At 56.8% G+C, this 57,671-nt stretch carries 56 protein-coding genes and 3 pseudogenes (1 of these 59 running past the window's edge); 32 read left to right on the top strand and 27 right to left on the bottom strand.

From position 1 onward, the window contains the following. Positions 1–1,249: the 3' portion of an AMP-binding protein gene (locus CAI21_RS10565; RefSeq protein ID WP_116302255.1), read on the top strand. Its footprint begins 512 nt before the window's first position; 1,249 of the gene's 1,761 nt are visible here — the last part of the coding sequence; its start codon lies beyond the left edge, outside the window; it ends in the stop codon at positions 1,247–1,249. A 97-nt stretch (positions 1,250–1,346) separates the two neighbouring features. Here CAI21_RS10565 and CAI21_RS10560 read toward each other — a convergent pair whose 3' ends face one another. The 6 genes and pseudogenes from CAI21_RS10560 to CAI21_RS10530 all read right to left on the bottom strand — a co-directional run bounded on the left by CAI21_RS10560 (position 1,347) and on the right by CAI21_RS10530 (position 6,785). Continuing rightward, positions 1,347–1,973, bottom strand: a complete 627-nt coding sequence (locus CAI21_RS10560) for a TetR/AcrR family transcriptional regulator (RefSeq protein ID WP_116302254.1) — start codon at positions 1,971–1,973, stop codon at positions 1,347–1,349. Between the two features lie 238 nt (positions 1,974–2,211). After that, positions 2,212–2,463: pseudogene (locus CAI21_RS10555) on the bottom strand (outer membrane protein transport protein); the annotation flags it as partial. Between the two features lie 130 nt (positions 2,464–2,593). Next, a complete protein-coding gene (locus tag CAI21_RS10545; protein WP_181919372.1) occupies positions 2,594–3,682 on the bottom strand; it encodes an OmpP1/FadL family transporter in 1,089 nt (362 codons plus the stop codon). A 230-nt stretch (positions 3,683–3,912) separates the two neighbouring features. Further along, a complete protein-coding gene (locus tag CAI21_RS10540) occupies positions 3,913–4,689 on the bottom strand; it encodes a helix-turn-helix domain-containing protein (protein WP_116302250.1) in 777 nt (258 codons plus the stop codon). 357 nt (positions 4,690–5,046) lie between these two features. After that, positions 5,047–5,478, bottom strand: coding sequence for a hypothetical protein (locus CAI21_RS10535; protein ID WP_116302249.1), 432 nt, complete (start codon positions 5,476–5,478; stop codon positions 5,047–5,049). Between the two features lie 194 nt (positions 5,479–5,672). Beyond that, positions 5,673–6,785, bottom strand: a complete 1,113-nt coding sequence (locus CAI21_RS10530; RefSeq protein WP_116302248.1) for a glycosyltransferase family 1 protein — start codon at positions 6,783–6,785, stop codon at positions 5,673–5,675. Positions 6,786–7,261: 476 nt separating this feature from the next. Between CAI21_RS10530 and CAI21_RS10525 the strand changes: the two genes are divergently transcribed. Further along, a complete protein-coding gene (locus CAI21_RS10525) occupies positions 7,262–7,960 on the top strand; it encodes a class I SAM-dependent methyltransferase (RefSeq protein WP_258868083.1) in 699 nt (232 codons plus the stop codon). On the opposite strand, the gene CAI21_RS10520 is transcribed toward CAI21_RS10525, so the two are convergent. The 3 genes from CAI21_RS10520 to CAI21_RS10510 form a co-directional block, all read right to left on the bottom strand. After that, on the bottom strand, positions 7,918–9,267 hold the full coding sequence (locus tag CAI21_RS10520; protein WP_116302246.1) for an MATE family efflux transporter: 1,350 nt from the start codon (positions 9,265–9,267) through the stop codon (positions 7,918–7,920). The genes CAI21_RS10525 and CAI21_RS10520 overlap by 43 nt on opposite strands. A 104-nt stretch (positions 9,268–9,371) precedes the next feature. Then, on the bottom strand, positions 9,372–10,301 hold the full coding sequence (locus CAI21_RS10515; RefSeq protein WP_116302245.1) for an alpha/beta fold hydrolase: 930 nt from the start codon (positions 10,299–10,301) through the stop codon (positions 9,372–9,374). Positions 10,302–10,438: 137 nt separating this feature from the next. Then, the gene (locus CAI21_RS10510; protein WP_116302244.1) at positions 10,439–10,918 is read right to left on the bottom strand and encodes an outer membrane beta-barrel protein; all 480 of its coding nucleotides are present in this window, start codon (positions 10,916–10,918) and stop codon (positions 10,439–10,441) included. A 442-nt stretch (positions 10,919–11,360) separates the two neighbouring features. Here CAI21_RS10510 and CAI21_RS10505 point away from each other — a divergent pair, with 442 nt between their 5' ends. The 3 genes from CAI21_RS10505 (at position 11,361) to CAI21_RS10495 (ending at position 13,392) form a co-directional block, all read left to right on the top strand. Next, positions 11,361–11,606, top strand: coding sequence for a hypothetical protein (locus tag CAI21_RS10505; protein WP_116302243.1), 246 nt, complete (start codon positions 11,361–11,363; stop codon positions 11,604–11,606). Between the two features lie 545 nt (positions 11,607–12,151). Continuing rightward, entirely contained in the window at positions 12,152–12,913 is a 762-nt protein-coding gene (locus CAI21_RS10500; RefSeq protein WP_116302242.1) for a hypothetical protein, read from the top strand. Positions 12,914–12,954: 41 nt separating this feature from the next. Then, positions 12,955–13,392, top strand: coding sequence for a polysaccharide lyase (locus CAI21_RS10495; RefSeq protein ID WP_116302241.1), 438 nt, complete (start codon positions 12,955–12,957; stop codon positions 13,390–13,392). Positions 13,393–13,442: 50 nt separating this feature from the next. Here CAI21_RS10495 and CAI21_RS10490 read toward each other — a convergent pair whose 3' ends face one another. The 4 genes from CAI21_RS10490 to CAI21_RS10475 form a co-directional block, all read right to left on the bottom strand. Next, positions 13,443–14,204, bottom strand: a complete 762-nt coding sequence (locus CAI21_RS10490; RefSeq protein WP_116302240.1) for a PP2C family protein-serine/threonine phosphatase — start codon at positions 14,202–14,204, stop codon at positions 13,443–13,445. 1 nt (position 14,205) lies between these two features. After that, complete coding sequence (locus tag CAI21_RS10485) at positions 14,206–14,832, bottom strand: serine/threonine-protein kinase (RefSeq protein WP_116302239.1); 627 nt, start codon at positions 14,830–14,832, stop codon at positions 14,206–14,208. Next, the gene (locus CAI21_RS10480) at positions 14,829–16,547 is read right to left on the bottom strand and encodes a protein kinase family protein (RefSeq protein WP_116302238.1); all 1,719 of its coding nucleotides are present in this window, start codon (positions 16,545–16,547) and stop codon (positions 14,829–14,831) included. The genes CAI21_RS10485 and CAI21_RS10480 overlap by 4 nt, the downstream gene beginning before the upstream one ends. A 162-nt stretch (positions 16,548–16,709) precedes the next feature. After that, entirely contained in the window at positions 16,710–17,303 is a 594-nt protein-coding gene (locus CAI21_RS10475; RefSeq protein ID WP_116302237.1) for an acyloxyacyl hydrolase, read from the bottom strand. A 690-nt stretch (positions 17,304–17,993) separates the two neighbouring features. Between CAI21_RS10475 and CAI21_RS10470 the strand changes: the two genes are divergently transcribed. From CAI21_RS10470 to acnB, 3 genes and pseudogenes are all read left to right on the top strand, one after another. Next, entirely contained in the window at positions 17,994–18,587 is a 594-nt protein-coding gene (locus tag CAI21_RS10470; protein ID WP_116302236.1) for a GNAT family N-acetyltransferase, read from the top strand. Between the two features lie 430 nt (positions 18,588–19,017). Beyond that, positions 19,018–20,145 (top strand): beta-ketoacyl-ACP synthase III, encoded by a 1,128-nt coding sequence (locus CAI21_RS10465; protein WP_116302235.1) that lies wholly within the window; start codon positions 19,018–19,020, stop codon positions 20,143–20,145. 300 nt (positions 20,146–20,445) lie between these two features. Then, positions 20,446–23,042 (top strand): annotated as a pseudogene (gene acnB / locus CAI21_RS10460) (bifunctional aconitate hydratase 2/2-methylisocitrate dehydratase). A gap of 34 nt (positions 23,043–23,076) precedes the next feature. Here the strand turns inward: acnB and CAI21_RS10455 are convergent. From CAI21_RS10455 to CAI21_RS10445, 3 genes are all read right to left on the bottom strand, one after another. Beyond that, a complete protein-coding gene (locus tag CAI21_RS10455; protein ID WP_147305091.1) occupies positions 23,077–23,805 on the bottom strand; it encodes a class I SAM-dependent methyltransferase in 729 nt (242 codons plus the stop codon). A gap of 57 nt (positions 23,806–23,862) precedes the next feature. Next, a complete protein-coding gene (locus CAI21_RS10450) occupies positions 23,863–24,435 on the bottom strand; it encodes a bactofilin family protein (RefSeq protein WP_116302233.1) in 573 nt (190 codons plus the stop codon). A 208-nt stretch (positions 24,436–24,643) separates the two neighbouring features. After that, positions 24,644–25,087, bottom strand: a complete 444-nt coding sequence (locus CAI21_RS10445; protein WP_116302232.1) for an acyl-CoA thioesterase — start codon at positions 25,085–25,087, stop codon at positions 24,644–24,646. 89 nt (positions 25,088–25,176) lie between these two features. Between CAI21_RS10445 and CAI21_RS10440 the strand changes: the two genes are divergently transcribed. After that, positions 25,177–25,719 (top strand): CPBP family intramembrane glutamic endopeptidase, encoded by a 543-nt coding sequence (locus CAI21_RS10440; protein ID WP_116302231.1) that lies wholly within the window; start codon positions 25,177–25,179, stop codon positions 25,717–25,719. Beyond that, positions 25,710–25,856 carry a CPBP family glutamic-type intramembrane protease gene (locus CAI21_RS25955; RefSeq protein ID WP_404840870.1) on the top strand — a complete coding sequence of 49 codons (147 nt, stop codon included), beginning with the start codon at positions 25,710–25,712 and terminating at the stop codon, positions 25,854–25,856. Before CAI21_RS10440 ends, CAI21_RS25955 begins: the two co-directional genes overlap by 10 nt. 417 nt (positions 25,857–26,273) lie before the next feature. Here the strand turns inward: CAI21_RS25955 and CAI21_RS10425 are convergent, their stop codons facing one another. Next, on the bottom strand, positions 26,274–26,630 hold the full coding sequence (locus CAI21_RS10425; RefSeq protein WP_116302228.1) for an SPW repeat protein: 357 nt from the start codon (positions 26,628–26,630) through the stop codon (positions 26,274–26,276). A gap of 225 nt (positions 26,631–26,855) precedes the next feature. Here CAI21_RS10425 and CAI21_RS22885 point away from each other — a divergent pair, with 225 nt between their 5' ends. The 4 genes from CAI21_RS22885 (at position 26,856) to soxZ (ending at position 30,484) form a co-directional block, all read left to right on the top strand. Then, positions 26,856–27,176, top strand: coding sequence for a c-type cytochrome (locus tag CAI21_RS22885; protein WP_147305090.1), 321 nt, complete (start codon positions 26,856–26,858; stop codon positions 27,174–27,176). 12 nt (positions 27,177–27,188) lie between these two features. Then, positions 27,189–28,511, top strand: a complete 1,323-nt coding sequence (locus CAI21_RS10420; RefSeq protein ID WP_116302227.1) for an NAD(P)/FAD-dependent oxidoreductase — start codon at positions 27,189–27,191, stop codon at positions 28,509–28,511. 102 nt (positions 28,512–28,613) lie between these two features. Beyond that, the gene (locus CAI21_RS10415) at positions 28,614–29,666 is read left to right on the top strand and encodes a YeeE/YedE family protein (protein WP_116302226.1); all 1,053 of its coding nucleotides are present in this window, start codon (positions 28,614–28,616) and stop codon (positions 29,664–29,666) included. Between the two features lie 5 nt (positions 29,667–29,671). Then, positions 29,672–30,484: a thiosulfate oxidation carrier complex protein SoxZ gene (soxZ, locus tag CAI21_RS10410; RefSeq protein ID WP_116302225.1), complete on the top strand. Its 813-nt coding sequence runs from the start codon at positions 29,672–29,674 to the stop codon at positions 30,482–30,484. Positions 30,485–30,539: 55 nt separating this feature from the next. Here the strand turns inward: soxZ and ectB are convergent, their stop codons facing one another. Then, complete coding sequence (gene ectB / locus CAI21_RS10405; RefSeq protein ID WP_116302224.1) at positions 30,540–31,838, bottom strand: diaminobutyrate--2-oxoglutarate transaminase; 1,299 nt, start codon at positions 31,836–31,838, stop codon at positions 30,540–30,542. Between the two features lie 365 nt (positions 31,839–32,203). Between ectB and CAI21_RS10400 the strand changes: the two genes are divergently transcribed. Continuing rightward, positions 32,204–32,488, top strand: coding sequence for a hypothetical protein (locus tag CAI21_RS10400; RefSeq protein WP_116302223.1), 285 nt, complete (start codon positions 32,204–32,206; stop codon positions 32,486–32,488). Positions 32,489–32,517: 29 nt separating this feature from the next. Beyond that, positions 32,518–32,817 carry a GNAT family N-acetyltransferase gene (locus CAI21_RS10395; protein ID WP_258868082.1) on the top strand — a complete coding sequence of 100 codons (300 nt, stop codon included), beginning with the start codon at positions 32,518–32,520 and terminating at the stop codon, positions 32,815–32,817. A 77-nt stretch (positions 32,818–32,894) separates the two neighbouring features. Here the strand turns inward: CAI21_RS10395 and CAI21_RS10390 are convergent, their stop codons facing one another. After that, positions 32,895–33,317, bottom strand: coding sequence for a DUF3617 domain-containing protein (locus CAI21_RS10390; protein ID WP_181919370.1), 423 nt, complete (start codon positions 33,315–33,317; stop codon positions 32,895–32,897). A gap of 224 nt (positions 33,318–33,541) precedes the next feature. Between CAI21_RS10390 and CAI21_RS10385 the strand changes: the two genes are divergently transcribed. From CAI21_RS10385 to CAI21_RS10345, 10 genes and pseudogenes are all read left to right on the top strand, one after another. Further along, positions 33,542–34,252 (top strand): phosphoadenylyl-sulfate reductase, encoded by a 711-nt coding sequence (locus CAI21_RS10385; protein ID WP_116302220.1) that lies wholly within the window; start codon positions 33,542–33,544, stop codon positions 34,250–34,252. 128 nt (positions 34,253–34,380) lie between these two features. Beyond that, the gene (locus CAI21_RS10380) at positions 34,381–34,821 is read left to right on the top strand and encodes an NfeD family protein (RefSeq protein ID WP_116302219.1); all 441 of its coding nucleotides are present in this window, start codon (positions 34,381–34,383) and stop codon (positions 34,819–34,821) included. 56 nt (positions 34,822–34,877) lie between these two features. Further along, entirely contained in the window at positions 34,878–35,870 is a 993-nt protein-coding gene (locus CAI21_RS10375) for an SPFH domain-containing protein (RefSeq protein WP_116302218.1), read from the top strand. 401 nt (positions 35,871–36,271) lie between these two features. After that, positions 36,272–37,426 (top strand): cyclopropane fatty acyl phospholipid synthase, encoded by a 1,155-nt coding sequence (gene cfa / locus CAI21_RS10370; protein WP_116302217.1) that lies wholly within the window; start codon positions 36,272–36,274, stop codon positions 37,424–37,426. A gap of 316 nt (positions 37,427–37,742) precedes the next feature. After that, the gene (gene ahpC / locus CAI21_RS10365; RefSeq protein ID WP_116302216.1) at positions 37,743–38,309 is read left to right on the top strand and encodes an alkyl hydroperoxide reductase subunit C; all 567 of its coding nucleotides are present in this window, start codon (positions 37,743–37,745) and stop codon (positions 38,307–38,309) included. Positions 38,310–38,497: 188 nt separating this feature from the next. Beyond that, positions 38,498–38,917: pseudogene (locus CAI21_RS26250) on the top strand (thioredoxin family protein); the annotation flags it as partial. A 116-nt stretch (positions 38,918–39,033) separates the two neighbouring features. Then, entirely contained in the window at positions 39,034–39,969 is a 936-nt protein-coding gene (ahpF, locus tag CAI21_RS26245; protein ID WP_258868933.1) for an alkyl hydroperoxide reductase subunit F, read from the top strand. A 203-nt stretch (positions 39,970–40,172) separates the two neighbouring features. Continuing rightward, entirely contained in the window at positions 40,173–40,784 is a 612-nt protein-coding gene (locus CAI21_RS10355; RefSeq protein WP_181919369.1) for an exopolysaccharide biosynthesis protein, read from the top strand. A 145-nt stretch (positions 40,785–40,929) separates the two neighbouring features. Next, positions 40,930–41,265, top strand: a complete 336-nt coding sequence (locus CAI21_RS10350) for a DUF4124 domain-containing protein (RefSeq protein WP_181919368.1) — start codon at positions 40,930–40,932, stop codon at positions 41,263–41,265. A 307-nt stretch (positions 41,266–41,572) separates the two neighbouring features. Next, positions 41,573–42,796 (top strand): GGDEF domain-containing protein, encoded by a 1,224-nt coding sequence (locus CAI21_RS10345; RefSeq protein ID WP_116302213.1) that lies wholly within the window; start codon positions 41,573–41,575, stop codon positions 42,794–42,796. Here the strand turns inward: CAI21_RS10345 and CAI21_RS10340 are convergent. Then, positions 42,768–43,385: a QsdR family transcriptional regulator gene (locus CAI21_RS10340; RefSeq protein WP_116302212.1), complete on the bottom strand. Its 618-nt coding sequence runs from the start codon at positions 43,383–43,385 to the stop codon at positions 42,768–42,770. The genes CAI21_RS10345 and CAI21_RS10340 overlap by 29 nt on opposite strands. 742 nt (positions 43,386–44,127) lie before the next feature. On the opposite strand from CAI21_RS10340, the gene CAI21_RS10335 reads away from it, so the two are divergent. Next, the gene (locus CAI21_RS10335; RefSeq protein WP_116302211.1) at positions 44,128–44,982 is read left to right on the top strand and encodes an SDR family NAD(P)-dependent oxidoreductase; all 855 of its coding nucleotides are present in this window, start codon (positions 44,128–44,130) and stop codon (positions 44,980–44,982) included. Positions 44,983–45,038: 56 nt separating this feature from the next. Here CAI21_RS10335 and CAI21_RS10330 read toward each other — a convergent pair whose 3' ends face one another. Beyond that, positions 45,039–45,911 carry a poly(ethylene terephthalate) hydrolase family protein gene (locus CAI21_RS10330; protein ID WP_220347956.1) on the bottom strand — a complete coding sequence of 291 codons (873 nt, stop codon included), beginning with the start codon at positions 45,909–45,911 and terminating at the stop codon, positions 45,039–45,041. Positions 45,912–46,310: 399 nt separating this feature from the next. On the opposite strand from CAI21_RS10330, the gene CAI21_RS10325 reads away from it, so the two are divergent. Further along, positions 46,311–46,799 (top strand): TspO/MBR family protein, encoded by a 489-nt coding sequence (locus CAI21_RS10325; protein WP_116302210.1) that lies wholly within the window; start codon positions 46,311–46,313, stop codon positions 46,797–46,799. 24 nt (positions 46,800–46,823) lie between these two features. Here the strand turns inward: CAI21_RS10325 and CAI21_RS10320 are convergent, their stop codons facing one another. Beyond that, positions 46,824–48,671, bottom strand: a complete 1,848-nt coding sequence (locus CAI21_RS10320) for an ABC transporter ATP-binding protein (RefSeq protein WP_116302209.1) — start codon at positions 48,669–48,671, stop codon at positions 46,824–46,826. Between the two features lie 304 nt (positions 48,672–48,975). Here CAI21_RS10320 and CAI21_RS10315 point away from each other — a divergent pair, with 304 nt between their 5' ends. From CAI21_RS10315 to CAI21_RS10305, 4 genes are all read left to right on the top strand, one after another. Continuing rightward, positions 48,976–49,443 (top strand): hypothetical protein, encoded by a 468-nt coding sequence (locus CAI21_RS10315; RefSeq protein ID WP_116302208.1) that lies wholly within the window; start codon positions 48,976–48,978, stop codon positions 49,441–49,443. 213 nt (positions 49,444–49,656) lie between these two features. After that, positions 49,657–50,529, top strand: coding sequence for a cytochrome P450 family protein (locus tag CAI21_RS10310; protein ID WP_220347947.1), 873 nt, complete (start codon positions 49,657–49,659; stop codon positions 50,527–50,529). An 8-nt stretch (positions 50,530–50,537) separates the two neighbouring features. Then, positions 50,538–50,993, top strand: coding sequence for a cytochrome P450 (locus CAI21_RS23825; protein ID WP_220347944.1), 456 nt, complete (start codon positions 50,538–50,540; stop codon positions 50,991–50,993). After that, complete coding sequence (locus tag CAI21_RS10305; RefSeq protein WP_116302207.1) at positions 50,993–51,349, top strand: nuclear transport factor 2 family protein; 357 nt, start codon at positions 50,993–50,995, stop codon at positions 51,347–51,349. Before CAI21_RS23825 ends, CAI21_RS10305 begins: the two co-directional genes overlap by 1 nt. Before the next feature lie 178 nt (positions 51,350–51,527). Here CAI21_RS10305 and CAI21_RS10300 read toward each other — a convergent pair whose 3' ends face one another. The 5 genes from CAI21_RS10300 to CAI21_RS10280 all read right to left on the bottom strand — a co-directional run bounded on the left by CAI21_RS10300 (position 51,528) and on the right by CAI21_RS10280 (position 57,366). Then, positions 51,528–52,361 (bottom strand): oxygen-binding di-iron domain-containing protein, encoded by an 834-nt coding sequence (locus tag CAI21_RS10300; protein ID WP_116302206.1) that lies wholly within the window; start codon positions 52,359–52,361, stop codon positions 51,528–51,530. 264 nt (positions 52,362–52,625) lie between these two features. Further along, positions 52,626–53,750: an iron-containing alcohol dehydrogenase gene (locus CAI21_RS10295; protein WP_116302205.1), complete on the bottom strand. Its 1,125-nt coding sequence runs from the start codon at positions 53,748–53,750 to the stop codon at positions 52,626–52,628. Positions 53,751–54,096: 346 nt separating this feature from the next. Further along, positions 54,097–55,116 carry a porin gene (locus tag CAI21_RS10290; RefSeq protein ID WP_116302204.1) on the bottom strand — a complete coding sequence of 340 codons (1,020 nt, stop codon included), beginning with the start codon at positions 55,114–55,116 and terminating at the stop codon, positions 54,097–54,099. 28 nt (positions 55,117–55,144) lie between these two features. Further along, positions 55,145–55,969 carry a zinc metalloprotease gene (locus CAI21_RS10285; protein WP_116302203.1) on the bottom strand — a complete coding sequence of 275 codons (825 nt, stop codon included), beginning with the start codon at positions 55,967–55,969 and terminating at the stop codon, positions 55,145–55,147. Between the two features lie 104 nt (positions 55,970–56,073). After that, positions 56,074–57,366 (bottom strand): hypothetical protein, encoded by a 1,293-nt coding sequence (locus CAI21_RS10280; RefSeq protein WP_116302202.1) that lies wholly within the window; start codon positions 57,364–57,366, stop codon positions 56,074–56,076. Between the last annotated feature and the right edge of the window lie 305 nt (positions 57,367–57,671).

Genomic DNA, 57,671 nt, shown 5'->3' with positions numbered 1-57,671 from the left:
AGTTCTGATCACCAGCGTTGCGGACTTCTTCCCGCCTGTGCGCAAGTTCATCGTCAAGAGCGTACAGAAGCTGAAGAAGATGGTGCCGAAAAACACGGTCGAAGCGCAGGCTTTCACGGAAGCTGTAGAGCTTGGCGGTAAGCAATTGGCAAACGGCAAATCGCTTAGCTCGCTCGAACCCATCGAGTTGGACGATCTACTGGCATTGCAGTATACCGGCGGCACCACTGGCCGTTCCAAAGGCGCTATGCTCACGCACCGGAACCTGGTATCGAACTGCACGCAGTCGTACTACAACCTGATGAAGCATTTGCCGAGCAATCGGACCGCCCTAACCGCACTGCCGATGTACCACATCTTTGCGATGGGCGTGAGCGGTATTTTCTACAGCGTTGGCGGCAACAACGTACTTATTCCGTCGCCGCGTCCGGTATCTAACCTGAAACCGGCGTTCGAGAAATACGATATTACCTTCTTCGCGGGTGTGAACACCTTGTTCGCCGGCCTGCTTAACGAAGAATGGTTCCGCGAGAATCCGCCGAAAGAACTCGGCATTAGCGTTGGCGGCGGTACCGCGGTCCAAAATGCGGTTGCCGAGCGTTGGGAGCAAATCGTCGGTTACCCGATCTTGCAAGCGTACGGTTTGACCGAAACCAGCCCTGGCGTTACCGCCAACCCCAAGGAAAATCCGAAGTTAGGTAGTATCGGCATCCCGTACGCCGGCACTGGCGTTCGTATCGTCGACGACGAAGGCAAGCCGGTACCGGTCGGCGAACCCGGCGAGATGATCGTCAAAGGCCCGCAGGTAATGAAGGGCTACTGGGAACGTCCGGATGCCACCGAAGAGGCTATCAAGGATGGCTGGTTCTACACCGGCGACGTCGCCAAAATGGACGAGGACGGGTACTTCTATATCGTCGACCGGAAGAAAGATATGGTCTTGGTCTCCGGCTTTAACGTGTACCCGAACGAAGTGGAAGGCGTTATCGCCAAGCTTCCGGGCGTACTCGGCGTCGGCGTCATCGGCGTGCCGGACGAACAGACCGGGGAGGCGGTACGCGCTTACGTCGTTCGACAAGACGAATCGGTGACGGAAGAAGCCGTTCTCGAGCACTGCCGGCAGCATCTGACCAACTACAAGCTGCCGAAGCAGATTATCTTCCGCGAAGAGTTACCGATGACACCGGTCGGCAAAGTGCTTCGCAAGGACTTGCGGGCGGAAGCGCTGAAGGAGATGGGCAAAGCCTAAACAACGCCCCACTCCGCAAGATACAGGCAAACGAAAAGCCGGGCTCAAAAGCCCGGCTTTTTTATAAGGCATCGCGCTTTGGCGGGATGAACCTTCCTTATTCCAAATCAATCTGCTGCCAACGCGCGACCGTATCGGCAATTAATCCTTCAACACGCTGAATGGTCGGCTCGTCGCCGGTAGGTCCCGTTAACACGACCTGCGCCCCGATAGTGATCGCGTAAAGAATTAATGCCAAGTCGCGGGAAACGCGCGGATCGGTCGGTAATTGCTCAAGCAGTACCACGTTTTCCGCAATCCTTGCCTGGTCCACCTCGGCAACCACCTCTGCGGCATAGGCATCGCGGCGCGCAAAGTCGCGCACGGCCAACTCGATTCGCAACCGGCGCGCATTCTTTGCCGTCTCGCTCAGCAGCGTGTGAAGCTTTTTCCTCAGCTCCTTAACCGGGTCGTCTTCGCTGAGCTTCCAGTACTTGAATTCCTGAAACCGCCTATCTCGCCAACGCTTAAGAAAGCTTACGATCAAGTCTTGATGATCACGAAAGTGCCAATAAAAGCTGCCCCGCGTCACCCCAAGCTTTCTTGCGAGCACCAGCACGCGCACATTGTCGAAGCCACCCTCCACGATGGCGCCGGCAGCCGCATCCAGCCAGTCGTCTCGCGTCAGCTGAGCTTTGTCTCGCGACGCTTCCCTGCGTCCGCCACGGCTTTTCGTTCCTGACATTACCCCGTATCCCCTACCTACGACAGTCAGCTTCGCGCCTTACGAATGAACATACACTAGTGTACGGCTTTATAGGCTTACTGTCTTGTAGCATGAGCCAAGGGGGCGAGAGGATAGCGGGGATAGACGAGAAAAACAACGCCGACCTTAGGTCGGCGTTGTTTAGCACTGGAACGGCCCTTCCTCGTTTTAGAGCGACGTACGAGGCTCAAGCCAGGGCAACCTATCGCCCTCGCCTCTAGAAGCGGTAGTTCGCTTGTAAACCAAGGCTGTGAATATGCCCGCTGTACTCCCCTTCCAAGCGGTGATACGTACCGGCAGGGTTTTCCCGATTGTTAATGTCCGAATCGCGGAAATGCGTATACGTGTAAGCCGCATCAAGAGTAAAACGCGGCATTAAGGTCCAACTAAGGCCAGTCGCCAGAATCACTCGATCGCTGTCGGGGCCGCGAGGGCTACGCCGCACCTCATTCGGTACCGGACTTCGTCGTAACTCGCGCCCACACGCACAACCAAAGTATCATTCAGGCGGTAAATAGCTCCCAGGCCGAACCGCAAAGTATCCTCCCAAGCGAATGGCTGCACTAAATCCCGCCGCCTTAAATCGTCGCCATCGCCGGTTAGGTCGCTCCCGCCCCGTTCGGCCGAGTCGACGTAGGCAAACCGCAACTCGCTAATGCGGCTCCACCGCGTATGGGTGACCCCCCGACCAACGCCAAGTTCTGACCTAGCGCTTGATAAACGCTCAGCGTCACGATTTCCGGCATATCGGTAACCAGACGAATATCGCCGCCGGCAGCGCCTAACGGGCCAACGGCACGATTCGCCCCGTTAGCGGCCGCATTGGGGTCGAATATGCTGGCTAGCCCCGGCATATTATCGTCGATAGCATCCTCAAGCCGCTGCCGGAACTCCTCGTCCAGGGTTTGCGGACGCTTGGCCTGCCCATCGGCTACGTGGCGAACCCGACTTTGGTAATTGAAACCGATACGGGTCGCCTGACTCGGCTCCCACAGTAAACCAAGGTTAAAACCGTAAGCCCAGCTATCCACGCTCATGTCGTTGTCGACATCGAACTGATGCGCCAATGAATCCACGATAGCGGCCTCATTAGGCGAAACCAGGGGAGCGTCATGAAGTTGGGCAATCAGTTCATCGGCGACCAAATAACCGAGATCGATTTTGTTTTGAAAACGGCCGTCGAAGTACTGCGCGACACCACCGATGCCCACGCCCAGGGTGTCGGTGATCCTCACTGCAAGCGCCGGATTAAGGTTGATGGTGGTTATCTCCGTCTCGGTCGCGTGGTAACGCCCTACCCACTCATCGCCATAATCGGTCGTAGAAGCAAACGGCACATAAATGCCGAAACCGACAGCGGCCGCTTCGCTAAGCGTATGAGAATAATACAGGTGCGGTGCAACCGAACTGGCAGAGATACTACCCTCGCCCTCGCCCGGCACCTGACCGCCGATACTCTCGATCATTTCGCGGTGGGCTTCGGCTTCATAGTCGAAACCGGAGCGGATTATCGTCAGCCCACCGCTTACTTGCCGGCCTTGTAAACGCAGCAATCCAGCCGGGTTATGCGCCACTGCGGACGCATCTTCCAATAACGCCGCCGAACCGCTATAGGCGATTCCCATCTCTTTAATGCCTTTACTCGGCAACTCAAATCCGGCACCGACAGCTTGCAAGGAAATCAGCAAAGGTCCGCATCCTATCAGGACGTACGAACGTCTCCTCCCGAGAATTCTCCTCATCCTAGCATTCCTTTTTGTTGTCTTTGATTAACCGCAGTCACCCCTCGGCCATGCCAATATCGGCTCCGCCATTTAGCCTCCCTAATCCGGCACTACAGCTATCGGAGCCATTGGACCACGGTTAATGAGAGGATAGCGTTCTTAATCGACAGATGCTTGCAAGAAAAGGAAAGATATCATTCCTGAATTTGGACACGCCGGTAAGACATTGGCAGAGCCCATCGCATTCCATGCGCAGGAGATATTCCGAACAGATCGCGAAAGGATCGACTCAGGTGGGGTAAATCGGAAAACCCGGATAGGACGGCCAGCTCGGTCAGAGTGGAGTACTTCGGCACCAAGTCCGCGGCTAGCAGCAAACGCTGCCAGAGACGAAATCGGCGAAATCGCAAGCCGGTGGCCTCTTGAAAAATAGTTTGAAAGCGACGTGGCGATAAGTGCACGAATTCCGCCATGGCAGGTAAAGATAAAGCGCCCGAACACTGCGCATCGAGCTTTGCCAGTGCCTCTCGAACTCGGCTATTCGTCGGCATCTGTCGGCGGCAACCTAACAGCTCGATCAGGGCAGAGACAACCGAACTGCCAGCAGGTCGCTCTCGATAGGCGGAGCACAACAGTTCTACGACATAATTCAGGTTAGGGAAGGTCTCGATGGCTAAGCTGTCGCCAAAACGACTCCAAGCACCTAGGTAGTAAGGGTTGTTGGCAGAGAGGAAAAAAGCCGCCAGGCGTTTGCCACCCACATCGATACCGGGCACCTTGGCTTCCGCAGGCGCATACACGGCGGCTCCGGATTGGCCGTCGCTCAGCCTGATCGGCCCATCCAAACCGATATACAGGCCGATCGCCGGGTGCATATGTGGGCGCAGCGCAGGAGCAGGGCCTATGTAACCTAGCCACCCCGAACCTGCATAAATAACGCCCCCAGCAACCCCATTTTGTTTATCCGTCATTCAGTATTCCTTGTTTTGCAACCGGGTTACCTTCCGTCTTCTTCCAGAAAAATAGGCACACGCCGATAGGATTCATCACCGCCTCTAAGCTCGCAAAAGCTATGAGATCCATCGCGTACGCCTGACGATAATGTGCCGGTGAGCGGGTAAAGCAGCTACGGCCACCCCCATTTTGCAACTTAGCTCTGCTAGCAAAGGCCAGGCGCGGGCACGGCCGCTTCCATGCGTCATTGCCGCCCCGCACACCGCGAAAGACTTGCTACTGAGAATAGTTCGAAACAGCCAAAGTGCCTTGAAAAAAACGGCAAGCTGCCCCTGTATCGATCGTCGCCTCTCTTGCCAGTAGACAGGAAGCGTTTACAAGGTAGGTTCTTTACGCTCTCCAAGCGGTGGCGAAGCCGGCCGCGCTGCCGGCGGCGTGGCTTCTCCGCTTAGATGCCAACCGGACTGGCGGCAGCGTTCTAGAAACTCGGCAACGGCGCGCCTGCGGACCCAAGGCCGCCACGCTGCTAAGCCTTGCTGACGGGCAACGACCGCAAACTCATCGGCCGGGACTGCCCGCACCTGTAGTTGCTCCGATACCTCTAGCCACTGCAAGTGGTCGATACAGAGCGCTCTTGATTCATCGTCCACGTTCAATTCAAGCATGTTATCCGGCGCCAATGCCAAAGCCGGCAGATTAAACCACTGCTCGATCTCGACGCCGTTGAGCGATTTCCACACTTTACTTAACGAGTCACCTGGCTCAACCGCGAACTCGACTCGAACCAATACGTCAAGCTTATCCATTAGACCCCGCATCACGCTTAATATTGATAGAGCGTTTCACTATCCGACAATACGCAGGCGGTCTTCAAGAGGCATTCGGATAGGGCTTGAGTTTCGGGCCAATTCGGTAAGCCACCACGCGCCGGGGTAAGGCAGATAGTGGTTACTCTAGGGACGGCGCCACACCTCCGCGCTCGATCGTGCGCGGGTACAAGCTAAGCGGACAGAGCCAGCGCTCGGCTGCCTCGGCGGTGTTCTTCTTCGCATAGCGCTGTGGTTAAGGTATGCATGACTAAAGCATCCGGGCGCAGATAGGTGTGATAATAGTGAAAGTTGTTCGCCATCATGCGGTGGCGCCGAGCCTGATTTTCCATCAACTCAACGACGCGCTCGACGCACTGCTCCGGGGTCTCGAAGCTTAGATAGTGACGACCGGCGCTTAGCTCCCCAGGCACCTGATAGTTTAATGGCTCGGAGACAATCGCTTTAGACAGAGCCACATATTCGCCAAACTTCCAACCGATCGATCCATGTAGGCCGGTGCTCGCGATACAAATGGGATAGTCCCTTAACAGCTGTAGATAACGCCCTTTTGCACCCACATCGGCACTTGGCAGCAGCAGGTCCGGGTAATGCTCGCGCGCATATGGATCATGGATAAACCCGCCATAGAAACGGGGGCCTAGTTCGCTTCGCAGTAACGCGATACAACGCCCCCGCATCTCGTTTATGTAGCGCCTTTCCTCACGCAGTGCTGGCGACAGCCGCCTGTTACCGTCCGGGTTCCAAGCGCGCACCATAAACAAGGCCTTTGGCGATGCCTCGTTATCCGGCACACCGCACAGATTTTCGACGCTGGAGATCTGCCGCCGCCGCCCCAATAGACTAAGGGATTGTACCGTCTGCGGTAATTTATCCCCCAGCGCCTCCAGCTTCAGCGCTCGATGTACGCCGAACGGGTCCGGCCCAGACGGATAAACCTCGTAGTTCAAACCAAGCGGATAAATTCTGCGTTCGGCCGTCTCCAACCGGGCTGCCCGTTGCGGACAATAGCTCCGCTTAAAGCAATAGTCGGCGGCCTCCAACGCGGCTTTGTCGTGAATTTCCCAGCCATCAAAAGTATCGTAGAGGATACGAATACGGTCATTGACGATGAGGCTTAATCCGGCAGGCCCGCTCATGCCGCTAACTTTTTTCTTCGGCCGTTTTCGAACGGTCTGGCTCAGCGAAATCACACCTGCCCGGTGCAACATAAGCAAACCCGTGTATATCTGCTGAAGATGCAAGCTATTCGATTCCGCTATGACCCTGCAGCTGATCTTGGCCATGTTTTGGACCTCCTTGTCCATAAGGGATATTAGCGGAGTACCGAAAAGCCCCTGCCGGACCTTTTACAGTTCGCTGCTCCACGATACACCGCCCGCGCGACGCTCAGCCGATTAAGCACCTACGAGCTTGATCGGCATACGACGTATCGGGTATACCGCCTTAACAGGATGCGGGAAATGGCTCTTTGTAAAACAAAGGCCATGAACAATCTCGCCTTACCGGCGTCATACATACTGACCATAGTGATGGCGCTGCCGTACAGGCCGAACAAGTGTCTCCATCAGGAGACAGCTCTGCCTTCCTTTGACACACATCGTTCGTTACACTAGCGCGGCAATTTACCTCGTCACACGTTGATCGGCGTACTCAGCAGGTCACCCAATGCCATCAGAGAAAAACGTAGCCGATACTATGGCATGAAGGCTCACGCTAGATCGCTGGAAACACCGATAATTCCTTTATTCCATGAATGGCCGTGCACAACACCTACAACGATACGATTAACCGCGAACTCACCCGCTCTCTCCAAAGCGCCATCCCCAACGCCCGAGCAGAGGCCTGCCGCCTACCGGATGTCCCTGAAATCGCGCTTTATCTGCTAAATTGCGACTATTCCAGCGCCGAGCTAACGCCGGAACAAACCCGTCGCATCATGGATTATCCGGCTTACTGGTCCTTTTGCTGGGCTAGCGGCCAAGTCCTTGCCCGCTATCTGCTAGACCATCCGGGCTGGGTCAATGGTCGCCACGTCCTCGATTTTGGCTGCGGTTCGGGTGTGGTAGCAATTGCGGCGGCACTCGCCGGAGCAGCTCAGGTCACGGCGTGCGACCTCGACCCCGATGCATTAAACGCCACCGCTCATAATGCCGCTCTGAATAAGGTGCAACTGACCCTTTGCTCGGACTTTGCGCACGTCACGGCACCGATTGATCTGATTGTGGTCGCAGATGTCTTATACGATGCCGCCAATCTAGGATGGCTGTCGCGCTTCCTACAAAAAGCGCCGGAAGTTCTCATTGCCGACTCTCGCGTTAAAGACTTCAGCGCGCCGAATTACGCGTGGATTGACCGTCGTCGCAGTCGCACCTGGCCCGACCTGGATGAGTTTGACGAATTCCGGGAAGTCAACCTTTACCGCGGGCGGGCGACTTCGGTCCCGGCCACGGCCACTTGATATTCAAGCGCGCGCCGGTACAACAGCCAGGCGGCAGTACCGGCCAGCAAGTTCCCCACCAAAGCCCCGGTAAAAAGCCCCGAAAGGCCGGCCACATAGGCGCCTAGCCAAAGCGCGGGCAAATACCACGCGAACAAGCGTAACGACGAAATAAGCATCGCCCGCAAAGGCATGCCTAACGCGTTACAGACGGATACCATAATCATACAGACGCCTAGCCCGCCGTAACTTAACGGCACTCGAACCAGGTAATCCTGTAGGATCGCCGCCACCGATAAGTCCTGAGTCAGTAAATGGCTCAGAACCCCGCTTAATACAAGCCAGAGAACGGCGACCGCCAACTGCCACCCCAACACGAAGCCTACCGCTAGGCGAACCAACGCACGCACGTGATCCAACTGCCCGGCCCCGAGGAAACGGCCGACCATCGGCGGTAACGACATGGTCAGCGCCAAGACGACGACGATGGAAAAATACTCCAGCCGGGTACCCAAAGCCCACGCGGCAACGGCGGTCGCGCCGAACCCAGCCACCAATGCAGTTGCCGTCATCGCGGCGATGGGCGGCATGAGTTGGCTTAGCATTGCCGGCCCCGCGATGCCGGAGAGTTGCCCAACGGCACGGTCTATCGGCAGGCTGTGCATATCGAAGCGAACCCAGCCGCGATGCCATACGCGCCAATACACGACCGCCGCACCGGTACCGAAGGCGACCAGCGTCGCCAACGCAGCTCCTGGCAAGCCCCAACCGAAGGTAAAGATAAAAAGCGGATCGAGCGCCAGATTAATGAAACTGGTCACGACCATCATCAGCCCTGGCAAGCGCGTATCGCCGTGAGCACGACAGATACTATACGCGTAGTATAGTGCCGCCCCCATCCAGGCACTGGCTAGCCAAGGAACCCAGTACTGGTCAATCAAGGGCATCAAAGCCGAGTCAATACCCAACAGGCTCAGTAACGGAGCACGAGAAAACCACAGTATCCCGCACAATAGAAAAGCCGCGCCCAAACCGACCGCGATAACCAGCCCGCCCAACCTCTGCGCGCGCACGCTATCTCCGGCTCCTAAAGCACGCGAAATCAGGGCGGTGGTTGCGATACCGATCCCAACTTGCATGCCGATCATGAGCTGCATAACCGGAAGGGTAAAACCCAAAGCCGCCAGCGGGTCCACACCCAGCTGCCCGACGAACGCACTATCGACCAGGTGTACCGTCATTAGCGACAGGACGCCGAAAATCATCGGCCAGGTCATCCGAAACAGTGATCTGCCGAGTCCGTCGCGTACAAGATCGTCCGTCGTCATCGAAGGCTCGCGGCTACAAAAGAGCCGAACATTGTAGCATTGCTATATTGAGAAAGAATGGCCGCCCTCTACCCGTTAATTCGCGGCCTTTCCAAAGCTTTGCCTTACTCGGGAAGTGGAGGAATCGCTTCCGGCTGGTCCAAGGTTACGAAGTGGCTACAGCCCGGCACTTCCCTTAGCTCCAAAAAAGGCGCCTGCTCGGCGCTTTTTTGCATGAGATAGCGGCTGAGTACTTTATCTTTTTCGGGGATCAGAATGACACCGCGCTGGAGATGTTGATAAATCCCATAATCGCGCTGCCGCATCCACTCGCCGATCAATCGAAGATTAGTCGACAGGGTGCGGGTACGTTTGGGATTGAACGGGAGGCTTTCGATCTGAGCCCGTTTGCGCGGCGTATCCACCGGCCCCCACAGCGCTCGGTTACGAGCCGAGATAGGCTGCTTGCGCCACAACGGAACGAAAAACGGCAAAAGCAGAAATGTTCCAGGCGGCAGCCCCTTCTTCGGTGCCGCTTGCGGCAATACCGGCGCTTCCAATATCGCCTCCACATCGGCAAACAGATCGGGCCGGCGGCTCGCCGCCTCCAACACCACAGCTCCACCCCGTGAATGACCGTGAACCCGAATTCGTTGACTCTTGGGTAAATGCGCTAAGGCTTGAATAAGCACTTCAGCGTCGTATTCGATGCTGCCTACCGGCGCATCGGGCGTTTCAGCCCATGAAGCGTCGACATAATGCGGTTGGTCGAGCGGCACATGATAATCGCCGCTATTGACCAAGATAAGCTGCACGTCCGGGTCGTTGTATAGATCGGTAAAGTAAGAGAAGTTTTCGCAAAATCCGTGCATACCTATAACGGTAGCGCGCGGCGACTCGCAATCGCGTACAGCCACAACGGCGTTGCCGACAGGGTACATGACGCCATCGAACGGCTCCCGATACCGTTGCGGCACTTCGTGCCGCAACAACCACTCGCGGAGCCCTAACAAGCCTCCGGTCAACAACACTAGGAACGATAAAGCAATGTACATGCCTGGCCCTTCTTCTATATCTTATCGCGCAGCGGCGTTGGACCATTCCATAGCGCCTGGGTAAAACGCCGTTTCGAGAACACGGTTTAACAGGGTGGTTGGCGCGGGCGCCATAGCGCCCGGCCAATTATCCGAACTTAGAAGTGAAATGCCACGTTCGCCTGCACCGAGTTTGTGTTATCGCGAACCACATACTCGCCGCGCAGCTCAAGCTGGGATGTCAACGCGTAACCGGCACCGACCCCGAACATTAAACCGTCATCGTCGCCAAAGTCGAACCCGGCTCGGCCGAAGAACTGCACATCACGGCTAACGGGGTATCCCACGAGTGCGTTAGCCCAAATCCCACTGAAGGATTCGTCGCCGCCAACGTCAAAGTCGAAATCGCCCGTGTCCAGATAGCCTAACTCAACTGCCACATTAAACGGGTCGACATCGAGCCAGGGCATCTTATAACCGGCAAATAACTGATAGCCGGTTGAATCGTCGGCACCGGACAGGGAGTTAACGTTGATCCCGCCGCCTATATAGAAGTCTCGCTCATCCAGCTGTTGCGCGAACGCACCGCCGCTTGCGAGGCCTATAATCAATCCTAAACTGGTGACCGCTTTCTTCATCCCTCTCACCTCAATCTGTCAGCTAAGCCGTACAGTTGTAATATGTGCCGGCCGTAGCTGGCACGCTGCTACTGCGCCGGGCAAAAAGTATCCCGATGCAGGCTACGACGTATGTCTCTCTTACCGCCTTTTCCAGCCTATCGGCACCACCCCCTCGGGCCTTGGCTACAGCCATTGCCGACAAGGCCCACCTAGCCAAGGTGCGGGAGAAAAGATCGACCGTGAGAAAAGTAAGGCGAAGCGAGGGAAAGCGGACCTGGACGAACCGACTCACTTGGCGGCACATGAGTCTTTTTGGCACACGCCAACGCATGCCAAAACAACCAGAAAAAACCATAAGACACTGAAAATAAAATATAAAATGATATTGGCACGGGTACTGCATTATGCCGGGTGCGTCTGACATAGACTCACTTGAGATCTGCGACTAAGGAGGTTGCATATGACCACGATCATCAAACTTCGTCATATTCTTCTGAGCCTATTTGCCGTTGTCGCTCTGGGCCTGGGCGGTTACGCACAAGCCGGTTTCGGACAGGATGCCGGCACCCATGATCACGAAACCACCGCTCAGCAAGGCGGCGGCACCTGGGACGATCAAGCCGCCGATCAAGGTGGTACCTGGGGCGAAGAAGACGACGATGACGAAGAAGACGATCAGTGGGGTGACACGGACTCCAACTGGTAAGCAAACCTCATCTTCTAGCAAGAAGGCCGCCGCTTAGGCGGCCTTTTTCGTTGGCATACCAAGCCGTTGGAGAGGCAAACGTAGCCCCCGAGCACGCGAAGCGAAACGCATTGCCTAGCCTACTGCCGGCAAAAGGCAATAACTCCGTAAAGCGCGAAGAAATAAAAAAAACCCGCCAGTGATAGCGGGTAAATCGATATCTTGGAGGAGATATCTTAAGGAGGAGAGTCTTAATTATAAGGCCTCTTGTTGCGCTGCGCAATATGTTGCGGCGCAATAAGCGGCATACATTCAAAACTCGCGAAAGTTCCCTCCCCCGTCAGTGACGTCCCCAAGCTGTGACACGCCCCCACCCTGTCGCTAAGTAGCGACTTTTATTCCTATTTTTTGTGAGCTTCTTCGTCCCGGCGCGTGAAGAGCGTCAACAATCCCGCTGCTCAAGCAAGCCAGACTCCTTGCCTACGTCACCGCCCCCGCTACACCGCGGTGGCCTATTGGATAGGACAGTCCCCGGATATGGGACCTGAGCAAAAGGGATCTATACGATGTCGACGACTTATTCACGTCCGCTCTTTGCCACAGCGTTTGCAGCAGCGCTCTTGGTACCGCTGACCGCATGCGGCGGCAGCGACGGTGCACCGAGCAGCCTCGCCTCGAACACGGCAACCGTACCGGCCGCAGTCGATCTACAAGCCATCCGCGGCGATAATGTAGACCTACACTTTTCCTGGAACGGCGCAACCGACGCCCACTACGAAATCAAATCGACCGATGGCGGCTCGTGGTCTACCAACGGCGTAGCCGAAGGCGGCTCGGTCACCTTGTCGGACATACCGCAAGACGGAGAATACAGCTTTTGCATTACCGAAGACGGCGAGCAAAGCTGTACGTCATTCTCGACTCATATCGATAACAACGGCAACCTGGCAGCGCCGACCGTAACGGATGGCACTAAAACCCCGGCAGAGACTGAGACGGCTGGCAGCGACGGCCCGCCGGTTAACGAATGCGACAATCCGCAACCGGAATGGATTTGGTGCGACGACTTCGAAGAAGATCGCATGAGCGCGTACTTCGAAGCGTCTATGCCCCGACGCGACGGTGCCGGTATCGACGGCTCCACCGGCATTGTCGGGCAATACCTACTGGGCACCGCCGAAGCCGGCAACCTGAAACTGGCCTTCGGTCGCACGCCCGGCGGGTCGTTCCGCCCCGTCGACGAAGGTACGCAAAACTACCGCGAGATCTACTGGCGGGTTTATCTAAAACATCCGGAAGACTGGCAAGCGGCGGCGCCGATAAGCTAAGCCGGGCTACGGTATTTACGAATTCCAACTGGCACCAAGCGATGATCGCGCACGTTTGGAGCGGCGACGATCCGGGCGCTCACGCTAACTACCTCCAGCTTGACCCGGCCAGCGGAACCAATCACGCGGGTAACATCATCACTCAGCGGTATAACGACTTCGCCCGTCTACAGTGGTTGGGCTCGACCAATAGCAACACCCCGATTTTCGATCCCGAGCACCTCGGTCAATGGCACTGTGTGGAGGCCCGCGTACGATTGAACGACGCCGGCCAATCCAACGGCATTTTCGAGCTGTGGATCAATGACGAGCTGGAAGCCAGCCGGGCCGATCTGAACTGGGTAGGTTCCTATAGCAATTACGGCATCAACGCCGTTTTCTTAGAAAACTTCTGGAATACCCACAGCCCGGTCGAGCAGGAGCGCTATATGGACAACTTCGTTGTGAGCACCGATCGCATCGGTTGCGGCATCGACTAACCCCCCGCTAACAAGCAGAAACCAAAGAGGGCCGGCACCGCCGGCCCTCTTCATTGAATCGCCGGCGCAAACAGCAAGACCGTGATATTGTCTTCGCCGCCCTTAGCGTTGGCAGCCCGAATCAGGGTTCTTGACGCATCGACCAAACCGGCAGCAGCGTTCAGCTCATCGACGATCAACTCATCGGACAGCGCTTTATTAAGTCCATCGCTACACAGCAGCCAAACGTCGCCTGCCTGCAATGAGTCTTGAGAAACCGTAACATCGATCCGGTCGGCCACCCCAAGCGCCTGGCTTAATACTTGATTATAAGGGGATTCGGCTATACGCGATCGACTCAAAACGCCATCTTTGAGCATTTGCTGGGCCACGGTATGATCTTCCGTCAAACACAGCAATTGCCCTGCACGCTGACGGTAGCAGCGGGAGTCGCCGACATGAGCGACCATCACACGCTCACCGACCGCTAACGCAACCACGATGGTCGTCGCCATCGATTTCAACTCGGGAGACTGCAACTGGCATTTTTGCACCGCGCTGTTAGCCACTTTAACGGCTGTCAGCAACATGGATCGCAGCGCCTCCTCGTCCGGCGCCGATTCCAGCTCGAGCAATGCCTCCCGGCCATGCTCGATCACAGCCCTTACCGCCACCTCGCTTGCCACATCGCCACCCGGAAGGCCGCCGACACCGTCGGCCACAACGGCGAGCAATGCCTCGCGATCCGGCCTTAGCACATAATCCAAAGCGTCTTCGTTACGCCGTTTGACGCAACCGACATCGGTTTCCCCGTAGACCTCAAATCGAGGCATATCAGCTCAACTCCTTAGCAAGCCTCGTCGAGAGTTTCCGTAACGTCTCGGCAAACTCCGCTCCTCTCTGATAGCGGCGATCCGGGTTCTTCTGCAACGCTTTACCAATGACTCGGCTCACCACTGTCGGTAAATCCGGTCGCAATTCATGGAGCGCCTTGGGCTTTTGCTTGCTGATCTGATAAGCCAACGCTGCCAGCGTGTCCCCCTGAAACGGTAACTCCGCAGTAAGCAGCTGAAAAGCGCTAACCCCGAGGCTAAAGACGTCAGCGCGCCCGTCCACCGGTTCACCGGCAATCTGCTCGGGAGACATATAAGAAGGACTACCCAGAATAGCACCCGTGCGCGTTCGAGTCGTATCGGCCAGGCGCGCCACGCCGAAGTCGGTTACTTTTACCCGGCCGTCCTGCTCATCGTACATGAGATTATGCGGTTTGATATCCCGATGGATAACACCCTGGCGATGGGCATAATCCAGCGCCTCCGCCACCTGGGCGAGCAACGTGCAAACCTCCACCGCCGGCAATAACGTATCCGCTTCGGTATATGCACGTAACGGCTGGCCTCGCATATAATCCATGGCTATAAAAGCGACGTCCTTTTCTTCCCCAACATCGTAAATCGTCACAATATTGGGGTGACTGAGTCGCCCGGCCGCTTCTGCTTCCCGGAAAAACGCGCGCGGAACTCGTCGGGATCTTCATCCAAACTGGTCAAATCCAGCGTCTTCACCGCAACCGGCCGCCCGATTTTGGGGTCGACGCCAAGGTAAACAACGCCCATCGAGCCACGGCCTAACTCCCGCTCCAACTCGTAACGCCCGAGTACCGGTCTTGCCAGCCCCTCTTCGGGAATTAGCATCGAAGCTGCACCGTAGGTTTGACCAGGCTGCCAAGCGCTCGTGGCATGCAACTGACTCAGCTTGGCGATACGCGCCGAGGTATCTCGATACTTGCGTCGACGACGCAGAATCGTCTGAAAAACCTTCGCTGCCTGTTCATAGTGCCGCCGTCGCTCGTAGCCAATCCCGATATCGTACAGCACGTCCAGCACCGCATCGGAGGTTTCGCAGCTCTCGATGCGAGCCAACGCGGCCTCCAGATCGGCATCCTCCAACTGACGCCGCGCTAACGCCACCCGTGCCGCATCCGCCTCCCGCGTTAAATGCCGACGGTGACGCCGTAGCGTGTTAGTGATCTGCGCAATCGCATAACCGCCAGTCAACAGCAGTAGGGGCGCAGCCAGGCTCACCCATTGCCCGTGACTGGCATACACGCCCATCATCCCACCCAAGCTCACGAGCACCAGGATCAGGGTCAATAAGGCTGCCACCGGCGCGCGCAGAAACGGCAGAACAAACAACAGATACAGCGCAAATAGCAACAACAATGCCTTTTCGGCCGTCACCGCCCAGCCTGGCGTATACGTTAAGGCTGGCGCGTATAAGCTCACAACCGAGGCCGCCAAGTCACGCACAATCGGATCGTCAGCCGCGCCGAGGATAATAATTTGGCCCGATAGCGAGGGCCCGCCCTGGCGACTCCCCAAATCGCGGATATCGACCTCGCGAACGGACGGAAACCGCTCCACAGCGGTAGAATAACGGGGGTATATCCGCCCGAAGCGGTCTGTAGGAATAAATACGCCGCCGGCACGCAAGCCGCCTTCGGCAAATTCGATATGACCGCCGGTACGCGCGTACACTTGCAGCGCCAGATCCGGGACGATGCGCTCGTTAACATGCCAGAGCAAAGGGCGCGTTACCGCCAACGCCTGCGCCTCCAACACCGGCAACGCCTCAAAGCGCGTGATTTCGCTATCGATCAAGCGCGCTTCACGGTACACAGGGTTAAGAATCGAAGCCTTCGCCAGCGGAGTTTGCCCCTCGCCAGGCTCCACATTACGAGCGGCTTTGGCAGGCCATGAGGCGATCGCAAGACCTGCGAAATCCTCCGCCGGAACCCCGAGCAGCACGCCGGCATCGTCTAAGCGCTGCCGTAAGGCCTGACCTTCCGGCGACCATATCAAGGCGTTGCGGGTGTGTTCATCGAGCACCCATGCAACGGCCGCAGCCGATTGAGTCGCACTCCGAGCACGATCCAACCAAGCAGCCACATGGGTAAGCCGCTCCTCCCACGAGCTTTCGCCGGATCGACCGGTATGCGCCACCACCACCGGGGCGGACACAGAAGCCGGCTCAAACAGTGTTTCCGCAAAGCGGTACAAATGCGCGTCGAGCGCCCGCACCCCCGGCACAAGCCCTGCGAACAACAACCCGATAAGTGTCCCTAAAACGATAAGCCCGTCGCCGCTGGCGACGCGCTTTAACGGCCCTTTGAACAAGTCCCCCCCTATGCCATCGAACGGCAACACGATAAGTTATTAGTAGATGCTTGTTGTCACGCAGCGTTCAGCCCCCATGCCGAGCAGCTGCCTGAATCCACGGGGTAGCCTAAGTTAACGGCTTTCGGAGCGTGCGCTTGAATTCCGAGCGTCCCCGTCAGACTAGAAAGATAAACGCAACTCTACCGCCTGCACGGTATAACCGTCGTTGTCCGAATAAAGCCCGCCGTTACTGGTGTGCTGGATTCTATAACCAACGCCGATGCCAGGCCCCAAGCTCGCGAATGCCCCAATATGGGAAGTAAACTGCCAATGCCCGCCAAAATCCCTGTCCGCCAGCTGGCTTTCCGACAAGTAGGTCGGACCGATACCACCCGACACCGCAACCGGCACTTCCGGGTTTTGTAAGCGCAGATGCAGCCCCGCCCCCGCCGTAGTCAGACTATCGTCCGAAGTCGCTAAACGACCGGCATTCAACTCAAGAGCGCTACGTACATGCCAGCTCTGCGGCTGCCCCACTCCCCAAGGCAGCCCTGTCCGCCAATAAACCTCCTGGCTGTTATAACTGACGCCGTTACCCATACTCGCACCAACGCGGACCCCGAATTGGCTAGCCTCCGCCGTCACCGGAATCGCCATCGCTGCGAGCAACGCCACCAAAGCCCCCCATCGCAAACCGCCACCATCAGGCCGGCCCGCATCGGGTTGAGAACTCAACTTAGAAGCGGCATAAGAAGCTTTAGTTTTCCGAATCACGTCGACATCCTCTGACAGATAATCCTATTGAACATGGAGCTGAGGTGCCTTCGACCAAATGACGCTCTTAAACCTCGACGCCGCCGCCGATTGGTAAAGCGTTGGAATGGATTAATCGTCATTTTCAGGCCTGCCCCGGGCAGTCGGCTTCGAGTTGCCGCCCAACACAGCTGCGAACGACCGGCCACCGGTAAATCTATACAACTAGTATCTCCGATAAGCGATTCTACAGCTACTGACACAGCAGGCTACCGCTACACCGAACGACAACGCTGCACACAGCATTAGATTTTCTTAATCCATGGCATAGAATTTCGATGTTGCGGCGCGTCATGAGAATAGTAAACTAAACACTCTCCTCCTAGCATATTCGTATGCTTTTAGCGGCAATCGCCAAGATTGCCGCTTTTTTTTTTGCTGATCGCAAACCGCCGCACACACGCTCAACGTCCTTACCCTTCAAACTGTTAGCGAATCTTCAGGGCACAGCTCACAAAGGGACAGCAAATAGCGGCCGCTTATATTGCATTGCAGCATAAGCCGTGGCATATTAGACGCTAACGAGCCCTCCATAGCGTTCGCGCCGGCTCGCCGCCAGGCGAATCAGGCGAACAGACTCGAAAAAGCGCAAGATAAAGTGACGCTCTGGAGAAACTCACGCGAGCAGTACTCGCAACAAGGAGTATCTATATGAGCAACAATATGTCGCCTATTCTGCGCCAGCTATACTGGCCCGAAAAAGAAGCGCTCCGGGCCCATCTGTTGCGCTTGGGTCCGGAAGAACGGCGGGGGCGGTTCGCCTGGGCGGCGAACGACGCTTTCATTAACCGATATATCGACAACCTTGAGTGGACACTCAGCACTTACCGCGCAATCGGCGCTTTTGTCGACGGCGAACTGCGGGGTGTCGCCGAGTGTCGCATTTCTCGGAACGACTGGCGCTGGGATGCAGAACTTGCCTTTAGTGTAGAAAGCGCCTACCAGCGGCAAGGCATCGGCAGCGAGCTATTCCGACGCATGGTTGCCATGGCCCGCAATCGCGGCTTGAACAAGATCAGCATCATGACGGAATCGCACAACAAAGCGATGCATGCGTTGGCTCGCCGCAACGGGATGCGCCTCATCGCAGGGCCGGAAGTGGAAGGTCACATGGAACTCGAAGGCCCAACGCCGTTATCGGTAGCCGAGGAGATGATCGGCGAAAGCACGGCTTGGTGGTACACGGGGCTTTCCTTCCTCAGTCAGCAACTAAGCGATCCAAAAGAAGAGACTGCCGAGGCCTAACAAGCCTCGCTCACACCGATAAAGGGGCGCTTGACGCCCCTTTATCTTTAACCACCCAAGAAACCTTAAGACAAAGCGCAGGACCGAGAAAAGTATCAGTGTTTCCTCCCCTTCCTTTCGCTTAGAATGCGACATTAGCATCTCGCCACACTTCGATTTGCCGGTTCGTAAATTGCGCGTTCACAGCTAACCGGCTTGGCACGCAGCTATGCACACAAGCGTTTGCAGAAAATAAGGTTTTGAACTGGCAAATCGAAGTGCGGCGGGCCGTTGACGGAATGCAGGCAAAACCCTCCTGGGCCTTTTGCCGCTTACAGCCCTGCGGCATACGCCTATGGGGCGTATTGACAGTCATTCCTAAGCTTAGGCTACGCTGTGCCGATGAACATGACTATCATGTCAGTTAAACATTTCAGTCTCAGGAGCGAACGTGGGCAGGATTTATATTAGCGGAAGCGGCCTTTTCACCCCATCGGATGCGATATCCAACGAGGAATTGGTTGCATCGTTTAATGAGTATGCAGCTAAGTTCAACGCCGCGCATGCCGCCGACATCGAAGCAGGCCAGGTTGCGGAAGTCCCCGCTTCGTCGGAAGCCTTTATCGTCAAAGCATCCGGCATTAAAAGTCGGTACGTGCTCAATAAAGACGGCGTGCTCGACCCAGAACGGATGCGACCGCGCCTGCCCCGCCGGTCCGAAAACGAAGCGTCGATTCAGTGCGAAATGTCCGTCCTTGCCGCTCGCGAAGCCCTTGAGCGGGCGGGCAAACAAGCAGCCGATATCGACGCCGTCGTCGTTGCCTGTTCTAACCTGCAACGCGGCTACCCGGCCGTTGCGGTAGAAGTGCAGCAAGCGCTGGGCATCGACGGCTTTGCCTTCGATATGAACGTCGCCTGTTCTTCGGCCACCTTTGGTTTACAAGTCGCCGCGGATACGATCAGCCGAGGCAATGCTCGTGCCGTCTTGGTCATTAGCCCGGAGATTTGTTCAGGCCACCTAAACTTTTGCGACCGCGACAGCCACTTCATTTTCGGCGATGCCTGTACGGCCATGGTCGTCGAACAGGAAGATACGCTTAGCACCGATAGCGCTTACGAAATCCTCGGTACGCGGTTGAAAACGCAGTTTTCCAACAACATCCGCAATGACTTCGGCTTCCTTAATCGCGCCGAGGAGCCCCCGCGCCCACAGAAGGAAACCCTGTTCCGTCAGCAAGGGCGGAAGGTATTCAAGGAAGTGGTACCGATCGTCAACGAGCTGATTTTGTCTCATCTGGCCGACCTTGGCCTGGGGGCCGACGATATTCGTCGCTTGTGGCTACATCAGGCAAATATCAACATGAACCAGTTGATCGCGAAGCGGGTACTCGGCCACGCGCCGTCCGACGACGAAGCGCCGACCATCCTCGATCGTTACGCCAACACCAGCTCGGCCGGTTCCATTATCGCCTTTCACCAACATCACGAGGATCTAGCGGCCGGCGACGTCGGCGTTATCTGCTCGTTTGGAGCCGGCTATTCGGCCGGCAGCGTCGTCGTCCGCCGCTGGCGTCGTTAACGCGCCACGCGATGGTGGGTGCGGCAAGTCTGCCGCGCCCACCATCGCTTTATAGAGAGACTACTTTCAGGCTCACCAGTTGTCGTTTTTGCCAAACTAACGACACTTCGCACTACCAGATCTTCACGTGAAAGCCGTCTCAAGGTATCATACGCGCGCCGTGAGACCGGATGCCGCGGTGCCCGTGACAACCGTCGCTTGCGTTGGACACATCAAAAACTTGCCTTCCTCGCGAAGTTTTCGGGCGCTCGTGGCGCGGATTCTCTTTCCCTGAATAACACTGCCAGGAAGGACACCGCTGTGCTTGAAGCCTATCGTGCCCACGTCGCCGAGCGCGAAGCTCTCGGCATTCCGCCGCTGCCGCTTTCCGCCGAGCAGACCGCCGAACTGGTCGAACTGCTGCAAAACCCGCCGAAAGGCGAAGAGGCGTTTCTGGTCGACCTGATCAGTTACCGTGTTCCGGCGGCGTCGACGACGCCGCCAAGGTGAAGGCCGCCTATCTCGCCTCGTTAGCCAAAGGCAACGAAACCAGCCCGCTGATTTCCCGCGCCGAGGCCACCCGCCTGCTTGGCACCATGCTGGGCGGTTTCAACATCGAGCCGATGATCCAGTTACTCGACGACGCCGAAGTCGGCGAGATTGCCGCCGAAGGTCTGAAAAAGACCTTGCTGGTGTTCGATTACTTCCACGACGTCAAAGAACTGGCCGATAAAGGCAACGCCAACGCGAAAGCCGTTCTCCAATCCTGGGCCGACGCCGAATGGTTCACCTCGCGTCCGGCAGTCCCTGAGTCGATCACCGCGACCGTCTTCAAGGTTAGCGGCGAAACCAACACCGACGATCTGTCCCCCGCGCCGGATGCCTGGTCGCGTCCGGACATTCCGCTGCATGCATTGGCCATGCTGAAAAACCCGCGTCCGGGCATCGAACCGGAAGAAGCGGGCGTACGCGGCCCTATCGGACTGATCCAAAAGTTGAAAGAGAAGGGCCACCCGGTCGCCTATGTCGGCGACGTGGTCGGCACCGGCTCCAGTCGTAAATCCGCCACCAACTCCGTGCTGTGGTGGACCGGCGACGACATCCCGTTCGTCCCCAACAAGCGCACCGCCGGCATCTGCCTGGGCGGCAAGATTGCGCCGATTTTCTACAACACCATGGAAGACTCCGGCGCGTTGCCGATCGAAGTCGACGTCTCCGAAATGGAGACCGGCGACGTCATCGAGCTACGCCCGTACGAAGGTAAGGTGCTGAAGAACGGCGAGCAGATCGCCGAATTCGAGCTCAAGTCCGACGTAATTCTGGATGAAGTGCGTGCTGGCGGCCGTATTCCGCTGATCATCGGCCGCGGTCTAACCACCAAGGCCCGCGAAGCACTGGGGCTACCCGCCACCGATATCTTCCGCCTACCGAAGAACCCGGAAGATTCCGGCAAAGGTTTCACCCTGGCGCAGAAGATGGTCGGCCGCGCCTGCGGCTTACCGGAAGGCCAGGGCATCCGCCCGGGCACCTACTGCGAACCGAAGATGACCACCGTCGGCTCGCAAGACACCACCGGCCCAATGACTCGGGACGAGCTGAAAGACTTAGCCTGCCTCGGCTTCACCGCCGACTTGGTCATGCAGTCATTCTGCCACACCTCGGCCTATCCGAAGCCGGTCGACGTCAAAACGCACCGTGAGCTGCCGAGCTTCATCTCCACCCGTGGCGGCGTTTCCCTGCGCCCGGGCGACGGCGTGATTCACTCCTGGTTAAACCGCCTGCTGCTGCCCGACACCGTCGGTACCGGCGGCGACTCGCACACCCGCTTCCCGCTGGGTATTTCCTTCCCGGCCGGTTCCGGTCTGGTCGCCTTCGCTGCCGCCACCGGCGTTATGCCGTTGGATATGCCAGAGTCGGTGCTGGTACGCTTCAAAGGCGAGATGCAACCGGGCGTCACCCTGCGCGACCTGGTCAACGCTATTCCTTACTACGCGATCCAGCAAGGTCTGCTGACGGTTGAGAAGAAAGGCAAGAAGAACGTCTTCTCCGGCCGCATTCTCGAAATCGAAGGCCTGCCGGACCTCAAAGTGGAGCAAGCCTTCGAGCTTTCCGACGCCTCCGCCGAGCGTTCCGCGGCCGGCTGCACCGTGCACCTGAACGAAGAGCCGATCATCGAGTACATGCGCTCGAACATCACGCTGATGAAGTGGATGATCGCCAACGGCTATCAGGATGCTCGTACGCTGCGGCGCCGTATTGAAGCGATGGAAGAGTGGATCGCCAACCCGCAGCTACTCAAGCCGGACGCCGATGCCGACTACCACACGGTGATCGAAATCGACTTAGCCGACATCAAAGAGCCACTGGTTGCTTGCCCGAACGACCCGGACGACGTCAAGACACTGTCCGACGTCGCCGGCGAGAAGATCGACGAAGTCTTCATCGGCAGCTGCATGACCAACATCGGCCACTTCCGTGCCGCCGGTAAGGTTCTTGACGGCAAGAGCGATATTCCGACTCGTCTGTGGATCGCCCCGCCGACCAAGATGGATCAGAAGATTCTCACCGAAGAAGGCTACTACGGCATTCTCGGCCGCACCGGCGCGCGCATGGAATCGCCGGGCTGCTCGCTATGCATGGGCAACCAAGCGCAGATGCGTCGCGGTGCCACTGCGATTTCCACCTCCACCCGTAACTTCCCCAACCGTTTGGGCTTAGAGACCAACGTCTACCTCGGCTCCGCCGAGCTGGCCGCGGCTGCCGCCCTTCTTGGCAAACTGCCGACGGTTGAGGAATACATGGAAATCGTTAACGTTGTTAACGACAACGGCGAAGAGATCTACCGTTACATGAACTTCGACCAGATTCCGGAGTTCGTCGCGGAAGCCGAGAAAGCCGACGAGGCCGTTCCGGCCTAACGACTACTGAGCTCGGTGATAAAAAGCCCCGCTTCTAGCGGGGCTTTTTTGTTTGTTGCTTTATGGCGAGCAGGGCTATCCGATAACGACAACCCCAAAACTCACCCCCCGAACGGTACAAAGCAGGAATCTCCCGCGGCCCGGCAGCATCCGGAGTCACCCTCAGTAAGTACTCCTGCATGCCATTGCGAAGCATCACCGAACGGTCGACAACCAAATTACCGCAGTACTTTTCCAGATCCCACGGCGTATATCGAGGTGCCGCGCGCGTAGCTGCGCTTTCCCCCGCTTCTCCAAACAGCGTTTCCGCCCCCATAGCCGCATAACGCCCAGGACGGTCGGGAATCGTATTGTCTCGAGTTTGAACTAAGGCGTGAACCAACCCGTCGGGACGTACAATTTCGCTAAATAGACGACCTAAGGCCGCAAGCGCCGGCTGACTGAGGTAATTCAGCAAATCCCAGCAAAATACCGCATCGACCGGCTCGTCTAAACCATCAGGCAGCAAGGCTTTGAGTCGTTGTGCTGTAAGCACCTCCGGACCTTCGCTCCCAAGGCGCAGAAGTTCTTCAGCGGCATCCGCAACGGCTAAGCAACAACGAAACCCGCGCAAATAAGCCAGCGTCCCCGCCGTCGCCGATCCCAGCTCGAGAAACACCCGCCGCTGATCGCACCCCATTCTGGCAGCCAATTCACCGAATAGCGGCGCTCGGAACTGCCCCGCTAACCCCTGACTGTCTGACTTTTCTGTCGTCGCTTGCATAGCTTTAACAGCGCCTAGCGGCCAGGGCTAGAGAGCCCGTGGCCGAATCGAGCACCGTCATTTTGCCGCGGCAACATCGGTTTTGGCCTTTTCTTCAGGCTTTTGCGGAGCTTTGTCCGCAACTTCCGGGCGTTTGACAGGGGGCGCACCGGCGGCGGCAGAGCTCGCGGGCAATCCGAACGCTTTACGAACCTCCTGCTCGTCCATTTCAATCATGCCTTTAAAGCGACCGCCGTCCTCTAAGCTAACCCGCGGGGAGAAAATGTTGCCGCGAACATCGCCGCTACGCTTGATCGCAACGCGCTCCGCTCCGTAGAGATCGCCCTCGACCTTACCTTCTACAATGATCGTATGCGCATAAGCATCGGCAAAAACTTTACCTTCGCTACCAACCGTCAGGCTGTTTTCGGCCAGGTGAATCGTACCGTGCACCTGCCCCTGGATGACGAGATCCTCTTCGCCACGCAAGTCGCCATTAATCTGGATGGACGGACCGATAACCGCCGCATCCCTGACACGGGCGCTACTTTGCGGAGCAGACTGCACCGGTGTTGGCGCAACCATCGGCTCGTCGTCCTTCTCCGTAGCCAAACCACCGTCCCGGCTTCCACGCATCACTCTGTCGAACATCCTCGACTCTCCTTAAATTAATTATTCTTTTGGGTATGAGCAAAGAGCCCTCTACGAACCGCTCGTGCCAAAAGACATCGTACAGCCTACCGCTACTGCACCTTCGAAGGCGCCCTCACGGATAAGGAAATTACTTTAACTACAAGAGTAACTTAATACACGAAAGCCATGTCAAACTGACAGCCAGTTCGCAGAATGGAAGGACAGACTAAACTGGGGCCGATTCCGGCCGATAAGCGTCGACGAACACCTGCGGTAGACGTCGAGCACGCCCGCTTTCCATATCGACACACACCCAATGAGTCGATCCGGTAAGAACCGTTTTACCATCGCGAGGCCGAATAATTTGATAATCGCGGAAAACCGATAACCGGCCATCGTTGCCGCTGATCCAGGTTCCGACCAAAAGTTCGTCGCCGGCAAACGTCGGCAACAGATACTCCAGCTCATGCTTACGCGCTACCAATCCGAATCCAAGCTCGCGATATTCGGCAATGGATAATCCCAAGTCCTTCGAGTGCCCCCAGGCAACTTGTTCCAACCAGCCGAGGTACACCACATTATTAGTGTGGCCGAATTCGTCGATATCCGCCTCGGTCACCGTAACCGGTAAGATATAGGGCGGCGGTAATTTCCAATTGAGAGCGCTCATTAAGGCACCTTTATTCACTAACCTTAGTTCGCCCAGCGGGCGCGGCCCATCATAGCTGGCTCAGAAAACGCTGAACAGGAACAGTCTTCATGAACCGAGCGCAGGCGTTCATCGATATTTTACTGGCTTTAGCTTTAACCATATTAGCTGGGGTTGTTGCAGGCATTGTCGCACAAGCGACCATGGGCAGTATCCCGTTCATGCTGATTCTCGCCCTACAAGGCGTCATCATTTTAGTAGGAATCGACATTTTGTTGCGCTTGCGCGGCGAAGGGTGGGCCGACCTTCGGCTGCGCACACCGTCGTCGCAACACTTGCTGGAAGGCCTACAGGCGCTGGCGATTGCTTTCGCGGTTAACTTTGTGCTTAACCTACTCGCCCACATCCTAGCGCCCTCGTTGATAGAGGGACACCAGGAACGTCTCACCGGCGTCGCCGATATCCTCGGCGACGGCCTACCCCTGGCCGGCATCCTGCTGGTGATGTTGTTTATCGGCTTCTACGAAGAGGTGCTTGCGCGAGGTTTTCTCCTCCGACGCTGCGAAATATTGCTCGGCGGAGTCTGGGGCCCGGTGATTATTTCATCGATTCTGTTTGGGCTGGGCCATATGTACCAGGGACTGTGGGGGTGATTCAAACGGCAGTCATCGGTGTGGTGTTCGCGCGGCTAGTGCTACGCTGGGGAAGTTTGTGGCCAGTTATCATCGCACATGCCCTATTGAATAGTTTCTCGCTCATTATGTTTAGAGTTTTGGCAGGGCTCGAGTAGGTTTGTATCGTGCCTCAACACTCGAAGCCTTCTCCGCGCATGTGAGACAGCTATTACCATACGATACACTGAGGTCTTTTGCGGTCTTATGTGATTAAATACCGCCTGCTATGGAATTTCAGCGCCGGAGCACTGCACACATGGGGGAACGTAAGCATGTATTGCGCGTAGAATCGATTCGGGGCGCAACAATCCGCTTACTCACAGCCGACAACCGGCCGGTTGACGTGCCGGCTAAAACACTGCGCGGCGACATTTGCCCAGGAGATCTTGTTTATCTTAGCGCCGAAGGCCTTTCCTTCGCCGTAACCCCCGCCCCTGCGGGAGCCCGCGCCGCGACATTCGGCGAAATGATGGGCCGAGGCTGATCTTGCGCTGTGGCCGTGGAAGGGACGAATAAAACGTTTTAGTGCCGACTTAGCGCTCGAACACCTTACCCATCCGTGCCTTTTGCACGATCGCGAACAAGGAAATAGCCGCGACGATCAGACCGAGAATCGTGTGCACCCAGGCGGCGACAGGCACCTCCAGGTACCCTAAGACCCAAGGCGCAAGTATTAGCCAGATTCCGAGCAGAAGATTGAGCCAATCCTGCCAACGGCCGCCAAGTACGATAGCGGCCCCCGAAAACAACACCAACAGCAAACCCGTCAGCAGCGAATTAAGACCCGGTGCGCCCGTCACACCGTCAGGCATCGGCAGAATAAACGCCGCCAGCACTAACCATAGCCCCAGTATCAATACGATACGGTCAAACCATACCAGGCTCCCCATCGTCCGCTCCGCTTCGATCGTTACTTACCTTTGGCTATCGGGCCGTTTGCGCGTTGCTTCAAGCCATGAGTCTCAAGCCGCAGGCAGCCAACACAAGCATGGATTGACGTAATCCGCGTACAGGTTCTTTGCGTAATCGCCCAAGTAGTCGTAGTCTTACGGCCTACTAATTTTTTATTGAGAACACACCCCTCCAAATTGCAAAAGAACAACGAGACTCGCGCTATGGATCGACATCTATCACTCGCTCTGACGCTCGGCGGCCTATTGCTATGGGGAACGGTCGCCACTGCGGACACCGATGAAATCTCGACACGACAAACCTCCCTGTTAGCGGCCTCCTGCGCTACCTGCCATGGAACGCAAGGAAGAATGTCGGGCGCAGTGCCGCCGCTAGCCGGTCGCTCTTACGATGTGTTGCGGCAACAACTGCTGGCATTTCAAAGCGGCGAAGCCTCCCATGCAACCGTGATGGATCGCGTGGTGGCTAACTACAGCGAAGCCGAGCTTGAAGCCATCGCCCGCTACTTTGCCGCTATCGAATAAGAGGGGAGACTCATGAAACAAGGCAACATAACGCGGCGTGAGCTGTTAAAGTTCTTGGGCGCGGCCGGTGCCGTTTCGGCCGCCGGCAGCCTCGGTATAGCCGGCTGTTCGCGCAACGGCGCGCCGGCAGGTCGGGTCATCGTTATCGGCGGCGGTTTCGGCGGTGCCACCGCGGCTAAATACATTAAACTTTTCAACCCGGACATCCAGGTAGCCCTGATCGAGCCGGCAGAGCGCTTCTATACCTGCCCTTTCAGCAACCTGTACCTAGGCGGGCTGCGCGATATGCAGCTCATCGGTCACGGTTACGAAGAACTGAAACAGCGCTATCAGGTGGAAGTTATTCACACCCTGGCGGAAGACGTGGACGGTAGCGCGAAAACGGTTCGACTAGCCGATGGGCGGGTACTTGGCTACGACAAACTGGTTTTGTCCCCGGGCATTGATATTCGCTGGGATGCACTGGAAGGTTACGACCAAGCAGCTGCCGAAATAGCGCCTCACGCCTGGAAAGCCGGACCGCAGACGAAATTGCTTCGCGACCGGCTAGAGGCTATGGAAGACGGCGGGACGTTCATCCTATCCGCTCCCGCCAACCCCTTCCGCTGCCCGCCAGGGCCCTATGAGCGCGTGAGCTTGATCGCTCATTATTTCAAGCAACACAAACCGAAATCGAAGATCCTTCTGCTTGACGCCAAAGATGCCTTTTCCAAACAAGGCCTTTTTATGGAAGGTTGGAAGGCGGTCTACGGCGACATGATCGAATGGGTCGGACTGTCCGACGACGGCCGTGTGGTGCGCGTGGATGCCCAAGCGGGGGAAGTCGAAACCGAGTTCGGTACGCTTCACAAAGCTGACGCGATGAATATCGTTCCCCCGCAGAAGGCCGGCTTTATCGCCGTCCGCGCCGGGGTTATCGATACGACGGGATGGGCACCGGTCAAACCGCAGACTTTCGAGTCGAAAATGGTGTCGGACATCTATGTCGTCGGCGATGCCAGTGTCGCTGCCCCTATGCCGAAGTCCGGCTTCTGCGCCAATAATCAAGCCAAAGTGGTAGCTGCCGCCATCGTCGCCGACCTGGATGGGCGGGAGCCGCTGGAAGCGCGCTGGACCAACACCTGCTACAGCTTAATCAGCCCCGACTACGGAATTTCCGTTGCCGGTGTTTACGGTGTAGAAGATGGACATATCGTGGAGACGGCAGGCGGTCTAAGCCCGCTTGGCGCGCCGGCGGACTTCCGGCAACGTGAAGCGCGCTACGCCGTCAATTGGTACAACGCCATTTGTCAGGACACCTGGGGCACATCCGACCTTCCCTTGGCCCTAGGCTAAACAATAGGCAAACGATGCGGCCGGGCGAACCTTGGCCCGGCCGCATCGTTTGGCCAAAACAGCCAAAGCTTCGTTCGACGTTTCCTAATACAAGGTAGGATCATGAGTAACACCGTTCTGGTCGCCTGGTCCGGGCTGGTTATCGGCCTGATCTTTGGCGCGGTCGGACAGCGCACCGGCTTTTGCTTAACCAGCGGCATACGACGCTATGCGCAGGAGCGCGACGGTCGTATGTTGCGTGCCTTTGCGCTAGCCTGCGCCATCGCTCTCATCGGCTCCCAAATTTTAGCCGCATACGGCTACTTCAACCTCAACCGCTCGCTCTATATTCAGCCTGGCCTGCCTTGGCTGGCTTACCTAGGCGGCGGTTTACTATTCGGCTACGGAATGATGCTGGCCAATGGCTGTGGCGCCAGGGCCTTAGTTTTGCTCGGCAGCGGCAATCTGCGCTCCTTAGTCGTGCTGCTGATGCTCGGTATTGCCGGCCAAATGACGCTCACCGGCTTGCTGGCGCCGCTACGCCTGTCGATCACCGAAGCAACGACCTTAGCGCTTCCTTTCGCGGACGCAAGCCTTAGCGGCGTACTTAGTCATTGGGGGGTGAGCCCTACGCTCGCACTTACGCTAGCCGTTGCTGCGGTTGCCGTTCCGCTATTATTGTTTGCTCTTGCCGATCCGCTGTTTCGACGTTCACCCCGGCATATCCTGGGTGGTTTTACCATCGGACTTCTGGTCCCGGCCGGGTGGTTTGCCACCGGTTATCTCGGCGCCGACGACTTCGACCCGGTAAGCCTCGCCTCGTTAACCTTTATCGCCCCGGCCAGTAACAGTATTCAATATGTCATGCTCTCGACAGGCACGGCTTTAAGTTTCGGCGTAACGGTGGTGGCTGGTATAGTAGCTGGATCGCTTGCGACCGCGTTATTGACGGGCAGCGCCCAACTGCAAGGCTTCCCTACTCCGCAACGAATGGTGCGATATATTATCGGAGGCCTGTTCATGGGCGTAGGTGGCGCCGCAGCGCTAGGCTGCTCGATCGGCCAAGGCTTAACGGGGCTGTCCACCCTAGCGCTCGGCTCCTTTATTGCTGTCGCGGGCATATTAGTCGGCGCCTGGCTTGGCGTACGCGGCCCACTACGGTTATCGACGGTTTGATAGGTATGACGACAACCATTGTAACTCGCTTCCTGAGGCGGACAGTTGCCGGCCTAAGTATAGCCGCCGCGCTTACACTGCTTGGCTCGGCGACAGCATACGCCGCCCCTGTGTGGGAACGCTTTGAGCCGGTAAAAGCCTTACTCGACGGCGCGACGCCGCGCACCAACGGGATCGGGTTGGATATTCCCCTAGTTTCCGAGGACGGGAGCTCCGTCCCGCTGACAGTCACGGCTGACAGCCGGATGCGGGATGACGACTACATCGAAGAAATTCATCTATTCGCCACCCGCAACCCGAACCCCGAAATCGCCAGCTTCCGGCTCACCCCGCATACGGGGCTGGCTCGGATCGCGACGCGAATCCGACTCAACGAAACTCAAGAAGTCATCGCCGTCGCCCGCACGAACAGCGGCGAGTATCTCGTCAGCAGCCGCGAGGCACGTGTTACCGTAAACGGCTGTTTAACGCGTGCGGACACTTACGATGCCGACAACATCATGAACGCCCGCTACCGCGTACCCAACGAGCTCGCGCGGGGCGAAATCGGCGAAGTACTCACCATGATCAACCATCCGATGGAAACCGGCTTACGCGAGGGCGCCGACGGCGAAATCATTCCCCGCCGGCTAATAAATCGCTTCACCGCAACGTTAGACGACCGCACCGTACTGGAAGCGCGCTTTAACACCTCGATTTCCGCCAACCCCTATTTGCGCTTCCATGTGCGTCCCGAGGAAGCGGGAACCCTGACCCTAGCATGGGAAGACGAAACCGGCGCGGCGACTCAAGAGAAAGCACCGTTACAGGTACGCTGAACACCGGCCTCTTACATAAAGTGTAAGACCTGCGTTTTGGCAGGACGCGTCGCAATCAATCGAAAATGGCTCTCACCGGCATGCTGTCGCCGCCGTGCACGGCGACAGCTTCCGCTAGCGCCTGATCGACAATCGCCAAACCTTTGCTAAGATCCGCCTCGTCGATGGTGAGCGGCGGCATGAGCTTTAAAACCTCGCCTTCGGGGCCCGACGTTTCGACAATCAATTGATGTTGAAAAGCCCGCTTCGATACGGTGCCGGCCATATCGGCGTTAGCAAACGCGATGCCTTGCATCATCCCACGGCCGCGAACATCCGCTTTCAGCTCGGGATACCGTCGCGCTAACCCCTGTAAATGATCGTTAATAAGACGCCCTTTGCGGTCAACCTCCTGGCTTAATTGGTCGTCGCACCAGAAAAGCTGCAATGCCTTGGTGGCCGTTACAAAGGCGAGGTTGTGCCCCCGAAACGTCCCATTATGTTCGCCGGGCTCCCAGATATCGTACTCCGGCTTCACAAGCGTTAACGCAAGCGGAAGGCCGTAGCCGCTGATCGATTTCGACAAGCAGATGATGTCGGGGTTAATCCCCGCATCTTCGAAGCTAAAGAATTTGCCCGTACGACCGCAGCCCATTTGAATGTCGTCGAGAATAAGCAGCATGTCGTGTTGCCGGCATAAGGCCTCCAACCGACGCAACCAATCGAAATCCGCCACATTAATCCCGCCTTCGGCCTGCACGGTCTCGACAATTGCGGCGGCCGGCAAGTCCACTCCGGACCCTTGATCCGCCAACAAGCGGTCGATGTATTCGATCGTGTCGAAATCGTCGCCGAAGTAATGACAAAACGGCATCGAATCGCTGTGGGTTAGCGGCAACCCCGCACCGCTACGCTTGAAGGCATTCCCAGTCACCGATAGCGAGCCCAACGTCATCCCATGGAACGCATTGGTAAAGGACATGATCTTCTCTCGCCCTTTGACCTTACGTGCCAACTTTAAGGCCGCCTCTACGCTGTTGGTACCCGTCGGCCCCGGAAATTGAACCTTATGAGGCAACCCGCGCGGCTCGAGAATGCGCGCTTTGAACTCACGCAAAAACATCTCCTTCGCCCGCGAAGCCATATCGAGGCTATGGGTGATGCGCCCGGCGGCTATGTAATCCAGCAACGGCTGCCGCAACTCCGGATGGTTGTGGCCGTAATTCAGCACACTGGCACCGGAGAAAAAATCCAGGTAAGGCGTCTCGTCCACCGCATACAGGTAAACACCTTCCGCCCGATCGAAAACAACCGGAAAGTTGCGTACATAGCCGCGAACTTCCGACTCGATCTGTTCGAATACTTCAAGGCTCATACGGCCCTCCTCGTCGCACCGCGCCTGCATACTTCTGTATTTCGGGTGCACGGCGACGGGTACAAGCGTTATTGGTTTGTCGCAAAGTAGCGACGAGCACCGAATAGAAGATGATAAGTCGTTGTATTACGGGACTACCCGTCTGTGGCGAGACAACGACAGACCGCGCCAATGCCCGACAGGGCAGCCTTCATCTAGCGACACAAGCACCTTCGAGCACTCCTCTCAAGGTTCACGGAAGAACGCTAAACCATTGATCTAACAATCATCTACAACCGATAAGCGCGTCGCCGGCGGCTCACCTGCTGGCATTCTTTTTGCAACGCAACATTGCAATTGAGTACAGCGGACTATGAGGTTTTGCCATGGATCTTTTGAACGACAACGCGTACCGCGTATTGATTAGGCAACTGGAACCCAGGGAGCGAGAAACCTTACGCCGACACCTTAAGCGCTTATCGGCCGATGACCGACGCGGGCGCTTCAGCGCTACCGCGGGCGATGCGTTTATCGACAGATACGTTGACCGGATTCAATGGAAGCCGGCCTGTTATCACACCATAGGTGCATTCATCGATGGCGAACTGCGCGCTGTCGCCGAGTGTTGCCTCGATAGCAACGCCCCCCGCTCAGCGCAGAGCTGGCACTGAGCGTCGAGCATGCGTTCCAACGCCAAGGCTTGGGTAGCGAACTCTTCGGGCGGATGATTTGCTATCTGGAAGCGCTAGGGGTTAATCGTATCGGCATTACTACGGAGCCCTGCAACGTCGCTATGGCAGCCGTCGCACGCAAGCATGGTATGCGACTCGACCGCCTGCTGCGCGGGGTCGAAGGCCGCCTTGAGCTACCGCCCAAGCGCTCCGCGAGCGCTTTACGCTCGCCTCTTTGCCGACAGGCTAGCGCCAAACCGTTAGCGACAAACCTCAACGGTTTCTTCCGCAACGCCACCAGTGCAACCCGCGCGCCACGACGTTACTAAGGCTGGCCCCCGTTCTAAAGGGGGCGATCATTACCGGGCACGGTATGCGGCCCACCATCCGCTAGCGCATGGACTGCTTATGGACAAGCACCCACACGCTGTCCGACTAGCGCGGTCGACATCTGCATCGGCCCGATGGGGGTGTCCATTTCCGATTCGATGGTGCCTTCCATTGTCTCGCCGTGGAAACGCATCGCCACGCTCATGTGAACATCGACACCGGCCTCGCTGCAGACCATAAAGCCGTCCATCCGGTCGCGACTCACCGCCAGATCGCCGACTTGGCAACCTTCCACATCGGTCATGAAGATCCGCTCCCCTTGCAGATCTTCCTCCGTAACGCACACGCTATCGGTAAAAACCTGGTCGGGGAAGGTTTCGTCGCCTTGTATACGGGTCGTGTTTTCGAATTCCCATTGACCAGGAACGACATTCACCTGATCGGCACCAGCCACTAGCGGCGTGAGCAACGCCAACAAGACAAACTTACGTAAAGCCACAACTAGCTCCTTGTTAATTAAGTGTGTTGACGGCCCTTTCCATCCACGAGCAGGGTCGGCAAACAAATACAGGTTCAGCAACAGTGTCGTTCAAAGCGCTTGCTCGGCGGGCACAAGCGCTCCCTTATGCCGATCAGGCATAACCATAAAAGCAGGTATTCCTTTTATACCTCAACACACACGGTATCATCAGGGTACATCATTGATTGAAGATGCAGGTAACCATGACCGAAGCCCAGACGCTAACTCAAACGACCGGCAACAACGCAGGCTTATCCTCGGAGGCCATTGCCGAGCTGAATGCCGCGTATGCGCCGCTGGACTTCGAGGCGCGCATTCGCCGGCTGTACGAAGACTTCGCGCCTGATAAAGTCATGGTAACCTCCTCTTTCGCCGCCACCTCGGCATACTTTCTCCACATTATTTCCCGGATTCGTCCGCAACAGACGGTCTTTTTCATCAATACCGGCTTTCACTTTAAGGAAACGCTGGAGTATCGGGACTACCTCACCGAGCTATACGGCCTCAAAGTCGAAGACATTAACCCCGACCCGCACCATCTTCGCTATAGCCAGGAAGAGCGCCTGTACAAAAAAGACCCGGATCTGTGCTGCTCGGTCAATAAAGTCCAACCGCTCGAAGAGGTCAAGGACAATTATCACGTGTGGGTTTCAAGCCTGATGCGCTGGCAAACCGAACACCGGGCGGGGCTGGAGATCTTCGAAGAACGGCGAGGCATCATCAAGTTCAACCCGATGATCGACGTCACGCAAGAAGAACGCGATGCGTATATCCGCGAGCACCAACTACCCTTCCACCCGCTCGTATCCCAAGGCTACGGCTCCATCGGCTGCCTGCATTGCACCGTAAAGGGCGACGAACGTAGCGGGCGCTGGCAAGGCAAAGCAAAAACCGAGTGCGGTTTGCACCTGTAAAATGCACGCCACCGAATACAAAACCTTATTCAGGGTCACGCAAATCCTATAGAATAGTCCGATATTCAAAACAACTGACTTAGCCCCCTACAACAGGGAGCTAAGTCCTGGTTACGGACTCCGTTAGCATGACCCTTATTTTCTATATTTGGCTTGTCCTGGCTATCCTCGGCGTTGCAAGCGAGGTATTTCTCGGTGTCGTAGGCTGGGGGCTAGTACTTGCCTTAGGCGCCACTGTCGGCGCCATTTTGTCCGCTACCGGCGCCAGCATCACCGTCCAATTGCTTGTCGTCGCAACGCTTACCCTGATTACCGCGCCGTTTATCATCCGTGGCATGCGCCGATTCAATAAAGGCCGTAACGAATCCGCCTTACTCAGCGAGGGGGCTTTTCACGGCGAAACGTTTGAAGTCATCCGTGCCGGCGAACGTCTTGGCGTGAAGATTCAAGGCGACTTCTTTCCAGCGCGCACTGTCGATTCCACCTTACAAGAAGGCCAGCGCGTCCGCCTTGTCGGCATGTCGGGCATTACTGCCAATGTCGAAGTCGTCGACCAAGAAACCGCCTGAACAACAGGCCACCTCCCACGCGTTACGGTTTACCGCTAAACAACAATGAGGCTCTAATGGAACTGCTGATTTTTGCCGCGATCCTGATCGTTTTTGTCGCCTTTATTCTCATTCAAGGCATCCTCATCGTTCGCCAGTCCGAAACGATGGTGATCGAGCGCTGGGGTCGGTATCACCGCACTCTTTCCCCCGGCATCAACCTGATCATTCCGTTCATGGATCAGGCGCGGCCAATCATGATGCTCAGCTACCGCGGTAGCCAACCGTTTATCTCCAACGAAAAGCGGATCGACTTGCGCGAAGCGGTCCTGGACTTTCCCCAGCAACCGGTTGTCACTGCCGACAACGTCTCGATCGGCGTGAACGGCGTACTCTACTTCCAGATCATCGATCCTAAAAGGGCTGTGTACGAGACGGAGAACCTGGTCCTCTCGGTGCAGACGCTGGCACAAACTACGCTGCGCTCCGTACTAGGTAAAATGGAACTCGACGAAATGCTCTCCAACCGGGAGAAGATCAACGCCGAACTCCAAGGCATCATGGACGAAGCCGGCGATAAATGGGGCGTTAAGGTCAACCGCGTCGAAGTGAAGGATATCGACATTCCGTCGGAAATCCAGTCGTCGATGAATCAACAAATGTCGGCCGAGCGCGATCGCCGAGCTGCGATTGCCCGTGCCGAAGGCGAGAAACGTTCGGAAATTCTTAAAGCCGAAGGCGATCGGGACGCGGCGATCGCCCGCGCTCAAGGTGAGCAGCAAGCTGCCATTCTCGCCGCCGAAGGCCAAAAGCAGGCAGCTATTCTGCATGCCGAAGGTGAGGCTCGGGCTATTGAGAATATCACCTCAAGCCTCGGGGCTAACGCCAAACCGCAGGACGCCGTGCGGTTCTTAATTTCGATGAACTATATCGAAACCTTGCCGAACATCGCCAAAAACGGCGAACGCGTGTTTCTCCCGATCGAATCCGCCGCGTTGGTGGGCTCGGTTGGCGGCATCAAGGAATTGCTCAACCCGAGCGTCGTTGCTGCCGGCACTCAGCAAAACTAACCGCCGCCCTGACTGGGGCGCCAGCGGGCGCCCCAGCATGCCATGCGGCATAGCTTTACCCTCTCGCCTACAGCCACTTTCAGCCCCTGTTTATCGCCCTCGCCTATCGTTGTCATCGAAGCGGCCTATTTCCCAACGACGGAAACACGCGCTATTGTTTCCTTAAGAAGATGAGCACTTTCCCATGCACAATGGCTGCCTTCTCCGTTTTTGCTCCGGGAAAACAGGGAGAAAGCGCCTCCCGCCTCTTCGCGTCAAATGCAACTACCCAAGATGGCGCAGGAGAAGCACGAAGAGACCCGGGAAGTCGTTTAACGCTCCATAGCAAGGCGTCATTGGGTGTTTTCCGTAGATGTCACTACATACCTAAACAAGTGGCAGCAGCTCAGCGGGAGGCAACAATGGAAACAAATACCTTCGACCACGGCCACCGAGCCGACAAGCCTTCACCCACATGGACGTTCAGTAAACACTTACTGGAAGCGGCCGATATCAAGCTTAACGGCGACCGCCCCTGGGATATTCAAGTGCATCGCGAGCGCGCTCTGGAACGCGCCCTTGCCTATGGCAATCTTGGCTTTGGCGAAGCTTACATGGACGGCGATTGGGACGCCGAAGCGCTAGACCAACTATTTGCCCGTCTACTCCGTGCCGGCATCGCCGATCGAATCAACCCCATTCGTTTAGGCTGGCATGTTTTACGCGCACGTTGGCTAAACCTACAAAACCAACGGCGAGCCTGGGAGGTTGGCGAGCGGCATTACGATATCGGCAACGACTTCTACGCCTCTATGCTCGACGAGCGCATGACCTACACCTGCGGTTACTGGCGCCAAGCCACTACGTTGGACGCAGCGCAAACGGCGAAACTGGATCTCATCTGCCGTAAACTCGATCTCCAGCCCGGAATGCGCGTGCTCGATATCGGCTGCGGTTGGGGGAGCTTTATTCAGTACGCTGCCGAACACTACGGCGTTCATTGTGTCGGGATTACCGTGTCGAACGAGCAAGCTAACTTAGCTCGGCAGCGCTGCCAAGCGTTGCCGGTAGAGATACGGGTACAGGACTATCGCGACTTAAACGAACACTTCGACCATATCGTCAGCATCGGGATGTTCGAGCATGTCGGGCGCAAAAATCATCGCACTTATCTCGATATCGCTAGCCGTTGCCTTCGCTCGGAAGGATTCTTCCTGCTCCACACGATCGGCAAGAACCTTACTCGCTCGGCACCCGATCCGTGGCTGGACCGACACATTTTTCCTAATGGCGACCTACCCTCCCTCGCCCAAATTACCCAAGCCGCCGAAGGCCGCTTCGTCATAGAAGACGTACATAATTTCGGTAGCGACTACGACAAGACACTCATGGCATGGCATGCTAATTTCGAGACCGCTTGGCCGCGTTTCCAGCACCGCTACGGCGAGCGTTTCCGGCGTATGTGGCGCTATTATCTACTTTGCTGCGCCGGCGCTTTTCGCGCACGCCGGGTTCAACTTTGGCAAATCGTTTTATCGAAGCAAGGAAAGCTTGGCGGCTATCGGCGGGTGAGCTGAAGCGGCCATCCGCTGACGACTATACCGGCTATCGATCGTGCCGCAGAATATCTAAACCCATCTCATAACGGCCGATCCGGGCTCCATTTACCAGTACAACGCCCGTGTGCACGCACATAGGCGCCTAGAATGGGCCTCTTGCCTCCCTCTAGCCCGACGAGATCTTTCCGCTTCTGCAAACTAACAGCATTTTTTCACCTTCTAAGATAGATGCAGGCTATCGCCGACCTACAAACATTCAATTGGACCAATGCGTAGCGAATCCATAGGATAGGCTCCGAAGTCAATCTTCAAACCAACGAAAGGGAGACAACAAATGAGCACGCTGATTAACACGACCATCAAGCCGTTCAAATCCACCGCTTTCCACAACGGCGAGTTCGTTGAGGTCACCGATGCCGACGTAAAAGGCAAATGGGCAGTCTTCTGCTTCTATCCGGCCGACTTTACTTTCGTTTGCCCGACCGAGCTGGGCGACCTGGCCGATCACTACGAACAGCTGCAGAAGCTGGGCGTTGAAGTGTACTCCGTATCCACCGACAAGCACTTCACCCACAAAGCTTGGCACGACACTTCCGAAACCATCGGCAAGATCAAGTTTCCGATGCTGGGCGACCCGACGGGCGAAATCAGCCGCAACTTCGGCGTTCTGGTCGAGGAAGAAGGCGTTGCCCTGCGCGGCACCTTCCTGGTTAACCCGGAAGGCGAAATCAAAGTTGCCGAGATCCACGATCTGGGCATCGGCCGTTCCGCTAAAGACCTGGTTCGCAAGGTTCAGGCTGCTCAGTACGTTGCTACCCACGATGGCGAAGTCTGCCCCGCCAGCTGGCAGCCGGGCGAAGAGACCCTGACCCCGTCGCTGGACCTGGTCGGCAAGATCTAAACCGGCCTTGGCGATATGCCTCGGGAGCGCCGGCTCCCGAGGCCTCCAAAAGTTTTGTGTAACATCTGCAGGGGGGCGATACCGTGTTGGACGCAAACCTCAAATCTCAGCTCAAGAGTTATATCGACAAACTCGCCAAACCCATCGAAATCGTGGCGTCCACCGACGACGGCGATAAGTCCCGCGAGATGTTGGCACTGTTGAAGGATATCGCCGACCTCTCGGACAACATCGCGTTGCGGGAAGATGGCGATGCTAATATGCGGAAACCTTCGTTTTCGCTCACCAACCCCGGGCAAGACGTTGGCGTACGTTTCGCCGGCATCCCGATGGGTCACGAATTCAACTCTTTCGTCCTCGCACTGTTGCAGGTCGGCGGCCATCCGCCGAAACTGTCGGACGAACAGATCGAACAGATTCGCGGTCTCGAAGGCGAGTACCGCTTCGAAACCTATATTTCGCTAAGCTGCCAGAACTGCCCGGAAGTCGTTCAGGCGCTTAATACGATGGCTGTAATCAACCCCAACATCAGCCATGAAATGATCGACGGCGGCCTCTTTCAGGAAGAGGTCAACGAAAAGCAGATCATGGGCGTACCCGCTGCCTACTTAAACGGCGAGAGCTTCGGCCAGGGTCGTATGACCATTACCGACATCCTACGCAAGCTCGATAGCGGCGCCGATAAGCGCGACGCGGAAAAATCAGTGCGAAAGAGCCGTTCGATGTGCTTATCGTCGGCGGTGGGCCTGCCGGTGCCTCCGCAGCCATTTACTCGGCGCGTAAGGGCATTCGTACCGGTATCGTTGCCGATCGCTTCGGCGGTCAAGTCATGGACACCATGGGTATCGAGAATTTCATCTCGGTCAAAGCGACGGAAGGCCCGAAACTGGCAGCCCAGCTCGAAGAGCACGTCAAGACGTATGATGTCGACATCATGGACGGGCAATTGGCCGAGTCCTTGAAGGCTGGCGGCGAGTACACCGAAGTAACCCTGAAAAACGGGGCGACGGTGCGCGGCAAAACGGTACTCTTGGCTACCGGCGCCCGTTGGCGCGAGCTTAACATTCCCGGCGAACGCGAGTACGTAGGGCGCGGGGTAGCCTACTGCCCGCACTGCGACGGCCCCTTCTTCAAAGGCAAGCCGGTGGCTGTCATCGGCGGCGGCAACTCCGGCGTCGAGGCTGCGATCGACTTGGCGGGCATCGTCAAGCATGTGACGCTGATCGAGTTCCAGGACGAGCTGCGGGCCGACGATGTACTGCAACGTAAGCTACGCAGCCTGCCCAACGTCGACATTATCACCTCGGCGCAAACCACCGAAGTCAATGGCGACGGCAACAAAGTGACCAGCCTGACGTATAAGGATCGGAAGACGGAAGAACTCCGGCAAATCGATTTAGATGGCGTTTTCGTACAGATCGGTTTGTTGCCGAACACCGATTGGCTCAAAGGCAGCGGCGTCGAATTAACCCGGTTCGGCGAAATCGAAATCGATACGCATGGCCGCACCTCGCTGCCAGGCGTGTTTGCCGCCGGCGACGTGACCACGGTACCTTACAAACAGATCGTGATCGCAATGGGCGAAGGCTCGAAAGCCGCTTTGGCGGCTTTCGATCACCTCATCCGGACCTCCGCCCCAACGGCGTCCGACGCCGCCTAAACCGCTATCCGCGGCAGTCGCTAGGCTGCCGCGGGCCTCCCGCCCTCGGTTGATTAACACACGGCTCTCCCCACCTCCTACCAGACGCTGTTATCTCGGCAACGCTTTCGTGCTTCAATTGTCATCTTGCGGCATACTTGCACAACGAATATACCGTAAGGAAAACGGTGAAACGCGACCAAACTATGGATCAGGAAACTCCTTTGACTAAACTCAGCCCTGTGGTTACCGAAAAGACCGCGTCTGAGATTCTGCAAGACATACAGGCAATTGCCCAGCGCCAATCGGCCGAACGCATCCGCATTGGCGATTTATTGCAAGGAGCCGGGGCACGCCTTTACGGACTCGCCTTACTGGTGTTTGCGCTGCCTGAAGCCATTCCTTTTCCAGCGGTCGGCTTGACGGGGCTCATCGCTATTCCTATCGCCGTCGTTGCGCTTACCATGATGTTCAAGGGCATGCACGGTGAATTACCCGGTTGGATCAGGCGCCGATACATCCGACGCGATTGGGCCATTAACATTACCCGCAGGGGTGCGAGTCTGGTACACCGGATCGAACGTTTCTCTCATCCACGCTATACGACATGGACCGAATACGGGCGGCCGCTAGGGCTGTTATGCTTATGTCTAAGCGCTGTGATGGCCGTTCCCATCCCCTTTAGCAACGTTGCCCCTGGCGTAACCGTCGTTGCTATCGGCTTAGGGATTTTCCAACGCGACGGCCTATTGGTCGCGGTCGCAGCCAGCATCGGGGTACTCATTCTCGGCACTGCCAGCTTACTCATCGTCCTTGGGGGACGTCTGGTATTGTAAGCCTCATTGAGCATCGCTTGTTACTATATAATTAAGGATATTGCGACCGACCGAACGAGACGGATCGCAAAGACACATGCCACATAAGGCAACGACAAGGGGGAAGCCAATCACACGCTCCCCATCCGGACACAGAAAAATAACAATGTACAAAACGACATTGGCCCTTTTGTTATTGGTGACCAGCACCGCTTTATCTGCGACCACGGTGTACCGCTGGACCGACGCCCACGGCAATGTCCATTTCACCGACGAGCCGCCGCCGCGAGGCGTCTCGCGAGAGACGCTGACGCTACCCTCCAGCCGTACCGGCAACGCCGACAGCCGGCAGCCTTCGGCACGGGTACAACGCATTCGCTGCCGAGACTTTCAAGGCGCTCTGGTACAGCTGCAACAACTCGACGACGTCAGCCCCGACGATCCGCAATGGCTGGCCGCTAAAAAACGCGCCCGCAATGCCATTGAACGTTGGTGTGGCTAAACGCCTTCCCCTTTAGGAAGCACGGCCTTAAGATAGATGCTCCGATGCATTCGGCATTGCCAGGCCAACCAAGACGCCGCCGCCGGCAAGCCCCCCGAAGCGAGACCCCTACCCTATAACGTTCAAACAAATACACACCACCGGCCCTACCTACCCCAACGGTAGCATCGCGATACAGGACGTCGCCGGTGCCGGTACTAAGCACGTTCCTCTTCAAATCGTAGTCAAACAAGTTGCTAAAGATACGTCAAACCAATAAAAGTTAGCGTATTATTATTAAAAAATATAAAATCCCGCGACCGACCCTATGATCGAACAACAACCACCACCCGAATACAAAATCAATCCATGGAAGGTGGAGTTCGCGAGTGCGGAGACTGAGACGCGCTACCGCGGTCATACGGCCAATACCTCGGCTCGCTACCTGATCCGCGTCCTGTACGGTTGGATACTGCTTGTCGCCACGTTCAGCTACGTCGACTACTTCTACAACGGGTTCGGCCGCGCATTCCTGCTATCCGTCGCCGGCAGGGCGCTCGTCATCGTCATCATGGTCCTGAGCATTTATGCATTAAATAAACGGCCTTCATGGGCCGCAAACGGCGCGGCAATTACTCCGCTGCTGTTGTTCTGCGTCATGCTTTATCCCGGCCTGTATTTCATAACGCCCGACGAATGGACGGCTTGGATCGCGGCAATCGCAATGATACTGATCGTGATTCAGTACGTTCAGGTTCCCAACCGTTTCCTATACTCGTTAGCGATAGGCTTGCTGTCGGCGGTACTTAACTTAGCATGCCTTTATGCAGTCTCCCGTCCAGGGCTTACCCATATGCTGTCGTTATTGCTGGCATTCGGCCTTCCTGTCTATGCCGGCTCAACCATCTCATACCGCCTGCACATGCTGCACCGACGCGAATTCGAGGCATTGGAAAGGGCTCAGAAGGAGAACGAGCGACGCAAACAGCTGGAAGCGACGCTAAAGCGACAGGCCGAAACCGACCCTCTCACCGGGCTTTATAATCGCCGCCGCTACGAGGAGTTATTCGAGCAAGCCATGGCCGTCGCCCGTGCAACCGGGCAGCCGCTTGCCGTGTGTATCATCGACCTGGATCACTTTAAGTACATCAACGACACCTACGGTCACGCCGCCGGCGATCTGGCTTTGAGCCATATTGCGACGGTCTGCCGCCGCGAACTGCGGGAAAGCGATATTGTCGGCCGGCTAGGCGGCGAAGAATTCCTAGTTGTATTGCCCGCCACCTCGGCGGAAGATGCCGCTACCGTCCTAAACCGTCTACGCACTAAGATCGAAGCCGACATAATCGAGGCAGCCGAACAAAGCTTTCAACTCACCGCCACGTTCGGTGTCACCGAACTCCAACCAGGCGACAAAGCGCTAAGCGATCTTCTGGTACGAGCTGACAAAGCCCTTTACCGAGGCAAGCATCGAGGCCGCAATCAAGTTTTCGCGTACGATACCCGAGGCGGGAAAGAAACGACTACCGAAGCTCGGAAAACAACAACCTAAATGCCGTATCCGCCGGCTCCAAGGCAGGCTCTCGGCCACAGATAATATCGCTGTACAGCGCACCCTGGCCGATACGGACAATGTAATACGCAAGCTCGCCGGCAGGCAGTTGCGGACGAATCGTCCCCTTTTTCAGCTGCTGCACAATAAGCGCTTCCCAAACCCCTACCAGGCGCTCCTGCAAACCGCTGACGTTAGCCGTAAGCACCTGCAGGCCGAACTTTGGATCGTCGCTTAAAAATTGGCGCAAGGGCTTTGCGTCGATCAAAGCCTCGTTAATGTCATGGTAAATCTGAGCCAAATAGTCGAGCCCCGTTAAATCGGGCGTCTCATCGGCTCGCGTCTTCGCGCGGTCGAACTCCGCCTTATAGAGCGACCATAAAATTTCGCCGAGCAATAACTCTTTGTTACCAACCCACCGCATAAGAGTAGCTCGGCTGACACCGAGCTCTTCGGCTAACGCGGACAAATTCAACCGCCGCCCTTCTAACCACCACTGGCGCGCTTGGCGAAAAGCCGTCAATGGGGTCGCGCGAAGGTCGGAACGTTCGGCAAGCGCTTTCGCAAGAGGAGTAAGCTTATCGGTCATTCACGGCCCTAACTAGCGTTAGTTACTGTTTTTTCTCGGCAGACCGGGAGAAGCAAAGCTGCAAGGGCTAGCCTTACTGTCTAATCGCCAGACACCTGCCTCGAGCCAATTAAGCACATCAAACTGGCCCTAACTATAACCACTTACGCGAGCCGTTGCAGCATTCGCAGCAGGCGCGAACGCTCGCCGCCGCATTAACCTGCTACAAGATCAAAGAACTCACATTTGACAGACAAAGCAAACACATACTATTATCATCGAAACACTTTTGGATTTTGTATCGCAAAACGAGACCAAATCCATCCTGTTCGAACGCTTACTCAAACATCGACAACGATGGCGAAGTAGAAGCGTCCCGGCTTTTTGCCACTACCGCACGGAAGCGGATGGCATCGGACGTAAGGCAGCGCAACGTGCGTTTGCTTTACAAATGAGCACGGCATTATGCCGCTGCATGGCTCGCCACGGGTTCGTGGCAGCATACTCCTCATCTGCTAAAGCGCAGCTTCAGCGGGCATGGTCCTCCTCCTGCCCGCTGTTTTTTTATCGCTAAAGCAAGCTCTAAAAGGACGCAGCGGATCACAGCAAAACGCGTTGCACCGGGTTAAGAGCTAAAATAGGTTTTGGCACCCAGCTAACACAAAGGCGATACCCGCTCTTTTACAATACCTCCCATTCCTGCTCGGGAAACCACCATCACAAGCCGGGGCCAATCATTGAGCCCGTCAACCAGGAGAGCAACATGAACAACTTTAAAGACAAGGTGGCGGTAATCACAGGTGCCGGCAGCGGTCTTGGCAGAGAGCTTGCCCTTAGCTGTGCCCAACGCGGCATGAAGCTGATATTGGCCGATGTCGACGAGCAGGGGTTAGCCGAAACGGTCTCTCTCGCGAAAGCCAACCTTGCCACGGTTGAAGCCACAACGCTCCGCGTCGACGTCTCCAAGCTAGAACAAGTCGAAGCGCTCGCCGCACGAGCCAAGGAAGCTTTTGGCGGCGCACACTTAGTGTTCAATAACGCGGGCGTGAGCGTAAGCGGCCCGATTTGGGAAAACACGCCCGACGATTGGCAGTGGGTGTTAGGGGTTAATCTTTATGGCATTGTTTGGGGCATTAAGACTTTCGTCCCGCTGATGCTCGAACAAGGCGAAGGCTATATTGTCAACACCGCCTCGGCCGCCGGCTGGGTTAATATGGGCGGCACCGCCATCTATAACGCGAGCAAGAGCAGCGCTGTAGCCATCTCGGAAACCTTGGTGCAAGATCTAAAAGACGCCAAAGCCAACATCGGCGTCTCGGTTCTATGCCCCGGCTTCTTCCCTACCGGTATCGCCGACTCGGAGCGTAATCGCCCTGCCGAGTTTGCCGCCACGACACCTGACAGCGAAGCGCGTCGACTCCGCGACGAGCGCGTTCGCAAAGCCATCGAGAGCAGCAAAATCTCAGCTCGCGAGGTCGCCGAGCAAACGTTACAGGCTGTGGCGAACAATCAGTTCTACATTTTTCCGCATAAACACATCAAACCTTTAGTTGCCGCCCGCGCGCAAGCGGCACAAGAAGAACACACCGCCTTCGACCCGATGGCAAGCGGGCGTTGAGCAAAAGCCCTGTCGACCATCGACGACAGGGCTTTTCCAAGACAGGGCGTTATCTCTTACATGTCCTTGGTTTCTACATCCCAACTGCGATCGCCGCACAATCCGCAATTGCTGCCCAAGAACTCGGCAGAGGCGTTGTCGTCGTCCATCAACTGATAGCGGAACCAAGCGGTGGAAGGACCGCGATAATCGCCGCCATCCCCCACCGGCTCGAAGTGGCCGGCGCCGTTGAGCGTTCCCCAAAACACCGGAACATTAGCGCGATTAAACACCGGCCTTTGGTTCAAGACGGGCCCGGCCAGGGTATCCCGGCTACCCGACATCAGGAACATCGGGCCGTTCTGCTGACTTTGCGACGAACTATCGTGCCCTAACCCCAAAATATAGGGTTGAACCGGCGCTGTGGTCGTCACCCGGCTGTCGCGACCGGCCATGATACTACCGCCACCGCCCTGCGAGTGGCCGGACGTACCGACGCGACCCATATCGAGATTGCCGGCGTAAACGCCGCTACCGGAAGCATTCTGTTGCTCAAGATAGTTTAAACACTCCAGCATCTGCTCTCCGCTACCGGCGTTACTGGTACGGGCTGCCGCCACCACAAACCCGTGACTTGCCCAGTGCTCTAACAAACTCCGGTAGGAGGTCGGCGTAGTACCGGTGCCGTTCCCCCAGACGATAACCGGATGTTGCAGGCCGTTCTCGCCCAATGCCGTCGGCCTAAAGACTCGACAGTTCGGCCCTTCGTTGCCGTCGGTAGTGGCAAACGGCCCAGTATCCGCAAAATCCAATACGTTAGGAAAGCCCGTGCCGGTCTCGCCTTCGCCAATATTATCGGAACCATCGGGGTTAAGCGCGTAGGCACTACCCGACACCAATGCCAGAGCCAGGCAAGCAATCCAAGCCTTCTTTGTAAAGTTACTCTTCACTGAGTTTCTCCTCTTCTAGCGATTCGCGTTGTTGTTAAGTCTCCCCCAAGGGGAGCTTCCGGTTGCCGTTCAGAGAAAACAGCAACAACCAGAAGACATTTCAAACGATGCGAATGAACAAGCAACAAAAGCGCAACACAACCAGTATAGTCACGAAGTTAATAATCGTTAGGAAATCGACACAGTAACCAGCAATGTTGAAATTAAAAGAAAGAAACGGGTGCAAACCGTCGCCAACCGGCAACGGCCTTCACCGGCAGGCCACGCCTGGCCAGGAACCGAAACACAGGAGTTATTCAGTATATTCTTAACGGAAAATGCATGGCGACTTCTCTCCGGCGTCGAGAGACGCTACCTTAGCGACTCCAGCGCGTTGCCCCGATTGAGAGATCCCTAACCATGCAAACCAACCCCTCTACCAACCGAAGCTTTGGCGTTCTCGTCCTTTTTCTGGTGGTGTGCCTGATCGTCTCGGGAATTGGCGGTAGCGTTACCGCGGGTTCGGAAGATACCTGGTATCAAACCCTTGCTAAGCCCGCCTTCGCACCGCCCGATTGGATCTTCGCTCCGGTATGGACGGTGTTGTATCTGGCGATTGCTGTGGCCGGCTGGCGCATCTGGCTCCAATTAGGGTGGCGTGACGGGCGCGGGCCGCTGGCTTTATGGGGTATGCAGCTATTACTGAATCTGTACTGGCCGCTGATTTTCTTCGGCCTGCAAGCCGTAGCCGCGGCGTTCGTTTGGATACTGATATTACTCGGTGCGATATTCGCCTGCATTAAAGTATTTGCAGGTATCGATCGCGCCGCCGCACTGCTTTTCGTTCCTTATGCAATCTGGGTTGCTTATGCGAGCGTGCTAAACGGCGCGATCTGGTACTTAAATTAGTGCTTTAGTCCATTGAAGAGAGTTTTAACCAACGGCCTCCTGCGGCTCTAAGCCAAGAAACCCACCGGATTGCCGCTGCCATAAAGCGGCATACAAGCCGTCCTGCTCCAAGAGCTCGGCGTGGGTACCGCTCTCCACCACACGCCCCTCGTCGATAACGACTAAGCGGTCGAGCATGGCAATAGTCGATAAACGGTGGGCGATCGCGATGACCGTCTTCCCCTCCATTAGGGTATAGAGCTGCTCTTGAATAGCCGCTTCAACCTCGGAATCCAACGCCGAGGTCGCCTCGTCGAGGATAAGGATCGGAGCATCCTTTAAAATGACACGAGCAATGGCCACGCGTTGGCGCTGCCCGCCGGAGAGCTTCACGCCGCGCTCGCCAGCGTGAGCGTCGTAACCGACTCGCCCCTTCTGATCCTCCAGCTCGCGGATAAATTCGTCGGCGTGAGCACGCCGCGCCGCTCGCACGATCTCTTCTTCCGGCGCGTCTGGCCTACCGTAGCGAATATTATCTCTGATCGATCGGTGCAAGAGGGACGTATCCTGAGTCACCATACTGATCTGCCGTCGTAACGACTCCTGCGTTACCTCGGCAATGTTCTGGCCGTCGATCAGCACCCTACCGCCTTCGACATCGTAGAAGCGCAGCAATAAGTTGATCAAGGTCGATTTCCCGGCGCCCGACCGACCGACTAAGCCGATTTTCTCGCCCGGACGAATATGTAGATCGAGCCCATCGACAACGGGGGGCTCCTTGCCATAGCCGAACCTAACCTGCTCGAAACGGATATCGCCGGTAGACACCACCAGCTCCTTAGCATCCGGCTTATCCTTCACCGTAGGCGGCTGCGCGATGGTGTTAATGCCGTCCTGAACCGTCCCGATGTTCTCGAACAGGCCGGCAACTTCCCATAAGATCCAATCCGACATCGAACGAATACGCAACACCAGCGCAATTGCCACCGCGATCGCACCGAGACTAATCGCCCCTTGCTGCCAGGCAAAAATACCGATACCGGCCACCGAGGCGAGTAACAGGGCATTACTCGTCTGTAACGCAACCGTCAGTACCGTGACCAAGCGCATTTGACGATAAACAGTGTCCATAAAGCCCGTCATCGCACCACGCGCATATTCCTGCTCGCGCATGGTATGCGCAAACAGTTTAATAGTCTGAATATTGGTATAGCTATCGACGATACGCCCCGTCATCTGGGCACGTGCATCCGCTTGTGCCATGGAAATCAGGCGTAGCCGCGGCACAAAAATAAACCCGATGGCGAGATAAATGCCCAACCAGATGCCCAAAGGCAGCATCAACCAAGGGTCGGCACTCCCCATAAGAAATAGAGCGCCGAGAAAATACACCAACACATAGACGAATAAGTCGACGATTTTCAGGACTGTCTCGCGTATCGCTAATGCCGTTTGCATGACTTTCTGCGACACGCGGCCTGCGAACTCGTCTTGGAAGAAATTGAGGCTCTGGCCAAGAATATAACGATGCGCCAACCAACGAGCGATCATTGGATAGTTGCCAAAGATCGTTTGATGGGTAAATAACGACTGCGCCAGCACTAACAGCGGGAAGCCCACCACCACCAGCAAAGCCATTCCGATCAAAGCCCGGCCATGCTCGGCGAAGAGTACCTCCCGATCCGTATCGGCCAACCAATCGACAATAGAGCCGACATAGCTGAGCACCACCAATTCAACGACCGATACCAATGCGGTAATCAGCGCCAGCACGGTCAACCACGGCAACACCGGTTTCGAATAATGGAGCAGAAACGGCAGCAGACCGCGCGGGGGCGTTCGCGGCTCGCCGCTTGGAAACGGATTCACTAAAGATTCGAAAAAACGAAACATACTTAAAATTTCCTTCACGGAGGAGGAAAAGGCCGCATTGGCAAATTCAAGAGCGAGTGTAAAACCTCAACTTAACCTAAGGTCAACACTTTGCTTCAGCGGCTGCGGTATGCTCGCCCTGTCGCTAATTTCAGACACTGTTTAGGGCTTGTGTAGTTAGCTAAAATACGCCGTTTAAGTAGATACTGAACAACCAGTCTGGCAGGCCGCCCTGCTTAGGCCGTGGAGATTCGGCGTTTACTCGGGAAGCGCTGAATCATTCTTTACCGCTCCGGTACCTGAACGAATTCCTTAGGAGTCTTGGATGTTTCGCACCAAAGTCGTCTTATTCCTGACCGCCGTCGTCCTACTATTTCCGGCTACCGGCTACAGCGCCGGTTACGGTTTAGGTATCGATGTCATTCGGCTCGTTGACAAGAACCAGGACGGAGGCATGACCAACGTCTATTGGCAACATGGTCTATCGCGCGATAGCGCATTGATCCTGGGTTATTCCAGCGGCGACGATTTAACGATTATCGATGCCGCCTACAAGCACTATTTCGGCGCTTATACCAACAGCGTATTTCTGCAACTAGGCGCCGGCTACTACGACGGCCGCAATGATAGCGACCTCGGCTTAGTCGCTGCAATCGGCTACGAACGCCGACTGGCCCGCCATTTAGCCGCCAGCGGCTCGGTACGCATGATCGCAGACGTCGACGAACACTTGATCGGACAACGCGAAACCCCGGTTTTTCAACCGACCTTGGGCCTGATGTTGGTATTCTGATCCCGCCGACATCCCATCCCTAGCTAGACGCAGCTACCGCAGACAATCCGCCGTAAGGTAGTTGCGTCTTACTTACCCCATCTAGCACATCTTCACGCTTAGATTTACCTGTGCAGCGGGCCAGCATAGCGGTTCTATGGCAAGGGAATTGTTCAGGGTTTGCTTAATCCCCAGATGATAGTCTCGATGCAGTAGATTGAGCAGGGAGGATGCATGCCTCGGATACCGCGAGAAAAGGCACCCGATAGTTCGCTCGCACTGTTACGCGACGGCTATGAATTTGTCAGCAAACGCTGCGAGCGCCATCAAACGGATTTGTTTCAAGCCCGTTTGCTGTTTCAGAACACCATTTGCATGCGCGGCGAAGCGGCAGCCCGCTTATTCTACGACGAATCTCGCTTCACGCGAGAAGGCGCCGCCCCGCGCCGGGTGCGTAAAGTCCTGTTTGGCGAAGGCGGCGTCCAAGGCCTGGATGGTCGTGCGCATCGAGTGCGCAAACAGATGTTCATGTCGCTCATGACGCCGGAGGCACTCAACGACCTCTCAACGCGCTTCGCCGAAGAATGGCGCCAAGCCATTCCGACCTGGGAAGGCAAGGATCGAATCGCCCTTCACCCTGAATGCCAGACTTTGCTCTGCCGCGCCGCCTGTGGTTGGGCGGGCGTACCGCTAAAAGAATCGGAGGTTGAGCAACGGACAGCGGACTTAGCCGCCATGATCGACGGCGTCGGCGGTTTGGGGCCTCGTTATATCCGCGGGCGCTTCGGCAGGCTTCGCGGCGAGCGGTGGGCAAAGGAATTGATCGCCGCGGTTCGGGATAACCGGCTCAACATCGACGATCGGCGGCCGCTCAGTATCATCAGTTGGCATCGCGACGAGCATGGCAGGCTTCTGGATACACCGGTCGCCGCCGTCGAGCTACTGAATGTGCTCCGTCCCATTGTCGCCGTTGCCCGTTTTATCACCTTTGCCGCCGTTGCGCTGTGGGACCATCCCGAACTCCGTCAGCGCTTGCAGGAAGACGACGACATGATCGAACCCTTCGCACAAGAAGTCAGACGCTACTACGCGTTTTTCCTTTTGTAGCGGCGGTGGTGCGCGACGATTTCGACTGGCAGGGTTACCGCTTCCCCAAAAACACCCGCGTTTTACTGGATCTCTATGGCACGAACCGGGACCGGCGGACCTGGATCGACCCCGAAGCCTTCCGGCCCGAACGTTTTAAGCAATGGAACGGGAGTGCCTATAATTTCATTACTCAAGGCGGTGGCGATTACTATAGAAACCACCGTTGTCCCGGCGAGTGGATCACGATCGAATTGGCTAAGGTCGGCACGACCGCCTTAACGCGCATGATGCGTTATGCCGTGCCCGACCAGGATATGAGCATCAGCATCAACCGTTTTCCTATGGTGCCGCGTAGCCGCTTCCTGATAGAAAACGTCGCAAGCCTGATTCCAGTTCGCGAGGAGACGGCGCCGGAGGCGACCTACGACCTCATCGGCAAACAGCTACAAAGCAACGAACGCGGTATCCGCAAGGAGCACTAATGACCGGTAACCGTAGCGCACGCGAGGTGCTGGACGATCACTTACAACTTGCCGGCCAATGGGATTTCGAAACCGACCTGGCACGGAACTTCAGCGAGAATATTGTGCTTTTGACCGGCTATGGGATATTCCGCGGCCATGCCGGCGTGCGCGAGAAAGTACGCCTGCTACAGAAGCACCTACCCAACGGTCGCTGGACTTACCGAACGATCATGGCCGAAGGCGAGTTAGGCTTTCTTGAATGGACGGCGGAGTCCGATTCCGGTGCTCGGGTAACCGACGGGGCGGATTCCTATCTGATTCAAAAGAACCGCATTCAGGCAATGACCATCCACTACACAGTAATGCCGCCTTAAGGAAACGTTTAACGTTTCCTTAAGGCGGCAGCCATCTGCTCGGCTGAGTAGCGATGGACATATTGGATCGCTACGCCGCCCTCTCCGATCGCCGAGGCAATACGCTTCGCCGACGCGACGCCTCGTCCGCATTGAGCGGCAACAGTGTCGGTTTCTGCATCGCATCCTCCGCCAGAGACTACCTCGGGTGCGCCTGCCCGTGCATACCGGCCTCGCTCGGCGGCACAGTACTCATCAGGGCCTCCATAGCCGCTTGATCCGGCCCTCGATAGGGCGGCTGCCCTACCGCATCGGCAAGATTCGCCAGTAACGTCTCGGTAATACCGCTGGCAGGAGGCGCATGGCTACTCAACACTGTATCCGGTGCCAACGCACGCACCGCGTCGAGGCAAGCACTCCAGCGTTGCATGTCGACATGCTCCAGCCAAGGCGAGTCGATCGCGCTCCATAGCAACATATTGGCGTGCAACTGCTCCGGTGTAAGCGCTGCTGCATCCACTACCGGCTCTGCTAAGACGGTGCCGAAACTATCGGCACTGAACAGCGAGCGCGTTTTCTCGTCGAACAGGGCGGTGGTTTCCGGCGCGTCATAGGTCGGCGGTCGTAGCGCCGAGAGGAGCCGGTCGCCGATATCCAGCACCTGCCCCGGATTAAGCAGCAACACCCGCTCGGTTCGAATACCCATCAAACTGAGCTTGCCGAGGCCGAGAAAGGTCGTGATCAAACGCGCATTAGGCGCGGCGGCCATGACGGCCAATAGATTACCGACATGATCGGGATCGGTGTGGGTTAACCAGATCCAACGCAACTCGCCCAAATCGACGACCTTACTCAAAGCGGCCATGTACTCGTCGCGCGCGGCCACATGACCGGTATCGACCAATACCGGCTCCTGAGCTTGAATTACGAAAGCATTGATGGGAACGAAACCAAGCGTCGGCACCGGATAGAGATAACTAAGAACATGCGTATCCGGGGCCGCCGCACGCGCTTCGACCACTGACCTTTCCATGGCGTAGCCCCTCCTAACGTAGGCAACAGCAACGCGTGGGCCGTCGTAGCCCACGTGGGTTAACCTTGCCACATGGCGCCGTTAAGAAGGCAATCAAGAGTTCCTATCTAACTTTCCAGGCCCCGCTTGCGCCCTCCGAAGGCTCGAAGCCTCGTCTTCCGTCCCTGGGGTCGCGGCACCCCACGAATCCAAAGTATAAAACGGGCCTCGCAAGCGCCGGCGGGCGCCGCCACGCCCGCCGTATACGTGCCTTGCTGCCGGTCGTTATAGCGCCTGCTCAAATAGCGCGCGATAATCCTCGGCGCTGGCCTGGCGCGGGTTGGTCCGGCCAGCCAAGTCCTTAACCGCGTAGTAAACCAAATCGTCCAGATGCGCTTCGGTTACGCCCATTTCACCCAAGGTCGCCGGTAGCTTCAACGATGCGTTCATACGCTCGATTTCCTCGGCGAGGTCGGCGTCCTTAGGCAGCCCCATCGCCTGCGCAAGACGCTCCATCTTCTCCTCGGCGACGGGCTTGTTAAAGCGCAGCACCGCCGGCAACAGCACCGCGTTCAAAGTACCGTGGTGGAGCTTAAGATCCGGCAAGCGGCCGGCGGCATGGCTCATCGCATGCACCGCGCCCAAACCCTTGACGAAAGCCATCGCGCCTTCGGTGGAGGCCATCATCATGTGCCACCGCGCTTCGCGATCGCTGCCGTCTTCGACGGCGCGTTGAATATTGCGCCAGGCGCGCCATAGACCGTCCAGCCCCACGCCTTCCGCCGGCGGATTAACAACCGGCGATAACACGGCCTCGATACAGTGTGCTATCGCATCCATGCCGGTTGCAGCGGTGAGATGGGCAGGCAGCCCCAAGGTAAGCTCGGGATCGCACAAGGCGACCTTCGGCACTAGTTTCGGACTGGCGAAAGTGGCTTTGCGGCCGTCGTCCATAACGATCACAAACCCCATGGAGACTTCGCTCCCGGTGCCCGCGGTGGTCGGAATCGCCAACAACGGCGCCACTTTGGTAATGTGCTTAGCACCCCCTTGCATCGGGTCGTAGCGCTCCAAATCCCCACCGCTGCCGGCCAGCAAGGCAACCGCTTTACCCAAGTCGATGGGCGACCCGCCGCCGACGCAAACCACGCCATCGCAGCCATCCGCCCGATAGTGCTCCAACGCCGCCATAACGGCCTGTTGGGTCGGATTCGGAGGCGTTTGGTCGAACACCGACGGCGTCTCGATTCCGCCGTTACCAAGCACTTTGTCCAACAGGCCCGCAGCACGCACGCCTTCATCGGTAATAAACAGCGGGCGCTCTACCCCAAAACGCGACAGCTCCTTGCCGAGACGTTGGGTAATGCCGAAATCGAAATGGGTGGTCGTTAGATAATTAAGAGTTGTCATTATCCAGTCCTTTAGGTTTTTAAACTACTTTGGGGCGGAACAACGATGGCGGATCTCGGTAAACCAACGCATGCACGCCATGCCACCGCCGATCAACGCGGCGCTAGCGGCCGAGCATCTATCGAGACAAATTAGCAATACTGCCTCGCAACCGAGATCTCCAAGAAAGGACGTGAGACGGTAACTTATAACGTATCTGAAATGACAACAAGAAGGAAGTTGTCACGCTTGCAGAAAAGGCCTTCCCTTATCGGTAAGGAAGCGCAAGTAGGCAGGCAGGAATCAAGAACCGGCCGCAGGCCGCGCGGGCACTGTCCCGGCGGCCTGCGGTCGTGGCGGCGCAGTTTTAGAAATTATAGATCATGCCGACGGCGACGCCGCGTGCCGTTTCGCCAACGGCGTCGGTACCGCCCAAGGTGCTTGCCGTGACCCACGGCTCGCGGTTTTGCGCATCGTCGTTGTCGATCTGGGCGTAGTTAAGATAGAACGTCAGCCCAGGGCCGTAGACGTAATTGACGCCGAGTGCGAGCAGGGCTGCATCGTAATCGCTGTCGTCGGCGCTTAGCTGATAATACTGCCCTTTAAGAAAGAGCTTATCGCTCAAGCGATAACGCGCGCCCACCCCGAAGCTCACATCGTCAGGGTCGCTCGCCTGCTGGGCCAGCGCCGCCAACCGCAAACCGCCAATGTCATAATACGCCGCGACCCGAGTGACACTCCGCTCAGCCTCGCTCTCGACGGCATTCCAGCGCTCGTGCGCAACGGCGGCATACAACGGCCCGGCGAGATAACTCAGCGCAACGCTGATGGTATCGTTGTCGTTACCATCGGCGGCGTTGCCGGTCGCCCCAGACTCCGGGCTATAGTGCACTTCGCCGAAAAACCCGTTCAGGCTCGGCGTCCGATAGGCGATACCGTTATTAAGCCGTTCGTCGAAGCCCTGCTGATCTTTAACATAGTTACCGCGAACGATATTGCGCGAATCGCCGATCTGGTTGCCGAAGAAATCGGTCCGCGCCCGCAATGCCTTATTCGGCGTATCGAAACGACCGACCCGCAACAAGCCCCAATGGCCTTCCAAGCCGGCAAAGCTATCGCGCGAAGTAAAACGCTCGTTAGCCTCGTTATCGAAGTTAACTTGGCCCTCTATCTGCACCAGTGCCCGCAGTCCGTCGCCCACTTCGCGAGCGGCACGGAAACCGATGCGGCTGGCGTTGCTGGAGACGTTAACGGCGCTGTAGTCGTCGCCATTGTCGATATGGCTGATCGCGATATGAGCTTGGCCGTAGATCTCAACCTCGGCCGCCGCGGCAGACGCCCACAGTGCCCCGGCGCAGCACCCGGCTACGACAAATAGTTTTTTCATTTACTTCCCCTCTGGATGAAAACGCGGCTTAAAAGCCGAACGGCCGGTGCAAAAGGAGATCCTGCTCCCGAGTGCCCGGCGGATTGTTGTAAAGCGAGAACAGCACGAGCCAGAAGTTGTTGCTGATGGCGCCACCCATACCGAACCCCGGGAAATGCCCCTCAAGCCCCATGGCGTGGCCGAACTCATGGATGACGATGTTCAGGTTGGGCGAGCAATCGGGGTTACCGAGGTTGATAAAGACGGGGAAGTCGATCTCGTAGGAGGCATCGTCCTGCCAGATATTATTCGAGATCGGGGACAGGTCGTTCGGACCGACGGCGACATTGGCGCAAAACGCTCTGGGGTCGGCACCGTCGGGAACCGGCGACGTGCCCATGCTGACGATAATTCCGGCATCGATCTCGTCGTCCGGCACGTTGGCTATGCTATGGCGGTCGAACACATGGCGATTGAACACGCGCTCGATCTCGTCCATCGCCCGCTCGGCCAACTCGCTGCCGTTGGTCTTCACCGGAATTAAATCGTCGTTCCAACGCCAACTCAGACATTCGAGTTCGGCGTGGGGAGGAAGCAGGATCTCTTGCTCTCTATCCCAATACCCGAGGAAGGCATCGGTTTCGTCATCCCATTCATCGCGATAACGCGAACCGAACAGGCAGGTCTGGGTGATTGTATCCGTATCCCTTATAAGGTCATGAGCCATCCCGAACCTGAGATTGCTACCCACGAGGTACTGCATCAGCTCGTCGTCGGTCGCAGGCCGGCTCGATGAGCTATCGCTGTTGCAAGCGCTGACGGCAACCACTGTCAGCGCTGCGGCACAAATCAAAGAAGCGTAATTCAAGGACATCGGACAACTATCTATACGGCAGAGAACAACACGTTATCTCTGACGTAGCGGCAGCTGCCTCGAAAGCTTTACTGGGTCGAACACCTAAACAGAAAGGTCGCGCGCTACAACTCCACGTCGACCCGTTCGATGTCCGAAAACGCGATAGGATAATCGACTACGCCCCCGTGAAGACGGCGCCGAAGCATCAAGTGCTGCGCATCGATCTGCTCGATGACGCCGCTACGCTGCAAGCCGCTGGTTAAGACGACTCGCGCCGGCCGGCCCACATGCCGGTCAAGTTCGCTCACAGCAACCGGCCGGAACTGCGGCAAGGCCGGTGTAGCGACCCGACGCGTGGTCGCCGCCGCCGAACCGGCGGGGGATGCCGGTGCGGCAACAGCACCTTCCTCGCTCCCCTGCCGACGCAGGCTAAGGTCGTAAACGCGAGCGCCGTTCACCTCCAGCTGAGTACCCAAACGGCGTACCAGATCATGCGGTTGATACAACGCTAACTCGAGGAAGGAAACATTGCGCTCCGGACGCATGCTCAACTCGATATGCCCTGCTCCTTCGACAAAACGTCGGTACGCGATCTGCAAGCCTTCGGAGGGGTGGATATTCTGCGCCGCCAGCGCGGCCCTAACGGCAGCCTGATGGCTGTCAAGGAATTCCGCGACATCGACCCCGCCCCGCTCGGCACAATAGCGATTGCGCCGCTCGTTATAAGCATAGTCTTGGTAACGAAGCGTAATACGCGAGACTTCCGGCATTTGCTGCATGAACGCCATGGGCGTGAGCTGGCCGCCGGGGATCGACGTCAACCGCACGGCTATACCGATATCGACCATCTCTTCGGTATGCAGATCCGCTTTCAATAGCAGGCTATCGTCGCGCTTGTTATAAACCTGCGATAAGCGGATATTGCTGATTAAGCGATCGTAACCCATGTCCGGGTAAGAAGCGGCCGTCACCGCCCCAAAGTCGCCGCAACCGAAAAACGCGGTTTCCAGTGCATTGTCTGCTGCATCGTCGATTAAGGAATAGAGCAGTTCGCCGTGAGCATCCAGGGTAAGCCCTTGCACCTCCAGCGTCATCTCGGAAGGAATCCGAAAAGATTCCAGATCGCTGCGAAGCCGCAACAAGGCAGGTAGATGAGCGGCCGAGAAGCGAATACGCTCGATACGAACGGAGTCGCTAACCCCATGAGGCCGAATCGTAATGCCACGGATACCGACGCTACCCATTAAGGAGGTTTCGATGCCTTCGTAATGCACGGCGGCATGTAAGCTCATATGCCGTACGAAATCGTCGGCACTGCGCTTAACCTGGTTCCATAGCAGGAGCTTCACTCCCCCAATGGCTACCAAAGCCAGAAGCGCCAGCACTACGACGGGCTTGCGAGAAAACCAGCTCATGAGACTTCCTTTTTTATTGTTCTCGACCGTTTCCGTGGGGCTGCATTTATTCTACAAGACACCGAATCGATCGCGGCCGGCGACCGGTAAAGATATTCAGCGTTTCCTTTACTAAAGATACTATAACATGGCGCCTTTATCGCATAACGGGGCGGGGGTTAGTAAAAGGGTTATCTCGGTTTGGTGGGGTGATGTTTTCTGGTGTGGGTGGTTCAGGGTGGTGCGCTTCGCGCGGTTTGTTTGGAAGGCGGGGTTCCGCCCCCGCACGGCGGGTTCCTTTTCTTGCTTGCCCAAGAAAAGGAACC

Source organism: Alkalilimnicola ehrlichii (assembly GCF_003399765.1).
Lineage (GTDB): Bacteria > Pseudomonadota > Gammaproteobacteria > Nitrococcales > AK92 > AK92.
The sequence above is the reverse complement of the archived record's forward strand: the minus strand, read 5'-3'. Positions and strand labels throughout refer to the sequence as shown.

Excerpts from the sequence above, each read along its gene's own strand:
- CAI21_RS10560 (WP_116302254.1), bottom strand. The coding sequence starts at position 1,973 with ATGTCAGGAACGAAAAGCCGTGGCGGACGCAGGGAAGCGTCGCGAGAC.
- CAI21_RS10540 (WP_116302250.1), bottom strand. The coding sequence starts at position 4,689 with ATGACGGATAAACAAAATGGGGTTGCTGGGGGCGTTATTTATGCAGGT.
- CAI21_RS10535 (WP_116302249.1), bottom strand. The coding sequence starts at position 5,478 with ATGGATAAGCTTGACGTATTGGTTCGAGTCGAGTTCGCGGTTGAGCCA.
- CAI21_RS10530 (WP_116302248.1), bottom strand. The coding sequence starts at position 6,785 with ATGGCCAAGATCAGCTGCAGGGTCATAGCGGAATCGAATAGCTTGCAT.
- CAI21_RS10520 (WP_116302246.1), bottom strand. The coding sequence starts at position 9,267 with ATGACGACGGACGATCTTGTACGCGACGGACTCGGCAGATCACTGTTT.
- CAI21_RS10515 (WP_116302245.1), bottom strand. The coding sequence starts at position 10,301 with ATGTACATTGCTTTATCGTTCCTAGTGTTGTTGACCGGAGGCTTGTTA.
- CAI21_RS10510 (WP_116302244.1), bottom strand. The coding sequence starts at position 10,918 with ATGAAGAAAGCGGTCACCAGTTTAGGATTGATTATAGGCCTCGCAAGC.
- CAI21_RS10505 (WP_116302243.1), top strand. The coding sequence starts at position 11,361 with ATGACCACGATCATCAAACTTCGTCATATTCTTCTGAGCCTATTTGCC.
- CAI21_RS10500 (WP_116302242.1), top strand. The coding sequence starts at position 12,152 with ATGTCGACGACTTATTCACGTCCGCTCTTTGCCACAGCGTTTGCAGCA.
- CAI21_RS10495 (WP_116302241.1), top strand. The coding sequence starts at position 12,955 with ATGATCGCGCACGTTTGGAGCGGCGACGATCCGGGCGCTCACGCTAAC.
- CAI21_RS10490 (WP_116302240.1), bottom strand. The coding sequence starts at position 14,204 with ATGCCTCGATTTGAGGTCTACGGGGAAACCGATGTCGGTTGCGTCAAA.
- CAI21_RS10470 (WP_116302236.1), top strand. The coding sequence starts at position 17,994 with ATGAGCAACAATATGTCGCCTATTCTGCGCCAGCTATACTGGCCCGAA.
- CAI21_RS10455 (WP_147305091.1), bottom strand. The coding sequence starts at position 23,805 with ATGCAAGCGACGACAGAAAAGTCAGACAGTCAGGGGTTAGCGGGGCAG.
- CAI21_RS10450 (WP_116302233.1), bottom strand. The coding sequence starts at position 24,435 with ATGTTCGACAGAGTGATGCGTGGAAGCCGGGACGGTGGTTTGGCTACG.
- CAI21_RS10445 (WP_116302232.1), bottom strand. The coding sequence starts at position 25,087 with ATGAGCGCTCTCAATTGGAAATTACCGCCGCCCTATATCTTACCGGTT.
- CAI21_RS10440 (WP_116302231.1), top strand. The coding sequence starts at position 25,177 with ATGAACCGAGCGCAGGCGTTCATCGATATTTTACTGGCTTTAGCTTTA.
- CAI21_RS10425 (WP_116302228.1), bottom strand. The coding sequence starts at position 26,630 with ATGGGGAGCCTGGTATGGTTTGACCGTATCGTATTGATACTGGGGCTA.
- CAI21_RS22885 (WP_147305090.1), top strand. The coding sequence starts at position 26,856 with ATGGATCGACATCTATCACTCGCTCTGACGCTCGGCGGCCTATTGCTA.
- CAI21_RS10420 (WP_116302227.1), top strand. The coding sequence starts at position 27,189 with ATGAAACAAGGCAACATAACGCGGCGTGAGCTGTTAAAGTTCTTGGGC.
- CAI21_RS10415 (WP_116302226.1), top strand. The coding sequence starts at position 28,614 with ATGAGTAACACCGTTCTGGTCGCCTGGTCCGGGCTGGTTATCGGCCTG.
- soxZ (WP_116302225.1), top strand. The coding sequence starts at position 29,672 with ATGACGACAACCATTGTAACTCGCTTCCTGAGGCGGACAGTTGCCGGC.
- ectB (WP_116302224.1), bottom strand. The coding sequence starts at position 31,838 with ATGAGCCTTGAAGTATTCGAACAGATCGAGTCGGAAGTTCGCGGCTAT.
- CAI21_RS10400 (WP_116302223.1), top strand. The coding sequence starts at position 32,204 with ATGGATCTTTTGAACGACAACGCGTACCGCGTATTGATTAGGCAACTG.
- CAI21_RS10385 (WP_116302220.1), top strand. The coding sequence starts at position 33,542 with ATGACCGAAGCCCAGACGCTAACTCAAACGACCGGCAACAACGCAGGC.
- CAI21_RS10380 (WP_116302219.1), top strand. The coding sequence starts at position 34,381 with ATGACCCTTATTTTCTATATTTGGCTTGTCCTGGCTATCCTCGGCGTT.
- CAI21_RS10375 (WP_116302218.1), top strand. The coding sequence starts at position 34,878 with ATGGAACTGCTGATTTTTGCCGCGATCCTGATCGTTTTTGTCGCCTTT.
- cfa (WP_116302217.1), top strand. The coding sequence starts at position 36,272 with ATGGAAACAAATACCTTCGACCACGGCCACCGAGCCGACAAGCCTTCA.
- ahpC (WP_116302216.1), top strand. The coding sequence starts at position 37,743 with ATGAGCACGCTGATTAACACGACCATCAAGCCGTTCAAATCCACCGCT.
- CAI21_RS10350 (WP_181919368.1), top strand. The coding sequence starts at position 40,930 with ATGTACAAAACGACATTGGCCCTTTTGTTATTGGTGACCAGCACCGCT.
- CAI21_RS10345 (WP_116302213.1), top strand. The coding sequence starts at position 41,573 with ATGATCGAACAACAACCACCACCCGAATACAAAATCAATCCATGGAAG.
- CAI21_RS10340 (WP_116302212.1), bottom strand. The coding sequence starts at position 43,385 with ATGACCGATAAGCTTACTCCTCTTGCGAAAGCGCTTGCCGAACGTTCC.
- CAI21_RS10335 (WP_116302211.1), top strand. The coding sequence starts at position 44,128 with ATGAACAACTTTAAAGACAAGGTGGCGGTAATCACAGGTGCCGGCAGC.
- CAI21_RS10325 (WP_116302210.1), top strand. The coding sequence starts at position 46,311 with ATGCAAACCAACCCCTCTACCAACCGAAGCTTTGGCGTTCTCGTCCTT.
- CAI21_RS10320 (WP_116302209.1), bottom strand. The coding sequence starts at position 48,671 with ATGTTTCGTTTTTTCGAATCTTTAGTGAATCCGTTTCCAAGCGGCGAG.
- CAI21_RS10315 (WP_116302208.1), top strand. The coding sequence starts at position 48,976 with ATGTTTCGCACCAAAGTCGTCTTATTCCTGACCGCCGTCGTCCTACTA.
- CAI21_RS10310 (WP_220347947.1), top strand. The coding sequence starts at position 49,657 with ATGCCTCGGATACCGCGAGAAAAGGCACCCGATAGTTCGCTCGCACTG.
- CAI21_RS10305 (WP_116302207.1), top strand. The coding sequence starts at position 50,993 with ATGACCGGTAACCGTAGCGCACGCGAGGTGCTGGACGATCACTTACAA.
- CAI21_RS10300 (WP_116302206.1), bottom strand. The coding sequence starts at position 52,361 with ATGGAAAGGTCAGTGGTCGAAGCGCGTGCGGCGGCCCCGGATACGCAT.
- CAI21_RS10295 (WP_116302205.1), bottom strand. The coding sequence starts at position 53,750 with ATGACAACTCTTAATTATCTAACGACCACCCATTTCGATTTCGGCATT.
- CAI21_RS10290 (WP_116302204.1), bottom strand. The coding sequence starts at position 55,116 with ATGAAAAAACTATTTGTCGTAGCCGGGTGCTGCGCCGGGGCACTGTGG.
- CAI21_RS10285 (WP_116302203.1), bottom strand. The coding sequence starts at position 55,969 with ATGTCCTTGAATTACGCTTCTTTGATTTGTGCCGCAGCGCTGACAGTG.
- CAI21_RS10280 (WP_116302202.1), bottom strand. The coding sequence starts at position 57,366 with ATGAGCTGGTTTTCTCGCAAGCCCGTCGTAGTGCTGGCGCTTCTGGCT.